Consider the following 54,758-nt stretch of genomic DNA (forward strand, 5'->3'; position numbering starts at 1 on the left):
AGATATGCCGGCCGAGCGGCGTGCGGGCGGCGAGATAGGCGGCGCCGAGCCCGACGACGACAAGGACGAGGATCGAGACCGGGATGCCGGCGAGCGAGCCGGCGCCGATGAAGGGGAAGCTCGTCGTGCCCCATTCGGCATTGCCGGAGAGATTCGGGAAGGTCGCGCCGTTGGAGGAGAGCAGCGCCATGCCGCGCGCCACGTAGAGCGTGCCGAGCGTCGCGATGAAGGGCGCGACGTTGAGCCGGGTGATGAGCAGCCCGTTCACGACGCCGATCAGGACGCCGACGAGGAGCGTCAGGCCGACGATCTCGAAGGTGTTCAAGAAGATCGTGTAGCCGGTGAATTCGAGCGTGACGCCGTTGAGCACGAGATAGCCGGCGACCATGCCGCACAGGCCGACGATCGAGCCGACGGAGAGATCGATGCCGCCGGTGATGATGACGAAGGTCATGCCAATCGCCAGAAAGGCGTTCAGCGCCACGTGCTCCGACATGATGACGAGATTGGCCGTCGACAGGAAGTTCGGCGCGGCGAAGGAGAAGAAGGCGACCACCGCGATCAGCGCGATGAAGGTGCGCGCCTTCAGGACGAGAAGGGCGAGGGAGAGATCGCCCGCCGGCTTGGGCGCGGTCATCGCGTCGACGCTCATCAATGCAGCTCCCGGCGGGTGTCGCTCGTCTTCGAGGAAGGGGCATGGCCGAGGAAGGACAGGGCGACGACCTTCTCCTCGCTCGCCTCGCGTCGGTCCATCTCGCCGGTGATCCGGCCGTTCGACATTACGACGATGCGGTCGGAGAGCTCCATCACCTCCTCGAGGTCCGAAGTGACGAAGAGGATGCCGAGGCCCTGGCTGGCGAGCTCGCGCATCACGCGGAACACTTCCGCCTTGGCGCCGATGTCGATGCCCCGGCTCGGCTCGTCCATCAACAGCACCTTCGGCCCCGTCATCAGCGCCTTGCCGATGACGATCTTCTGCTGGTTGCCGCCGGAGAGCGAGGAGACGGGCGCGTCGAGCGAGGCCACCTTGACCGCGAGCTTGCGGACGAATTCGGCGACGCCGCGCTTCTCGCGCTTCACGTCGAGATGGAAGCCCGTCGTGAAGGCCGAAAGGCTCGACATCGACATGTTCTCGCAGACCGAGAGGATCTGGACGAGACCTTCCGCCTTGCGGTCCTCGGGGATCAGCGCGATGCCGCGCTTGATGCGGCCATGGATCGAGCGCTCGGCGAGTTCCTGGCCGGCGAGCGTCACGCGGCCCTTCGCGCCGGAGAGGCGGCCCATGATGCAGTCGAAGAGTTCCGAGCGCCCGGCGCCCATCAGCCCGTAGATGCCGACGATCTCGCCGGCCCGCAGCGACAGCGACACGTGGTCGACGGCGAAGCCTCCGCCCTTGCGCGGCAGGGTCATGTCCTCGACGGCGAGGATCTCCGCGCCGAAATCGTGATGGATGGTCTTGGCGAAGTCCTTGGAGGCCGAGCCGATCATCGCCCGGACGATCCAGGGCACGTCGACCTCGCGCATCGGCCGCGAGCCGGTGATCCGCCCGTCGCGCAGGACGGTGATGTGGTCGCCGATCCGCACCAGCTCTTCCAGGCGGTGCGAGATATAGACGATGGCGACGCCCTGCGCCTTCAGTTCGCCGATGACGCGGAACAGGATCTCGACCTCGGCGGCCGAGAGCGCGGAGGTCGGCTCGTCCATGATGATGATCCGCGCGTCCTGGCTGAGGACCTTGGCGATCTCGACGATCTGCTGCTCGCCGATGCGCAGGTCCCCGACCGGGGTCGCCGGATCGTTGGCATGTTCCAGCCGTTCGAGCAGGCGCTTCGCCGCCGCGTTCTGCGCCGCGCCGTCGATGTCGACGCCGCCGCGCGTCTTCTCGCGGCCGATGAAGATGTTCTCGGCGATCGTCATGTTCGGAAAGAGGTTGAGCTCCTGGAACACGATGCCGATGCCGTGGCGCGCCGCGTCCGCCGTGCCGGCGAGGGTGACGCGCTGGCCGCCCATCAGGATCTCGCCCTCGGTCGGCTGCTCGACGCCGGCGATGATCTTCATCAGCGTCGACTTGCCGGCGCCGTTCTCGCCGACCAGGACGTTGACGGCGCCCCGGCGCACGTCGAAATCGACGCCCTTCAGCGCCTGCGTGCCGGGATAGACCTTGGTGGCGCCCCGGACGGACAGGACGATCTCGTCCCTTTCGGCGGGGGCGCTCACGATTGCGGGCTTTCGAGGCGAAGGGTGACGGGGGTGAAGAGCAGCTTGTCGGACGCGCTCTTCAGGGTGAAGACGCCCGCCGCCACGATCTTCTGGCCGACGAGCCGGTCGCGCGGCAGGTCCTTCAGCGCCGTGTCGTAGGCGGCGGTGTTGAAGCTCTTGGCGACATCGGCGAATTCGATCTGGTTCTTCACCTGCGTGAAGGAGACGAAGGGCAGGGCGTCGCGGATCGAGGTGCCCTTGATGACCGGGCCGAGCTGCACCGTCACGTCCGGCTTGCCGTCGCCGTCGAGATCCACCTCGGCGGTGGCGGCGCGCGATTCGGTGTTGGCGGCGGTGACGGTGCCGGCAAGGCGCGTGACGAAGTTCCAGGGCGCGCCTTCGCCGGCCTCTCGATAGCCGTATTTCGCGCCGGCGCCCGCGAGATCGGCCTTGGCGGCGGCCGCGACCTCGGGGAAGGGGGCGGCCTTCTCCTCGACATAGGGCACGACCTTGGTCGCCCAGAGGCCGGTCGCGTTGGCGGCGGCGCTCGGCTTGGCGGCGGCCGCGGCGCGGGCCGCCAGCTCCTCGGTCTTGATGATCTTGCAGCCGGCCATGCCGAGCGCGAGGGCGGCGAGGGAAACGGAAATCAGCGCGTGACGGACCATGCCGCGGCTCCCGGAGCGTCGGGTGGAAAGGCGGCGCCGCGAGGGGCGCCGCCGGCGGGGACGGGATGGCGGCCGCGCGGCCGCCGCCGCCGTCACTCCTTCATCGCGAAGGTTTCGAGCTTGTCGGCATTGTCCTTGTTGATGAGGATGCAGTCCATCAGCTGCTTCTCCTCGGCCCCGGTCTTGCCGTCGGCGAGATAGGCCTTGGCCTGCTCGACCGCGAGCTGGGCCTGGCGATAGGCCGGCTGGAGCACGGTGGCCTTGATGCCGCCCTTCTTGATGGAGTCGCGCACGTCGTTCGAGCCGTCGAAGCCGACGACGATGACGTCGGTACGGCCCGCCGCCTCCAGCGCCGCCCAGGCGCCCATGGCCATCGTGTCGTTGCCCGAGATGACGCCCTTGATCTCCGGATTGGCCTGGAGGATCGTCTGCATCTTCTCGAAGGCCTCGGTCTGGCTCCAGTTGGCCGACTGCTGCGCCACCATCTTCATGTCGGGATACTGGTCGATCACGTCGTGATAGCCGCCGGAACGGATGCCGGCATTGGTGTCCGCCTCGCGGCCGACGAGCTCTGCATAGGGGCCTTTCTCGCCCATCAGCTTGACGAATTCCTCGGCGCCGAGCTGGGCGCCCTGGTAGTTGTTCGAGACGATCTGCGAGACGGCGATGCCGCTCTCGTTGATCTCGCGGTCGATGAGGAAGCTCGGGATGCCGGCGTTCTTCGCCTTCTGCACGGCGGCGGTCGTGGCGGCGGCCCCGGCATTGTCGAGCACGATGGCCTTGGCGCCGCGCGCGATCGCCGTGTCGAAGAGCTGGTTCTGCTTGTTGGCGTCGTCGTCATGGACGAGGATCAGGGGCTCGAACCCGAGCTCCTTGGCTTTCGCCGCCGCGCCCTCGGCTTCCGCCTTGAAGAACGGGTTGTCGTGGCTCGGCGTGATGATCGCGATCAGATCCGCCGCGAGCGAGACGCCGGGCAGCGAGACCGCCGTGACGGTCGCGAGCGCAAGGGTCCGCAGGAAATGCTTGAGCACGGCTTCCTCCCTGATGCCGAGAATGATGTCGCCCGTCGCCGACCTCCTTCGGCGATGCGCGAGGTGTTTGTAATCGACACTCAGATACTGATCAACTGGTATGATGAGTATTTGTTTGCGCGGCCTTCGGTCGTGGGCAAGGGTTTCGACGGCCGGGAAATTGGGGCGATCCCGCGCGTTCGGCGCTTGACGAGACCGTCGGACAATCCATAAATCTTATAGACGTTAGGGACTCGGCGGAGCCGCGATGCTCACGATGAAGGGGAAATATGGCCTCAAGGCCATGCTGCATCTGGCGTCCGTGCCGCCCGGACGGCTGACGCTGTCCGAGGAGATGGCGAAGGCGAACAACATCTCGAAGAAGTTCCTCGACGCCATTCTCGGCGAGTTGCGCAATGCCGGCTTCGTCCATGCGCGCAAGGGGCGCAACGGCGGCTACGGCCTCGCCCGTCCCGCCGGCGAGATCCGCGTCGGCCATGTGCTGCGCGTTCTCGACGGACCGCTGGCGCCGATCTCCTGCGCCAGCCGCACCGCCTATCGCCGCTGCGACGACTGCACCGACGAGGAGCGCTGCAGCGTGCGCCTCGTGATGCTGGAGGTGCGCAACGCCATCTCGGCCGTCCTCGACGGCAAGACGCTGGCGGAACTGAAGGAGATGCCGGCGCTGGCCGCGCTCGCGGAGGACCATATCGCGTCGAGCGCCTGACGCGACGAACCCGAAACCTCGACCCCTGAAGGAGTGCCGTATATGCGAGACAAGCGTGTCGTCATCGTCGGCGGAGGGGCCAGCGGCGTCATCCTCGCCGCCCATCTGCTCCGTCTTCCGGGCCGGGACCTCAGGGTCACGCTGATCGAGCGGGCCGGGACCATCGGGCGCGGCGTCGCCTATGGCACGCCCGAGCCGAGCCACATCCTCAACACCCGCGCCGCCTCGATGAGCGCCTTCGCGGACGATGCCGACCATTTCTGGCGCTGGCTGCTGCGCTCCGGCGCCTCGGCCGACACGCGCTGCTCCGATCCCTTCTGCTTCGTGCCCCGCCGCGTCTATGCCGACTATCTCGGCGACCTGACGCGGTCCTGGCGGGCGGGGGCGGGCGACGGGCGGCTCGACGTCGTGACCGGCGACTGCGTCGGGATCCGCGAGGTGCAGGGCGGCATCGCCGCCGAGCTCGCCGACCGGACGGTGCATGTCGGCGACGTCGCGGTGCTCGCCACCGGCCACGACCTGCCCGAGCCCGCCGCCGACAGCCCCTATGTCAGTCCCTGGATGGTGCCGCGCGAGGCGGGAATTGCGCCGGCCGACCGCGTCTTCGTCATCGGCACCGGCCTGTCGATGGTCGATGCGGTGGTGGGTCTCGCCAATTCCGGCCATCGCGGCCGCATCACCGCCTTGTCGCGGCACGGCAAGCTGCCGCTCGCGCATCAGCGCACCACGCCGATGCGGATCGACGCGGCGGACGTGCCCTTCGGCACCGACATCTCCTATCTCCTGCGCTGGTTCCGCCGCACGGCGGGCTGGGTGGCCGAGCGCGGCGGCGACTGGCGCGACGTGATGGACGGGGTGCGCCCGCATGTCGCCGAGATCTGGCAGTCGCTGTCGCCGGCGGCGCGGCGCCGCTTCCTGCGCCATGCCCGCACCTTCTGGGAGATCCACCGCCACCGCATGCCGCCGGAAAGCGAGCTGCGCCTGCACGGCGCGATGGCGACAAGCCATCTCGATCTCGTCGCCGGCCGCTTTCTCGGCATCGAGCCGGACGGGGCGGGGGTCCGCGTCCATTTCCGCCGGCGCGGCGCGGCGGCGCCCGAGAGCCTCGTCGTCGCCAAGGTCGTCGACTGCAAGGGCATTCTCCGCGATCCGGCCGAGGCTGGCGCCGGTCTCGTCAGGACGCTGATCGACAAGGGCGCCGCGCGGCCCGATCCGCTGCGCATCGGCCTCGATGTCGACGGCGCCTGCGCCGTGGTCGATCGCGACGGCCGCGCCTCGCCGCGCCTCTTCGCCATCGGCCCGGTGACGCGGGCCCGTTTCTGGGAAGTGACGGCGATCCCCGATATCCGCGTCCAATGCGCCCATCTGGCGCAGCGGCTGGCCGAGACGCTGACCCGCGACGGCGCCGCCGCGCCCGGCGGCCTCACCTCGCTGTCGATCTACTGACGGAGCGCCTCCGGCGCCGCCGTTTCACGAAGGGCGGAACCCGGAGCCGTGATTTCCGCTTATCGTCTATCGAAATAGTATTGTTTTGCTCTGTCAGGCGCGGAGCGGCGGCTAGGCTCTCATCATCGAAACCGCGACGCCGAAGGGTTCTCGCCATGAAACGACGTCATTTCCTCGGCAGCCTCGCCCTCGCCTCGCTGGGCCTTGCCACCGGCCTGCCGATCATCGCCCGGGCGGAAGGCCTCACCCGGTTCAATATCGGCTTCCAGAAGAACGGCGTCCTCGTCGTCGCCCGCAACCAGAAGCTCATCGAGACGGCGCTGGCGCCGCAGGGCATCGAGGTGAACTGGATCGAGTTCCAGTCCGGCCCGCCGCTCCTCGAGGCGATGAATGTCGGCTCGGTCGATTTCGGCACGACGGGCGACACGCCGCCGATCTTCGCGCAGGCCGCCTCGGCCGACATCGTCTATGCGGCGGCGTTGCCCTCCAAGGGCCGGAACTCCGCAATCCTCGTGCCGAAGGACAGCCCGATCAGCACCCTCGCCGACCTCAAGGGCAAGAAGCTCGCCTTCACCAAGGGGTCGAGCGCCCACAATGTCGCGGTGGTGGCGCTCGAAAAGGCGGGCCTGTCCTATGCCGACATCCAGCCGGTGACGCTCAGCCCCGCCGATGCCGGCGCCGCCTTCGCCACCGGCGCGATCGACGCCTGGAGTATCTGGGACCCGTTCTATGCCGGCGCCGAACTGAACCAGGGCGCCCGCGTCCTCGCCAAGGGCGACGAGCTTCTCGGCGCGACGAATTCCTTCTTTCTCGCCAATGGCCGCTTCGCGAAGGACCATGCCGATGTCCTGAAGGCGGCGATCGCCGCGCTGGGCCAGGCCGGCGACTGGGCGAACACGCACAAGGACGGCGTCGCCGAGGCGCTGGCCGCCGCGACCGGCGTACCGGTCGAGATCCAGAAGCTCACCGCCGAGCGGGGCGAGTTCACCGTGACGCCGGTGACGCCGGAGATCGTCGCCACCCAGCAGGCGGTCGCCGATCGCTTCGCCACGCTCGGCCTCATCCCGGAGCGGGTGGAGATCGCCGCGCGGGTCTGGACCGCGCCGCAGAGCTGATCCCCTTATCCGAAAGGCTTTTCCGATGAACACCCATGTCTTCGTGAAGGATCGCCCGCTGGATTTCTTCTGGTTTCTGCCGACCTCGGGCGATGGTCGCTATCTCGGCTCGGCGATCGGCAATCGCGAGCCGGACAATGCCTATATGCGCGAGATCGCCGTCGCCGCCGACCGGCTCGGCTATGATGGCGTCCTCCTGCCGACCGGCCAGTTCTGCGAGGATTCCTGGATCACCGCCGCTTCCGTCGCGCCCTTCACGCAGCGGCTGAGATATCTGGTGGCGATCCGGCCGGGCGTCGCGACGCCGGCGCATTACGCGCGGCAGGCCGCCGCGCTCGACCGTCTGACCAACGGGCGCCTTCTCCTCAACGTCGTCGTCGGCGGCGAGGCGAAGGAGCTCGCCGTCGACGGCGTCGGTCTGGCGCATGACGAGCGCTATGCCCATGCCGCCGAGTTCCTGACCATCTGGCGCGGCCTGATGGCCGGCGAGACGGTCGAGTTCCAGGGCGACCATCTCTGGGCGAAGGGCGGCCGCAACGTCTTCCCGCCAGTGCAGCGCCCCCATCCGCCGCTCTATTTCGGCGGCTCCTCGGACGCCGCCGTCGAGCTCGCCACCGATCAGGTGGAGATGTATCTCACCTGGGGCGAGCCGCCTGAGCAGGTGAGGGAGAAGATCGAGCGGGTGCGCGCGAGCGCCAAGGCCAAGGGCCGCGCGCTGCGCTTCGGCATCCGCCTGCACCTCATCGTCCGCGAAACGGAGGCCGAGGCCTGGGCCGAGGCCGAGCGCCTGATCTCGCATGTCACCGACGAGGCGATCGCCGCCGCGCAGAAGCGCCTCGAGGAGGAAAGCGACAGCGTCGGCCAGAAGCGCATGTCGGCGCTGCATGGCGGGCGTCGCGACCGCCTGGAAGTCGCGCCCAATCTCTGGGCCGGCATCGGCCTCGTGCGCAAGGGCGCCGGCACGGCCCTGGTCGGCGATCCCGAAACGGTGGCGGCGCGCATTCGCGAGTATCAGGCGCTCGGCATCGATACCGTGATCGCCTCTGGCTATCCGCATCTGGAGGAGGCGCATCGCGTCGCCGAGCTGCTCTTCCCGCAGCTCGGGCGCATCGCCGGCAATTGGGGCCGCGTCGAGCGCTCGCTCGACGGCGACCGGGCCGGCTTCGCCTCCGAATCCGGCATCGGCGCGGCGCGCGCCCTATGAGCCGGCTCGTCGCGACCCGCAGCGGCGCCCATGCCGAGCGCCTTCTGCCCTATCTCCTGCCGGCGGCGCTTCTCGTCGCCTGGCAGCTTTCGGCCAGTTTCGGCTGGCTGCCGAAGAACGTGCTGCCGTCGCCGCTCGGCGTCCTCGCGGCGGCGGTGAAGCTCGGCGGCAATGGCGAACTCGCCGCCCATCTGTCGGTCAGCCTCTGGCGGGCGCTGGGCGGCCTTCTGATCGGCGCCTCGATCGGCTTCGCCCTCGGCCTCGCCAACGGCCTGTCGCGCCTGTCCGAGACCGTCCTCGACACCAGCCTCCAGATGGTGCGCAACGTGCCGCATCTGGCGCTGATTCCGCTCGTCATCGTCTGGTTCGGCATCGGCGAGGAGGCCAAGCTCTTCCTCGTCGCGCTCGGCGTGTTCTTCCCCGTCTATGTCAACACGTTCCACGGCATCCGCTCGGTCGATCCGCAGCTGCGCGAGATGGCGCGGGTCTACGGCTTCACCCGCCCGGAACTGTTCACGCGCGTCGTCCTGCCAGGCGCCATGCCCTCGATCCTGGTCGGCCTGCGCTACGCGCTCGGCATCATGTGGCTGACGCTGATCGTCGCCGAGACCATCTCGGCCTCGGCCGGGCTCGGCTACATGGCCATGCAGGGGCGCGAGTTCATGCAGCTCGACGTCGTGGTGCTCGCCATTCTGATCTACGCGCTGCTCGGCAAGCTCGCCGATGTCGTGGTGCGCCTTCTCGAACGGCGGGTGCTTGCCTGGCACCCCGCCCATGCCCGCTGATCCTGGACGGAGATCCTTCATGGACGCCGCCTTCTTTCCTTCCGTCTTCCGCCGCGAGGCGCTGCCCTTCGGCCCGGGCGTGCGGCCCGAGGCCGAGCGCCAGGCCGTGTCCGACCGGCGCGTTGCCGGCCGGCGCCCGTCCGGCGCCCCGGCGGGCGGTGCGGCGCTGTCGATCGAGGGCGTCGGCAAGCGCTTCGGCGACAAGACCGTCCTCGCCGGCATCGATCTGAAGGCCGCGCCGGGCGAGTTCGTCGCGATCGTCGGCCGCTCGGGCTGCGGCAAGTCGACGCTTCTGCGCTTGGCTCTCGGTCTGGAGAGGCCGGAGGAGGGGACGATCGCCATCGACGGCAAGGCGCCTGGCGCCGGCGGCGAGGCCGATGCCCGCTTCGTCTTCCAGGAGCCGCGCCTCCTGCCCTGGGAGCGCGTCGTCGACAACGTGGCGCTCGGCGCGCCGCGCCACCTCAAGCCCGCCGAGCGCCGGGACCTCGCCGAGGCGACGCTCGCCCGCGTCGGGCTTGAAGGTCGCGGGGCCGAGCGGCCGGCGGTCCTGTCCGGCGGCCAGCGCCAGCGCGTCGCCCTGGCGCGGGCCATCGTCAGCCGTCCCCGGCTGCTGGCGCTGGACGAGCCGCTCGGCGCGCTGGACGCTCTGACCCGCATCGAGATGCAGCGCCTGCTCGAAACCGTCTGGCAGGCGGAGCGCTTCACCGTGCTTCTCGTCACGCACGATGTCGCCGAGGCCGTGGCGCTCGCCGATCGCGTCGTGCTGATGGAAGACGGCAGGATCGCCTATGAGGAGGCGATCGATCTGCCCCGGCCGCGCCGGCATGGCGACGCCGAAGCGGGGCGGATCGAGCGCCGCATCCTCGACCGTCTCCTCGCCTGAGCCGGCGGCCGCGCGCTTACCGCGCGCCGAACAGCGAGGCGAGGCGCGAGATCGGGTTGTTGGACATGCGCTCGACCACCACGAGGCGGCGCACGTCGCCGCGCTTAAAGGCGGCGAGGAAGCGGTTGTAATCCTTGAACGATACGCAGCCGTTCGAGTCGCCGCGCTTGCCCAGCATATAGGTATGGGCGAGCAGGCCGACGCGGTTGTAGATCTGCCGCTCGCCGCCGATCGGATGGAGGCGGATCGCCTCGACGCCGTGGAATCGGCTCTCGCGCATCGTCAGATTGTAGGTATGGGGCGGCGTCGGACCGCGCATCTTCTGATGGACGAAGCGCGGATTGTCGCGCATCGCGCCGAGGCCCGAATGCGCCTCCAGCCGCTCGCCATTCGGCATGTAGACCGTGGCGGCGCTGATATCGTAGACGGCCGTGCCATTGCCGACGCGCGGCGCCTCGAAGGGCGCGGCGCGGCGCGGCGCCACCTCCTCGTCGCCGGCATCGGGCCTCGCATAGGCCAGCGCGTTCTCGGACGGCAGGGCGGCGCGGGTCTTTTCCGGCACGCGGCTGCTAAAGATCGGGCGATAGGCGGGCCGCGCGCTCGGCGTCGGCACGAGCGCCGCCTCGATCGCCTCGCGCGCCGTGGCGGCGGGCGGCACGAGGGCGGGCTCGGGCTCCGGGGCAAGCGAGGCGAGTTCGACCGGCGCGGGCTGCGGCACGGGCGGCTTCGGCAGGGCGGCGGCCAGCGCGACGGCCGGCACTTCGGCCGCCTCGCGCGACATGAAGCGATCGGCCACCCGCTCCGCCGCGAGCGGCGTCAGCGGCTGGAAGGCCGCGACTTCGAGAAGATGCGGCTCGGCGAGAAGATGAGACGGCCCGGCTGCGGCCGGCTCGACGGGGCGCGCCGGCTTCGGCAGGCGGGAGCGGCGTTCCGGGCCGGCTTCGGCCAGATGGCGCGGCTGCTTGGGCGCCGCCGTCTGCGGCACCGCGACGGCCGGCGTGAAGACCCGGCCGTTGACGACGAGGGCGTCGGGCGCCGCCGCGACGGGCAGGGGCTCGGCGACGCGCGATGCCGCCGGATGGCCGAGGCCGGGCATGCCGCCCGTCATGGCCCCCGCCGCGACCAGAAGGCCGGCGAAGCCGAGAATGCCGCAACCGAACCCGATGGCGCCGGTCGAGCCGGCCCGCCGGCGACGCGCCTTCGTCGGCCGCGCGACGCAGGCGGGAACGGGAGCGGGAATTCCACGGGTGATGCGCGTCGCGCCGACGTCGGTCATGGATGGGCCGGGCCTTGCGTAAAAGGGGTGTCGAGCGGCGAGCGGCGCGATCCCCTCGCGCCCCCGCCGTCATCCTGAAGAAAGGATGGCAGCTTATGGTTACTGATTCGTATCGAACCGGTCGCGGGCGCGAAAACCGCCCTCAACGCCGCTTCAGCGCCTCGGCCAGCGCCGCGCCGAAGGCGCCCTGCGAAGCGGCGGGCGCGGCGGGGCCGCGCTCGCGCCGGGGCTCGGGCGCGCGGCCGGGCTGCGCCTCGCGCGCTGCCGGCGCTCGGGTCGCGGCGGCCGGCTCGGCCTCGCGCTTCATCGACAGGGCGATCCGCTTGCGCTTCGTATCGACCTCGACCACCCGCACCGTCACGACCTGACCGGCCTTCACCACCTCGGCCGGGTCCTTCACGAAGCGGTCGGCGAGCTGCGAGACATGGACGAGCCCGTCCTGATGCACGCCGATATCGACGAAGGCGCCGAAGGCGGCGACATTGGTCACCGTGCCCTCCAGGAGCATGCCGGGCCGCAGGTCGGAAATCTCGTGGACGCCTTCGGCGAAGCTCGCCGTGCGGAAGGCCGGGCGCGGGTCGCGGCCGGGCTTTTCCAGTTCGGCGAGGATGTCCCTGACCGTCGGCAGGCCGAAGCCGTCGCTGACGAACCGCGCCGGATCGAGCCGCTTCAGCGTCGCGCTGTCGCCCATCAGGGCGCGCACGTCCTTGCCGGCCGCCGCGACGATCTTCTTCGCCACCGGATAGGCTTCCGGGTGGACGGCCGAGGCGTCGAGCGGCTCCGTCCCGCCCTGGATGCGCAGGAAGCCGGCGCATTGCTCGAAGGCCTTCGGCCCGAGGCGCGGCACCTTGAGAAGCGCGCGGCGCGTCTTGAACGGGCCCTCGCTGTCGCGATGGGCGACGATCGCCTCGGCCAGCGCCGGGCCGATGCCGGAGACATGCGACAGAAGCGCGGCGGAGGCCGTGTTCACCTCGACACCGACGGCGTTCACCGCATCCTCGACCACCGTTTCGAGGGCGCGGGACAGGGCGCCCTGGTCGACATCGTGCTGGTACTGGCCGACGCCGATCGCCTTCGGATCGACCTTCACGATCTCGGCGAGCGGGTCCTGGAGGCGGCGGGCGATCGAGGCCGCGCCGCGCAGCGAGACGTCGACGCCCGGCATCTCGCGCGCGGCGAGTTCGGAGGCGGAATAGACCGAGGCGCCGGCCTCGCTGACGACGACCTTGGTGGGCTTTCCCCCCTTCAGCGCCGCGATCACCTCGCCAGCGAGCTTTTCGGTCTCGCGGCTCGCCGTGCCGTTGCCGATCGCGACGAGCTCGACCTTGTGCTTCTCGATGAGCCGCGTCAGCGCCGCCATCGCGCCGGCGATGTCGTTGCGCGGCTGGAAGGGATAGACGGTCGCGGTCTCGACCAGCCGGCCGGTCGGATCGACCACCGCCACCTTGACGCCGGTGCGGATGCCCGGATCGAGGCCCATCGTCGCCTTCGCGCCGGCGGGGGCGGCGAGCAGGATGTCCTTCAGATTGCGCGAGAAGATGCGGATCGCCTCGGCATCGGCGCCCTCCTTCATGGTCAGCATCATCTCAGCCGAGAGATGGCCGTGGATCTTCTGCCGCCACGCCCAGCGCGCGACGCCCATCAGCCAGTCGTCGCCCGGCGTGCCGCCGCTCGTGCGCACGTCGAACTCGCGGGCGATCATCGCCTCGACCGGCTTCACCGGCGCCGGATCGTCGGCATCGACCTCGATCTCCAGCCCGACGACACCCTCCTTGGCGGCGCGCAGGAGGGCCAGCACGCGATGGCTCGGCGCGCTCGCCCATTTCTCCTCATGGTCGAAATAGTCGGAGAACTTCGCGCCCTCCTCCGCCTTGCCCTTTACGAGACGGGCGCGGATGCGGGCTTTCGCGACGAGATGGCGGCGGATCGCGCCGACGAGCGCCGGCCGCTCCGCCATGGTCTCCGCCAGGATGTCGCGCGCCCCTTCGAGCGCGGCCTTCGTATCCGCCACCTGGTCGTTGAGGAAGCCGGCCGCGAGCTTGGCGGGATCGAGCGAACGGTCGGCGAGAATGCGCTCGGCCAGCGGCGCGAGGCCCTTCTCGCGCGCCGCATCGGCGCGGCTGCGCCGCTTCGGGCGGAAGGGCAGGTAGAGGTCTTCCAGCGTCGCGCGGGTCGCGGCCTGGGCGATGTCGCGGGCGAGCGCCTCCGTCAGCTTGCCCTGGTCGCGGATCGAGCGGAGCACCGTGTCGCGCCGGGCTTCCAGCTCGCGCAGATAGGCGAGGCGGGTTTCGAGAGTGCGCAGCTGCGTGTCGTCGAGGCCGCCCGTCGCTTCCTTGCGGTAGCGGGCGATGAAGGGAACGGTCGCGCCGCCGTCGATGAGGGCGACGGCCGCCGTCACCTGCTCCGGCCGGGCGCCGATCTCGCCGGCGATGATCGTCTCGATGCTCGGGCGCGCAGCCGTCATTCCTGGGGTCCCTCGGTGTGGGGCGGCCTCTAGCGGGGCGACGCGGCGGCATCAAGGTGACAATGCGGCATAAAATGCGACCGGGCCGCCCGGCATGATGCGGGGCGGCCCGGCAAGTCGCGGAAAGGCTTCGGGAAAGCCCGCCGGTGACCTTACTCGGCGGGAACGGCGAGGAGACGCTCGTCGCGGGCCCGCTGCGGCTCGCCGGCCAGCGCCCGCTTCAGCTGCGCCTCGTCCAGCTCGCCTTCCCAGCGGGCGACGACGAGGGTGGCGACCGCGTTGCCGATGAAGTTGGTCAGCGCCCGGCATTCCGACATGAAGCGGTCGACGCCGAGGATCAGCGCCATGCCGGCGACCGGCACGGAGGGAACGACGGAGAGCGTCGCGGCGAGCGTGATGAAGCCGGCGCCGGTGATGCCGGCCGCGCCCTTGGAGGAGAGCATGGCGACGAGGAGGAGCAGGATCTGCTCGCCGAAGGAGAGGTGGATGCCGGTGGCCTGCGCGATGAACAGCGCCGCCAGCGTCATGTAGATGTTGGTGCCGTCGAGATTGAAGGAATAGCCGGTCGGAACGACGAGGCCGACGACCGACTTCTTGGCGCCCGCCTGTTCCATCTTGCTCATCAGCGAGGGCAGGGCGGCTTCCGAGGAGGAGGTGCCGAGGACGAGCAGCAGCTCTTCCTTGATGTAGCGGATGAGGGCGAAGATCGAGAAGCCGTTATAGCGGCAGACGGCGCCGAGCACGACGACGACGAAGAGCAGCGAGGTGGCGTAGAAGGTGCCGACCAGCATCGCCAGATTGACGACCGAGCCGATGCCGTACTTGCCGATGGTGAAGGCCATCGCGCCGAAGGCGCCGATCGGGGCGGCCTTCATCAGGATCGCGACGAGGCGGAAGACCGGCGCGGTGACGGCCTGGAAGAAGTCGAGCACCGGGCGGCCCTGCTCGCCGACCATGCCGAGCGCGATGCCGAAGAGGACGGCGAGGAACAGGACCTGGAGGATGTCGCCATCGGCGAAGGCGCCGACCATCGTGGTCGGGATGATGTTCATCAGGAAGCCGGTGATAGTCGAGTCATGCGCCTTCTGCGCATATGTCGCCACCGCGCCGCCGTCGAGCGTCGCCGGATCGATGTTGAAGCCGGCGCCCGGCTGGACGACATTGGCGACGAGGAGGCCGACCGCCAGAGCCAGCGTCGAGAAGACGAGGAAGTAGATCATCGCCTTGCCGACGACGCGGCCGACCTTGGCGAGGTCGCTCATGCCGGCGATGCCGGTGACGACGGTGAGGAAGATCACCGGGGCGATGATCATCTTCACGAGCTTGATGAAGGCGTCGCCGAGCGGCTTCAGGCTGGCGCCGAGCTCGGGATAGAAATGGCCGAGCGTGATGCCGGCCGCGATGGCGACGAGCACCTGCACGTAGAGCTGGGAATAAAGCGGCTTGCGTGCCCCGGCCTCGGCCGCTTGGGCATGGATCATGGTAGCCATTCTGGCGTCTCTCCCTTGCCGGCGCAGCGATGCGGACCTTGGATGTCCTCTCCCTCCGGGACGACCACCGGCAACGGCCGCCCAAATCGATTGATGACAGGGGCTCTGCAAGGAGCGTGCCAGATGCGGCCCGCATTGCTGCCATGCCGTCCGCGCAGGGCTTCGCCCCGGCTAGGCCGCCCGCGCACCGGTTGCGATGTGTGATTTTCCGCTCGCGTCGAGAGGCTTTCGTGCGGTATTCCGCACAGGATGACGGAGATGCCGAAGCCGGTCGGGACGGATCGCCTGCGCCTGCCGGCCCTTGGCCGGCCTGTCGGCCGGGGGCGCCTCGTCGCGGCGCTCGGCGTGGCGCTGGTCTGCGCGGCGCTGATCGTCGCGGCCGGCCGGATCGCCCGGGACATCGTCGCCGAGGACCTCCGGGCGGAGGCCGCGACGCGCCTCCCGGCGGCGGCGGCGGCCCTGCGCAGCGAGCTCGAGAAACAGAGGGCGCTGCCGCAGATCCTCAAGGAAGACCCGGCGATCGCCGCCGCGCTGTCGACGCGCGATCCGGCGCGGGTGGCGGCGGTGAACGCCAAGCTGGCGCGGCTCGCCGCCGCGACGCGCGCCGCGGTGATCTATGTCATCGATCCGGCCGGCCTCGCGATCGCCGCCTCCAACTATCGCGAGCCGGTGAGCTTCGTCGGCAACGACTATCGCTTCCGCGACTATTTCAACCGGGCGGTCGCGGTGGGCGCTGCCGAGCAATATGCGCTCGGCACGGTGAGCGGGCGGCCGGGCGTCTACTTTTCCGCCCGGATCGACAATGGCGCCGCCGCCCCGCTCGGCGTCGTCGTCGCCAAGGTGGAGCTCGACGCCGTCGAAGCCGACTGGCGCGACGGCGGCCAGCCGGTCTTCGTCGCCGACGCGCATGGCATCGTCCTGGCCACCAGCCAGCCGGCCTGGCGCTTCCTGGCGCTGCGGCCGATCGCGCCGCTGGAAGCGGCCGGCATCCGCGAGAGCCTGCAATTCGGCACCGCGCCACTGCGGCCGCTGGGCCTCCAGGCCGATCCCGACCTCGAAGGCTTCGTGACGCTCGACGCCGGCGAGGGGCGGCGGCGCTTCGCCTTGGCCGAGGCGCCGGTGCCGGGCGGCCTGCCGGGCTGGCGGCTGCATCTCCTCCTGCCGGCCGGGCGCGATCTCGCCGGCAGCGCCGGTCTCGCGCGGCTCGTCGCGGCGCTGGTCCTGGCGCTCTTCGTCGGCGCCGGCCTCTTCCTTCTGCGCCGCCGCCGGCTGGCGGAAACGCGCCGGGCGCAGAAGGAGCGCGCGGCGGCCGAGCTGGAGCGCCGGGTGATCGAGCGCACCGCCGATCTCGCGGCGGCCAATCTGCGCCTCACCGACGAGATCGTGACGCGCGAGGCGGCGGAGGCGCGCGTCGCCTCGCTGCGCGACGATCTTGCCCTCGCCAACCGTCTGGCGACGCTCGGCCAGGTGACGGCTGGCGTCGCGCACGAGATCAACCAGCCGCTCGCGGCGATCCGCACCTATGCCGAGAATGCCCTTCTCTTCCTCCAGCGGGGCGACGCGGCGAAGGCCGGCGGCAATCTCGACACGGTGGTGCAGCTCACCACCCGCATCGCCGCGATCACCGACACGTTGCGCAGCTTCTCGCGGCGCGGCAAAGGCGCGCTGGAGCCGCTCGCCGTCGAGGAGATCGTCGACGGCGCGCTCCTCATCCTGAAGAGCCGGCTGAAGGAAAGCGGCACCCGCCTGGAACGGCGGGCGAGCGGCGGCGCGGCGACGATTCTCGGCGGCCGCATCCGCCTCGAACAGGTGCTCGTCAATCTCCTGCGCAATGCCGTCGAGGCGCTGGAGGGGCGCGGCGACGGCTGGATCCGCATCACCGTCGCCAACGAGGCGGAGGAGGTGGCGATCGAGGTGCGCGACAACGGCCCCGGCATTTCGCCCGAAGCGATGGCGGCCCTCTTCACCCCCTTCCGCACGACCAAGCCCAAGGGCACGGGGCTCGGCCTCGTGATCTCCTCCGACATCGTCACCGAACTCGGCGGCACGCTGCGCGTCGCCAGCGACGCGGCCGGCACCGCCTTCACCATCCGCCTGCCGAGCGCCGCCCGAAAGACCGCCCCATGAGCGACACGAGCCTGCCCGTCGCCTTCGTCGACGACGACGAGGACCTGCGCCTCGCCAATGCCCAGACCTTGGATCTCGCCGGCTATGCCTGCCTGCCCTTCGCCTCCGCCGAAGCCGCGCTCGGCGCCGTGACGGCGGAGTTCGCTGGCGTCGTGGTGACGGATCTGCGCATGCCGGGCATGAACGGGCTGACGCTGTTCCGCGAACTGAAGAAGCGCGATCCCGACCTGCCGGTGATCCTCATCACCGGCCATGGCGATATCGAGCAGGCCGTGGCGGCCTTGCAGGAGGGCGTCTACGACTTCATTCCGAAGCCCTATGCCAACGAGCGCCTGCTCGCCGCGATTGCCAGGGCGGGCGAGAAGCGCCGTCTGGTCATCGAGAACCGGCGCCTGCGCCGCGCGGCCGAAAGCGGGGCGGAGGCGACGCCGCTCCTCGGCGAGACGCTGGTGATGGAGCGCCTGCGCCGCACCATCCGCCAGATCGCCGGGGCCGAGGTCGATGTTCTCGTGGAGGGCGAGACGGGCACCGGCAAGGAGGTCGTGGCGCAGCTCATCCACGATCTCAGCCCCCGGCGGGCCGGGCCCTATGTCGTCCTCAATTGCGGCGCGCTGCCGGAAGCGATGATGGAAAGCGAGCTCTTCGGCCATGAGCGCGGCGCCTTCACCGGCGCCGACCGCCGCCGCATCGGCCGGATCGAGCATGCCGATCGCGGCACGCTGTTTCTGGACGAGCTGGAATCGATGCCGCCCGCCTTGCAGGTGAAGCTCCTGCGGGTGCTCGAAGCGCGCGAGGTCGCGCCGCTCGGCGTCAACGAGACGCGCTCCGTCGATCTGCGCGTCGTCGCGGCGGTGAAGGTCGATCTGTCCGATCCCGCCGCGCGCGGCGATTTCCGCGAGGATCTCTATTACCGCCTGAACGTCGTGACGCTGCGCATTCCCCCGCTGCGCGAGCGGCGCGAGGACGTGCCTCTGCTTTTCTCGCATTTCCTGCGCCGGGCCGCGCTCCGCTTCCGCCGCGAGGCGCCGCTGCTGACCCCTTCGCTGCGCGACCGGCTGCTGGCGCATGACTGGCCGGGCAATGTGCGCGAACTCGTGCATTTCGCCGAGCGCGTGGCGCTGGGGCTGGAGCCGGAAAGCGAGGCGCCGGCGGGGGAGGGCGAGGGAGGCCTTGCCGAGCGCGTCGCCCGCTTCGAGGCCGGGCTCCTGCGCGACGCGCTCGCCCGCCATCGCGGCGACATCCAGGCCGCCACCGACGAACTGCGCCTGCCGCGCAAGACCTTCTACGACAAGCTCCAGCGCCACAATCTCGTGCCGAAGGACTTTCGCTGAGCGGCCGTGAAACCGCGCTTCCCCTGCGAAGGATCGCGTCCGCCGCCGTCCGTTCAGCCCAGCGCCTGCGCCACCCAGGCTTCGATCGCCGCGACATCCATGGGGCCGGTGGTCTCCACCACCCGGCGCGGGCCGGCATCGAAGGGTTCGGCGCGCTCGGCCAGCGCGATGAGCTCCGGCACGTAGTCGGCGCCCGGATGGCCGGGCCGGCGCCCCGCCGCCCGCGCCCCGTAGCGGGCGCCGATCGCCTCGGCCGGCGCCGTGCACCAGAGTTCGGCGATCCGGTCGAGGCCCGCCTCGGCGATCAGCCCTTCGACGAACTCCCTCGGCTGGAAGCCGAACCAGGCATCCATGATGGCGGTCGTGCCGGCCGGCGCCTCGGCGAGAAGCGCGAACATCGCCTTCATGCTGGCGCGGCCGAGCTTGCGGTTGAACGGGCGGTCGACCCCTTCGATCTCGTCGAGAAACGGGTTCTTCACCGTGTCGAGCGACAGGAGGGGCCAGCCGGTGGCCTGGCTCAGCGCCTTCGCGACGCCGCTCTTGCCGCTGGCCGGCACGCCGTTGACCATGACGAGCCGCTTGCCCTTTTCGCCCTTCGGCAGGCTGGCAAGCGCCGCGCCGATCACGCCGGCATCGTCGCCCAGGGCCGCAGGCGCGATGCGGCTCTCGTACCAGGAGCGCGGCGCCTCCACCCCTTCCAGCGCGGCGGCGGCGGCCTGGCCGAGCCCGCCGCCGAGAATGACGACATCCGGATCGAGGACGGCGACGAGATCGTCCACCGCGATGCGCAGCGGCGCGGCCCAGGCGCGCAGGATGCCGGCCGCGACGGCGTCGCCCGCGTCCCGGCGCGCCAGGAGCTCGGCCGCCGTGGTCGCGGCGGGCAGGCCCGCCTCGCCGATATGCCGGCCGAGCGCCGTGCCGGAACTCACCGTCTCGACGCAGCCGCGCTTGCCGCAGACGCAAGGCCGGCCCGCGGGGTCGATCGAGACATGGCCGAACTGCCCGGCCGTGCCGCGCGCGCGGACGATCCGGCCGTTCTCCATCGCCGCCCCGCCGATGCCGGTGCCGATGGTCAGCATCACGATATTGCCGGCGCCCTTCGCCGCGCCGACCGCGCTTTCGGCGACGAGCGCCATGGAACAGTCGTTGTCGATCGTGACGGGACGGGCGAATTCCCCCTCCAGCCGCGCGGCGAGGTCGATCTTCGACAGGTCGACATAGCCGCCGGACAGGACCTTCCGCCCCGCGAAATCGACCCGGCCGGGCACGCCGACGCCGATGCCGGCGACGCCGGCATCGTCGATCTCCGCGACGAGCGACGCGATCCGCGCCAGCACCGTTTCGGGATCGGCGGCGCTGGCGGCGCGGGCCCGGGCGAGGATGCGCCCCTCCGCGTCGACCCGGGCGGCGCGCAGATGCGTGCCGCCGATATCGATGCCGATCGCCGTCGCCCGGGGGATCATGCGACCTTCAGCGCCGGCGCGCGGTGCCGCGCGATCGCGGCCTGGATCTCCTTCAGACGCGGCACGGCGACGGTTTCCAGCCGCTCGCGCGTCACCGCGCGGTCGAGCGAGACGCAGTCCTTCCAGAGCGAGCGGCCGGCGATGACGCCGGAGGCGCCGTTCGCCATGGCGGTTTCCACCTGGCCGATGAAGGTGGCGTGGTCGACGCCGGCCGAAAGCACCGCCCAGGGCACGTCGCCGGCGAGCTCCGTCACCGCCGCGCAGGCCTCCGCCGTGCCCGGATAGGGGATCTTCAGCACCTTGGCGCCGTGTTCGAGGCAGATGCGCGAGCCGCCGACGATCAGTTCCGGGATCTTCGCGGCATAGGCTTCCTTCGTTTCGCCTTCCAGCGCATAGGTCAGGAACTCGACCACGAGGAGCAGGTCTTCCTTGGCGAAATCGGCGATCACCTGATCGAGGATCGCGATATTGTGCGTGTTGGCGGCCGGCGTGTCGGAGCGCAGATAGACCATGATCTTGCCGCCGGTGCCGCCGAGCTCGCGCACGCGCCGCGCCGTGACGCCCTCGCAGAGCTTCGACAGGCGATAGCCCTCGGGCGAGGTGTCCCAGCCCGAGGCGTCGAGGCCGATCAGCAGGGCCGTGTCGCGGGCGATGACGCCGTCATCGACGAGATGGGGCACGGCGCAGACCGGATCGACCAGGACGCAGCTCGCCTGGCTCGCGAGATAGCGGGTGATGTCCGCCTTGGTCTCGCCGAGCACGTCGTTGCCGATCTTCGCCTGCTCGGCTGGATCGCTGGCGAGAAGCGTGCGCATGCCGCCGCGCTGGTCGCAGGCGATCACCATCATCGCCCCGTCCGGGCCGCAGATCTGATGGTAGCCGCGCAGTTCCGAAGTGGTCATGCGGGTCATGGATCGTTCCTCCCTTCAGCCATGCGCGCGCCAGGGCCCGCCCGGCGGGACCCCGCCCGGGCTGCCGGGAAACGGCGATTGCATGCTAACGTGATCTCCGGCTATCCTGTAACATATTGCTGAAAGGAATTGCAAGCTGCCCACGCCGCCCGCCTCCGACCAGGCCGCCTCGCGCGTCCTGCTGCACACCGTCGCCAAGCTCCATTACGAACAGGAGATGAGCCAGGTCGACATCGCCAAGCGGCTCGGCCTGTCGGCCGCCACCATCTCGCGACTCCTGCAGCGGGCGCGGGCGGAAGGGATCGTGCGGATCGAGATCCGTGATCTCGTGGCGCCGGACGAACTGGTGCGCGATCTGAAGGAGAGGCTCGGCCTGAAGGACGCGGCGGTGGTGGAGACCGGCGGCATGGTCGACGCGCTGGCGGCGCCGGTCGGCGAGATGCTGCGCGCCGCACCGCTGCGCGAGGGTTCGGTGCTCGCCATCGGCTGGGGCCGGGCGGTGCGGGCCGTGGTGGAGGCCGGGCTACCGCCGATCCCCGGCGTCCTCACCGTGCCGGCGACGGGCGGCATGCAGCAGCCGGCGCCGCATTTCCAGGTGAGCGAGTTCACGCGGCTCGCCGCCCGCCATCTCCAGGGCGCGCCCTGCTTCATCCACGCGCCCTATCTGCCGACGGCGGCGGCGCGGGCGGCGCTTCTCGCCGATCCGACCATCGCGGCCGGCGTGGCGCTCTGGAACCGGGTCGACGCGGCGCTGGTCGGCATCGGCCTGCCGCATGCGAAGACCGCGCCCGACGCCAGCCCCGCGACGCCGGACGAGCAGGCGCTGGCCGAGGTCGCAGGCGACGTGATCCGCCATTACTTCGACGCCGCAGGCCAGCTCGCCGACTGGGAGGGCGAGCGGCGGATGATCGCCATGTCGCCGGACCAGCTGCGCCGCACGCCGCTGGTGATCGGCGTCGCGACGGGCGAAGCGAAGGCGGCGGCCATCCTCGGCGCCATCCGCGCCGGCTTCGTCTCCGCCCTCGCCACCGACATCCGCACCGCCGAGGCGGTGCTGGCGCTGGTGTAAGGGGAGGGCGGGCGTCGGCGGGGTGGCGATGTGTCGTTAGGTGGTCTGCGCGCTGGCGTTTCGGTTTTTACCCACGCGTCCGCAGGGGACACGACCGATCTGCACGACGGTCCCGAGTGCGACCGCCATGTCTCGACCCACGCGTCCGCAGGGGCGGCCGCGACGAGATGAACGTCATCACGCAGGCTGGATCGATCCAGTTTCTACCCACGGCGATGCGACGCCGGCAATCTATTCGGAAAAGCCGCGTGACGCGACTGAAAGAAGGGCGAAGGCGTCGAAGCTTCGCCTTCTCCCGAGTCGGGAGAAGGTGCCGGCAGGCGGATGAGGGAAACGTCGGGCACCCACCCGGGCGATGTTTCCCGACAGGCCGGCGCGCGTCATTCCCTCACCCGACTGCTTCGCAGCCACCCTCTCCCGACTCGGGAGAGGGGGAGGCGGCGGCACCCTTCGCGGTCGTTCGATGACGGCTGGCGGAAAGAATTCAGCCTGCATTGCCCTGGTCTTTCGGCGCGCAAACTTTCGCCTTTCCACAGTTCAATGAAACCGGCATGATCGTCATCTCGGGCCGGCTACTGCCGCAAGGCTCGCCGCGAAGGGCTGCCGAGACGGGCTCGCAACCCTTTCCACACATTTACGAAATCCCCTGAAATTGCTTTCAGCAAAAATTTGCACTTGACGGGCGGCTAGGCGTCAAGGAAATCATGGTGTCGGGTGAGGCGCCTGGAAGCAGGCCCCGGTGAAGCATGTGTGGGAGCGCATGCCGGGATCGCTCGTCAACGGGAGGAAGAGATGGAGCGTCGTTCTATTCTGAAGGCGGTGGCGGGAATCGTCACGGCCGCGTCGATCGGTCTGGCGGCCATGCCGAGCCAGGCGGCCGACAGCGGCAAGAAATACACGGTCGCGCTCATTCCGGGCCTGACGACCGACGCCTTCTACATCACCATGCGCAAGGGCGCCCAGGCCGCCGCCGACGCGCTCGGCGTCAATCTCGTCTTCCAGGGCGGGCCGGAATTCAACCCCGTCGTCCAGGTGCCGGTGCTCGACGCCATGATCGCGCGCAAGCCCGACGCCATCCTGATCGCCCCGACCGACACGACCCAGCTCGTCGAGCCGCTGCGCAAGGCCAAGGATGCCGGCATCGCCGTCATCACCGTCGACACCTTCATCGGCACCGGCAAGTACCAGTCGGGCGCCGGCGATGCCGATTTCCCGCTCGCCTATATCGCCTCCGACAACGTGCTCGGCGGCCGCATGGCGGCGCGGGCGCTCGCCACCGCCATCGGCGATGCCGGCGGCAAGGTCTATGTCTCCAACGTCAAGCCGGGCATTTCCACCACCGACCAGCGCGAGGCCGGCTTCAAGGCGGAGATGAAGGAGAATTTCCCGAAGATCACCGTGCTCGAGACGCAGTTCAACGAGAACGACGCCAATAAGGCGGCGAGCCAGCTCCAGGCGGTCTTCGCCCGCAATTCGGACCTGAAGGGCGTGTTCGGCGCCAATCTCTTCTCGGCGCTCGGGGCCGGCAACGGCGTGCAGCAGGCCGGCCAGACCGGCAACGTGAAGGTCATCGCCTTCGACGCGCCGGGCTCGATCGTCGACAACATCAAGTCGGGCCTCGTCGATGCGGCGATCGCCCAGCATCCGGCCGAGATCGGCTATTACGGCGTCGTCTCCGCCTATGCCCATCTCACCGGCCAGTCGATCCCGGTCGCGATCGGCACGGGCTTCACCGTGATCGACAAGAACAACGTCGCCGATCCGAACGTCGCCAAGTACGTCTACTCGGAATAAGCGCCGGCCGGCTCCCCGGCTTTGGCCGCCGGGGAGCCCGTCGCCCGTCTCCTGAGGATTTCCCGCAGCCATCACGAGCGGCTCCGCCGCCGGGCAGGTGACCTATGACCGCATCCGCAACCGAGGCGCCGGCGGCTTCCGGCCCGGCGAGCTCCGGCCATGTGAAGCCCGAGGCCGACCATGCCGACCGCGCCAAGACGCTCGTCCAGCGCATCGCCGATCTCAGGGCCTGGCTGTTTCTCGCCGCCCTGATCGTCGGCTTCGAGATCTGGGCCCGCAGTGCCTTCGGCGGCACCTTCATCCTCAACCCGTTCAATCTCCAGTCGATCGCGATCTTCGCCGTTGCGCCGCTGCTTCTGGCGACGGGCCAGACCTTCGTCATCATCTCCGGCGGCATCGATCTCTCGATGGGCTTCGTGATGGGGCTTGCCGCCGTCGTCGCGGCCCATGTGATCAACGCGGCGACGCCCGGCCTCGGCATGCCGCTCGCCGTCCTCGTCGGGGCGCTGGTCGCCGTCGCGGTCGCCGCCGTGCCCGGCACGATCAACGGCCTCCTCGTGTCGCGGCTGCGCGTGCCGCCCTTCATCGGCACGCTCGGCATGTTCGGCGTGGCGCGCGGCGTCGCCTTCCTCTTTGCCGGCGGCACGACGGTGCCGATCAGCAATTCCTTCTTCGCCACGATCGGCAACGGCCGCATCGCCAATATTCCCTATATCGTGCTGATCACCGCCGCCTTCGTCCTGGTGATGGCCTATCTCCTCAGCCAGACCCGCTTCGGTCAGCACAATTACGCCATCGGCGCCAATGTGCAGGCGGCCCGGCGCTCGGGCATCGACATCAAGTCGCATCTCCTGCGCCTCTACATCCTCTCGGCCTGCTGCGCGGGTCTCGCGGGCGTCCTCTATTCGGCACGCTTCAATGCGGGCGCCGCCCAGGCCGGCGAGCCGCTGCTTCTCGACTGCGTCGCGGCGGTGGTGATCGGCGGGGCGAGCCTCTTCGGCGGCTCGGGCACCATTCTCGGCACGGTCGCCGGCGCCTTCGTCATCGCGGTGATCCAGTACGGCCTCGTCTTCGTCAATGTCGAGCCGTTCTGGCAGTTCATCAGCGTCGGCGTCGTCATCATCATCTCGGTTCTGATCGACCAGGCGCAGCGCCGGTTCAGCGGAGGTCGCATCGATGAGTGAAGGGGCGCAGCCGATCCTGGAGATCAGCAATCTCTCCAAGCATTTCGGCGCGGTGCGCGCGCTGAACGACTTCTCGATGACCATTCGCCCCGGCGAGGTGGTGGCGCTGGCCGGCGACAACGGCGCGGGCAAGACGACGCTGATCAAGTCGATCTCCGGCGTCTTCCGCCCGACGGGCGGCGAGATCCGGCTCGACGGCAAGCCGGTCAGCTTCGGCACGCCGCAGGAGGCGCGCGCCAGCGGCATCGAGACGATCTATCAGGATCTCGCGCTCGCCGACAATCTCACCATCGGCGGCAATATCTTCCTCGGCCGCGAGCCGATGACGCGGAAATTCGGCTTCCTGCCGGTGATCGACCGCAAGAAGATGGCGGCGGCGGCGCGCGACACGATGGCGCTGCTCGACTTCCACGTCTCGCGCATGGATGCGCCGGTCTCGAACTTTTCCGGCGGCCAGCGCCAGGCGGTGGCGATCGGCCGGGCGGTCTACTGGAACGCGCGCATCCTGATCATGGACGAGCCGACGGCGGCGCTCGGCGTGCCGGAACAGCGCAAGGTCATCTCCCTCATCCACCAGCTGAAGGCGCAGGGGCGCGGGGTAATCTTCATCTCGCACAATCTCCAGGACATCTTCGCCGTCTCCGACCGCATCGTGGTGCTGCGGCGCGGCGTCATGGCCGGCGAGCGGCGCATCGCCGAGACCACCCATGACGAGGTGGTGAAGCTGATGGTCGGCGGCTGAGGGCACGCAACCTCTCGCTTCCGGACGCCGGGACTGCCATCTATGGGATGGGTCTTTGCGATGGCGGAGGGCGCGGCATGCGCCGGAAGATGATGATCACCCTGGACGAGGCCGTCTATGACGGGCTCGCCCGCAAGATGGCCAGAGGCGAGATGAGCCGGTTCATCGAGGATCTGCTGCGTCCGCATGTCCTCGATGCCTCCCTCGATGACGGCTATCGGGCCATGGCGGCCGATGGCGCGCGCGAGGCCGAAGCGCAGGAATGGTGCAACGGGCTCTCCGGCGACATGGCGAATGAAGCGCGGTGAGGTGTGGTGGGTGGAGTTCGATCCCGCCGTCGGGAGCGAGATCCGCAAGACCCGCCCCGCCGTGATCGTCAGCAACGATGCCGCCAACCGCCATCTCGCCCGCGTCGTCGTCGTGCCGCTGACGAGCAGCACCGGGCGTCTCTATCCCGGCGAAGCTCTCGTCACGATCGGCCAGAAGGCCAGCAAGGCGATGGCCGACCAGATCATGGCCGCGGACAAGTCGCGTCTGAAATCGCTTCTCGCCACCTTGACCGATCACGACCTCCGCGCCGTGGAGCAGGCGATCGCCACCCATCTCGCCCTCCACGCCTGACGGCCTTCGCTCGACCTGCGCTGCCCGGATCGGATCACGCCGAAGCGCGCAGCACGAGTTCGCCGGGAATGAGGCGATGGTCGGGCGGGCGGTCCTGCGGGTCCTCCGCCGGGGCTTCCAGCCGGGCCAGCAGCATCTCGATGGCGATCCGGCCCATCTCCGCCGTGTTCTGCTGCACGGTGGTGAGCGGCGGCCACATGTAGTCGGACAGCGGCTGGTTGTCGTGGCCGGCGACGCGCATATCGCAGTCCGGCCCGATGCCGATCCTTCGCCCCGCCTGGTTCAGCGCGGCGAGGACGCCGAAGGCGAGGCGGTCGTTGGCGCAAAGGACGATGCGGGTCGGAAAGCCCTCCGTCGCAAGGAGATGGCGCGTCTCCTCGAAGGCGTAGCGCTCGAAATCCCAGGTCAGCGAGGGGCGGAGCGGCACGAAGACGGGGTCGAGCCCGCGTCGGCGCATCGTCGCCTCATAGGCCGCGCGCCGCGCCGGCCCGTTCGGCGTCACCGGCGGCATGTCGAAATAGCATGGCCGGTCGCCGAAGCGCGTCAGATAGTCGGTGATGAGGCCCATCGTCTGGCCGTTGTCGGTGCCGACGAAGGCCTCCTCCGCGTCGAAGGCGGAATCGACGAAGACGATCGGCATCGTCCGGGCCAGCGCCTTGACGCGGGCGCGATGCGCCGCGTCGCCGCCGACCGGCGCCATGACGACGCCGGAGGCGTTGAGCCGCGCCAGGGTTTCCAGCGCCTCGGCCTCCAGCTCCGGCCGGCCGTCGGAGGAAAAGGCGAAGGACAGATAGCCGCTTTCCGTCGCCTGCGTCTCGATGCGCCGGCGCAGGCCCATGTAGAAGGGATCGAGCGAGTTCGGAAAGATCAGGCCGACGATCTTGCTCCGGCGCCGGTTGAGATTGACGGCGAAGAGATTCGGCCGGAACCCCGTCGCGGCGAGGCCCTGCTCGATCCGGGCACGGATCTTCGGCCGTACCGAGCCGGCATCCTGGAAATATTTCGAGACGGTCGGGCGCGACAGGCCGACGGCGAGGGCGAACTCCTCCATGGTCCGAACGCGCTTCGTCATTCCCGCTCCGCTTCGCCCCGCATCGCCGCCGTCGCGGCCGGGCGCGACCCAACGCCAGGATGCGCGGATTTTCGCGCGCCGCAAGCTTCATCTTGACGTGCAATAAGCGAAAGGCCGATCCTCCGCCTCGCGCCGACGCGACGGGTGGATCGGCGGCGGGCAGATTCGGGACGGCTTTCCATGCGAACCTTACGCGACATCGTCGAGGCCAATCGTGGCGGCGAACGCTGTGCCATCCCGTCCTATTGCACGGCGCATCCCGAAACGCTGAGCGCCATCTTCGCCGCCTATCGCGACGACGCGGCGCCGATCCTGGTCGAGGCGACCTGCAACCAGGTGAACCAGTTCGGCGGCTATACCGGCATGACGCCGGCCGATTTCCGCCGCTTCGTCGAGGCGCTGGCGGAGCGGGAAGGCGTCGCGCGCGACCGTCTCATCCTCGGCGGCGACCATCTCGGCCCCAATCCCTGGAAGGCCGAGCCGACGGCGGCCGCCATGGCGAAGGCGCGCGACATGGTGGCCGCCTTCGTCGAGGCGGGCTTCACCAAGATCCATCTCGACGCTTCCATGGCCTGCGCCGATGACGGCCTGCTCACCGAAGCCGTGATGGCCGAGCGCGCCGCCGATCTCTGCGCGGTGGCGGAAGCGAAGGGCAAGGGCGACCTTCTCTATGTCATCGGCACCGAGGTGCCGATCCCCGGCGGCGAGACGGAGGCGCTCGACACGCTGGCGGTGACGCCGCCGGAGGCCGTCGCCCACACCTATGCGCTGCATCGCGAGGCCTTCGCGGCGCGCGGGCTGGAGGCCGCGCTGGAGCGGGCGATCGGCATCGTCGTCCAGCCGGGCGTCGATTTCGGCAACGATCAGATCTTCGCCTTCCAGCCGGACAAGGCGACTGCTTTGTCGCGCTCGGCCGCGGCGCTGCCGGGCCTCTGCTTCGAGGCGCATTCCACCGACTACCAGTCGCAGGACGCGCTGGCGGCGCTCGTCGCCCATCATTTCGCGATCCTCAAGGTCGGGCCGGAACTCACCTTCGCCTTCCGGCAGGCCGTCGCGGCGCTCGCCCGGATCGAGGCGGAGATGGATGTCGCCGAGCCCTCCCGCATTCTCGACGTGATCACCGAGGAGATGCGGGGCAATCCGCGCGACTGGCGCGCCTATGTCGCGCCCGGTCCGCGCGAGGCGGCGATGATGCTCTACGGCCTGTCCGACCGGGTGCGCTATTACTGGCCGCGTCCCGCCATCCAGGCGGCGCTGGCGAAGCTCGGTGCCAATCTCGCGGCGGCGCGGCCCGAGCCCGGCCTCGTCGCGCAATATGCCGGCGCGCTGGTCGACGGGGCGGTCGATCCCGCGACGCTGCCCCAGCATCTCGTGCGCCGCATGGTGGGCGATGTCGTCGCCAAATATCGGGCGGCCGCCGCATCCTGAAGACAAAATTTACGCGGGGAAAAATCCGAATTGACAGGCCGAAGCCTCGGCGGCAGTCTCTTCTCATAAGCATATGCGGCACGCATCTTTGGGAGGAGAGGCTTCGTGCGTCAGGATCTGTCGGGAAAGGTCGCGCTCGTCACCGGCGCGAGTTCGGGCATCGGCCGCGCCATGGCGCGGGCGGTCGGCGAGGCGGGAGCGAAGGTCGTGCTGGTCGGCCGCTCGGCCGAGCGTCTGAAGGCGGCGGAGGAGGGGATCGGCACCGAGAGCCTCGTCCTCGCCGCCGATCTCACACAGCCCGCCGAGGTCGATCGCGTCGCGCGCGAGGCCGTCGCCCGCTTCGGCGCGATCGACGTGCTCCTGCCGAATGCCGGGCTCTATATTCCGGGCGATGTCGCCGAGGGCGATCCGAATGCCTGGGACGAGCTCCTCGCGGTGAATGTCAACAGCGTGTTCCGGCTGGTGCGCGCGGTGCTGCCGCAGATGATCGAACGCCGGAGCGGCGACATCGTCATCACCTCCTCGATCTCCGGCCATCAGGCGATCCAGTGGGAGCCGGTCTATTCGGCCTCGAAACACGCGATCCAATCCTTCGTGCACGGGCTGCGCCGGCAGGTTTCGGCCTCCAACATCCGCGTCGGGGCCGTGGCGCCCGGCATCGTCCTCAACGAGCTCTGGGGCTACAAGGACGCCGCGACGATCGAGGCGAAGGTCGCGGCGCGCGAGGGCCTGCGCTCGGAAGACGTGGCGGATGCGGTGCTCTTCATGCTGACGCGGCCCGCCAACGTGACGATCCGCGATCTGGTGATCCTGCCGCAGAACCAGGACATCTGAGCCGTGGAGCCCTACGACTATCTGATCGTCGGGGCGGGCGCGGCGGGCTGCGTCCTCGCCAACCGGCTCAGCAAGGACGGCACGAAGCGCGTCGCCCTCATCGAGGCCGGCGGCGACGGGAATGCGGGCAAGGCCATCGTGCGCATTCCGCTCGCCATGGTCACCTTCATGGCGCCGGCCCTCGCCTTTCTCGGCGGGCCGAAATTCATGTCCTGGTTCGAGACGGAGCCGGAGCCCGGCCTGCAGGGCCGGTCCATCGCCCTGCCGCGCGGCAAGGGCACGGGCGGCTCCACCAATGTCAACGGCCAGATCTTCATTCGCGGCCAGCGCGAGGATTTCGACGGCTGGAAGGCGGCCGGCAATCCCGGCTGGGGCTATGACGATCTCCTGCCCTATTTCCGCAAGCTGGAGCGTTTCGAGCTCCTCGCCGACCCGAAGGCCGGCGATCATATCCGCTTCGGCGCCCGGCCGCTGCGCGACCAGATCGACGGCCGTTACCACGGCACCGAAGGGCCGCTGAACGTCGCGCCGCTGCGCAGCGTCAATCCGATGGCGCGGGCCTATCTGGAGGCGGCGCAGCGCGCCGGCCATCCGCTGAACGCCGATTTCAATGGGGCGCGGCAGAACGGCGCCGGGCTCTATACCTTCACCCAGAAGCGCGGCGAGCGCGTCACGGCGGAAGGGGCCTATCTCGATCCGGTGCGCCACCGCCCGAACCTGACGGTGATCCCGGACACGGTCGCGACGCGCATTCTCTTCGAGGAGCGCCGGGCCACCGGCATCGCCGTCCGGCGCGGCGGGGAGGAGGGGGTGATCGCGGCGCGCGAGGTGATCCTTGCCGCCGGCGCCTTCGTCTCGCCGCAGCTCCTGATGCTGTCCGGCATCGGTCCGGGCCGCGACCTCGCCCGGCTCGGGATCGAGGTCGTGGAAGACCTGCCGGGCGTCGGTCGCAATCTCCAGGACCATCTCGACGTGACGCTGGAATATCGCGCCAAGTCGACCGCGCCCTATGGCCTGTCGTGGAAGGCTCTGCCGCGCAACGTCCTCCATGTCGGCGACTGGCTGCTGCGCCGGCGCGGACTGTTCTCTTCCACGACCGGCGAGGGCGGCGCCTTCCTGTCGACCGATCCGGCGCGCGAGCGGCCGGACATCCAGCTCTTCTTCTGCACGGGCCGGGCCAATACGCAGGCGGCCTCCGGCTTCACCGGCCACGGCTTCCTGATGCATGTCTGCGAGCTTCGCCCCGGCAGCATCGGGCGCGTCGCGCTGACGAGCGCCGATCCGGCGGCGAAGCCCTCGATCCTCTACAATTTCTTCCGGGGGAACAGCGACATGGCGGTGCTGCGCGCCGGCATCCGCGCCGCCCGCCACATCATGGCGCAGCAGCCCTTCGCGCCGCATCTCGACGCCGAGGTCGATCCGGGCCCGGAGGTGCAGAGCGACGGGGCGCTCGACGCCTTCATCCGCGAGCGCGTCGGCACGCTGTTCCATCCGGTCGGCACCTGTGCCATGGGGCGCGGCGAGGCGGCGGTGGTCGATCCCGAATCGCTGCGGGTGCATGGGGTGGAGGGCCTGCGGGTCGTCGACGCCTCGATCATGCCGAGCATCGTGTCGGGCAACACGGTCGCCGCCACCTATTGCCTGGCGGAGCGGGGCGCGGACCTGATCAAGGCCGAGCGTCTGCCCGTGCGGCGCGCCGCCTGAGAACGGGCCGGCCGGGAGGATAAAACGGGCATGAGCGATTTCTCGGGCAAGATCGCCCTCGTCACCGGCACGACCGGCATCGCGCGGGCGAGCGCCCTGCATCTCGCCGCCGAGGGCGCGCAGGTGATGGCGCTCGGCATCGACGCGGCGGGCAACGCGGCCCTGGCGGAAGCCGATCCCCGCATCCATGTCCGCCGCACCGACGTCTCCGTGTCGGACGAGGTGGGAGCGGCGGTGGCGGAACTCGCCGAGCGCTTTGGCGGCGGCCTCGACGTCATCGTCAACTCGGCCGCGATCCATCCCTATGGCGACGCGGTGACGACCGATCCCGCGACCTTCCTGCGCTGCCTCGCCGTCAATGTCGGCTCGATCCATCTCACCGCCCATCACGGCGTGCCGCTGATGCGCCGGCGCGGCGGCGGGGCGATCGTCAACGTCTCCAGCGTGCAGGGCCAGGCCTGCCAGGCGGGAGTCGCCGCCTATGTCGCCTCGAAAGGGGCGATCCATGCCCTGACCCGCGCCATGGCGCTCGATTTTGCCGGCGACAGGATCCGCGTCGTCTCGGTCAGTCCCGGCTCGGTACGCACCCCGATCCTGGAGCTTGCCGCACGTACCTTCGACGGGCCGGAGGCCGATATCGAGGCGGCCTTCGCGCGCTTCGGCGCCTCCCACCCGATCGGCCGGATCGGCGAGCCGGAAGAGGTGGCGGCGCTGATCGGCTTCCTCGCTTCCGACAAGGCGGGCTTCATCACCGGCTCGGACCACCGGATCGACGGCGGCCTTCTCGCCGGCATCGGGGTGCGCTGAGCGGGAAATCGCTTGCGGCGAAAGGCAGGGCCATGGCAGCCCTCCGCCACCTCATGCCCCTGAACGGAGACCGACCGATGGAACGCTGGACGCTGGAATGGGATCGCGGCCGCGCCGAGGTGATCTCGATCGGCGCGATGCTGCACGATCTCGTCTTCCGCCTCGACGGCGGGCGCGAGGCGCGGCCCTTCGCCGAGGCGCCCTGGCGCGACGACGCGGAGATCCAGGCCGATGCGAGCCTGCCGGCGCATCTGCGCCAGCTCGGCGGCGACTGGGCCTGCGTGCCCTTCGGCACGACGGAATTCGACCCCGCCCATCACGGCCATGGCAGCAATGCCGACTGGCGGCTGGTGGCGCGGGACGAGGCCTCGATCACGCTCGCCTGCGACTTTCCCGAAGGCCATGCCGTCGAGCGGCTGGAGCGCACCGTCCGGGGCGTCGCCGGCGAGGCGGCGGTCGAGATGGCGGTGACGGCGCGGGTGCGGCGCGATTGCCGCCTGCCGATCGGGCTGCATCCGATCTTCCGCGTGCCGGAGGGGAACCGCCGATTGACGGTGGAGCCGGGTGCCTTCGGCGCGGGGCAGGTCTTTCCCGAGCCCTTCCTGCCCGGCCTGTCGCGCCTCGAAGCCGGCGCGCGCTTCGCGACGCTCGGCGAGGTGCCGCTCGCCGAGGGCGGCTCGGTGTCGGTCGCGACCCTGCCGGCGCCGGAACTCGCCGAGGAGCTGGTGCAGCTCTGGCAGACGGACGGCACGATCGTTCTCCGCGATGCCGAGGCCGGGGCCGAGTACCGCCTGACCTGGGACGCCGAAGCCTTCCCGCATTGCCTGCTCTGGATCAGCAATGGCGGGCGCACGCACCGGCCCTGGAACGGGCGCTTCCGGGGGCTCGGCATCGAGCCGGTCGCGTCCGCCTTCGATCGGACGGATCTCGCCGACCTGTCCCTGTCGCGCGAGGGCACGGGCCAGGAGTTCCGCGCCGGCGAGGCCTGGACGACGTCCTATCGGCTGGAGGCGCGCTGAGCCTCACAGGAGGAGTCGCAGGAGGACGGGCGCGAGGAGCGAGGTGACGAGCCCGTTCAGCGCCATGGCGAGGCCGGCGAAGGTGCCGGCCAGACCGTCCACCTGGAAGGCGCGGGCGGTGCCGAGCCCATGCGAGGCGAGGCCCGCCGCGAACCCGCGCGCGGCATAGTCGCGGATGCGCAGGGCGTTCATCAGCGGCGTCACGATCACCGCGCCAACGATGCCGGTCAGCATCACGAAGACGGCGGCGAGCGCCGGATCGGCGCCGAGCTGCGCCGCGATGCCCATGGCGATGCCGGCGGTGACGGATTTCGGAGCGAGCGCCCGGGTGATCGCTTCGGGCAGGCCGAAGAGCAGGGCGAGGCCCACCACCGAGACCACGCCGGTCAGCGAGCCGACGAGAAGCGCCGCGCCGACCGGCGCGAGGCTGCGCAGGATCAGGCGGCGATTGCGGTAGAGCGGCACGCCGAGCGCGACCGTCGCCGGCCCGAGCGCGAAATGCACGAACTGCGCCCCGGAGAAATAGACCGGATAGGGCGTGTCGGTGAGGCGCAGCAGCGCGACGAGGGCGACGATCGACAAGAGCACCGGATTGGCGAGCGGCGGATTGCCGAGCGCCTGAGCGGCGCGGCGGGCGACCAGGAAGACGCCGATGGTGAGCGTCAGCCAGAGGAGGGGGCTCGCCGCCAGATAGACCCAGAGCTCGGCGAAGCCGGACGGCCCGGTCATGGGCGCTTCTCCCCGGCCACGCGGCGCAGCAGGCGGAAGGTCGCGACCGTCGCCACGAGCGTCGCCACCGTCGACAGGGCGATGGCGCCGAGAATGGCGAGGCCGTGCTGCATGATGAGTTGGTAGGACTGCGCGACGCCGACGCCGACCGGCACGAAGAACAGGCCGAGCACGCCGAGAATGCCGTCCGCCGCCTGTCCCGCCGGCGCGTCCGGTTCCGAGGCGTCGCCGGCGCCGAAGCGGTCGGCGAGCGCCAGATAGGCGAGGAGCAGGACGAGGCCGGCCACCGGGCCGGGCACCGGCGCGGCCAGCAGCCGCATCGCGCCTTCGCCGACGAGCTGGCAGGCGAGAAGAACGAAGAGTCCCTGAAGCATGGCGCCGATCTCCTGACGACCCGATCCCCGCGCTAACCGGTCCTGCCTCCGCGATAGACGAGGTCGTCGTCGACGGCCAGCGCCTGCCGGTGCATCAGCGCCGCCGCGCCGAGCGCCGGACCCTCCGGCCCGAGCGGCGAGCGGGCGAGGCGCGGCAGCGGATGGCCCGGCATCAGATGCGCCCGGAGGGCGGCGAGGACCAGGGCCTCGCCCGGCTCGAACAGCGCGGCCACCGGGCCGCCGAGCACGATCTCGGCCGGATCGGACAGGGCGGCGATCATCGCCAGCGCCCGGCCGAGATGGTGGCACCAGTCGGCCAGCGTGCGCCCGGCCGCCGGCTCGCCCGCCGCGATCCTCGCCAGGAGGTCGGCGAGACCCTGCCCCTCGCCGCCATGGAAGCGGTGCCGCGCGAGCACCGCCTCGCGGCCGACGAAGGATTCCAGCGAGCCCGGCAGGACCGGCGGCTCGACGAAGCCGCGCTCGCCGAGCGGCAGATGCCCGAGCTCGCCCGCATAGCCATGGGCGCCACGTCGCAGCCGGTCCTGCGAGAAGATCGCGCCGCCGATGCCCGCATCCATGAAGACATGCACGGCCTCGGCCGCCCGGCCGTCGCCGGCGCGATAATGCTCGGCCATGGCGAAAGCATTGGCGTCGTTCTCGACCGCCAAGGCCTCGATCGCCGGAAAGGCCTCGCGCAGGCGCGACAGGAGCGGCAGGCCGGACCAGCCGAGGATCGGCAGGCGCACGACCGTGCCCTCGCCATCGACGATGCCGGGCACGGTGGCGCAAAGGCCCTGGAGCCGCCGGTCCGGCCCGAGCGTCTCGCGGAAGGCGGCGACCAGCGCGACGAGGCGGGCGATGGCCCCGTCCGGGCCGAGCGCGGCCGCGTCGAAGGCCTCGGCATGGCGGGCGATCACCCGCGCCTCCAGATCGAGGGCGACGAGCTGGAAGCGGCCGACCCCCATATCGGCGCCGACAAAGGCGGCATGGCCGGCATTCAGCCGCACGAGCGTGCCGAGCCGCCCCGTCGCGGCGCCCGCCCCGGCGCGATCCACCGTCTCGCCTTCGAGCGCCAGCCCCTCCGCCACCAGCCCGGCGACGATGCTGCCCGCCGTGGAGCGGGTGAGGCCGAGCTCGCGCGCCAGCGCCGCGCGGCTCATCGGCCCGCGCCGGAACAGCGCGGCCAGCGCTCGCTGCTCGTTGATATGGCGCACGGCCCGGGGCATCGACATCGCAACCCGCTCCTTTCCGCCCGGCTTGACGCCGCGCGCGGCATAGTGTTTGTTTTGATCACAAACAAATGGCGCGGGATAGGGGCGCCATGCGGTTTTCGGGCTCGAGTCGACAGGGCGGGAGAGGCGAGGTGACATCGCGTTTGCAGCCGGATCGGCATGGCGTCCATGCGTCGGAACACGGCTTGCTCGTCTCCTGCGGGACGGGGCCGATGGCTCGACAGAAGAGGCCTTGCCGCCGTGCCGCTCGAAGGCTTGCGCCTTCGCACCCCCCTCTGCCTGCCGGCATCTCCCCCTCAAGGGGGGAGATCAGGCTAGTCGCGGGAGATAGTGCGCGGCATCGCGGCGGCGACAAGAATTGCGAGACCCCAACGCTGCAATCTCCCCCCTTGAGGGGGAGATGGGCGGCAGCCCAGAGGGGGGTGCCGAGCGACAGCGAGGAACCCGGCCGCCGTTTCGCCCGGTCCCCATCGCCTCCGGTCTTCTCCGGGGCCGGCCCTTTCCCGTCCGACGCGACCGCCCGGTCCTCGTCCGAACTCATCCGATCCGACCGATCGCCAAGGAAAGCCTGATCCATGCCCAAGAAGGAAGCGCGGCGCCTGCGCGTCGGCGTGCTCGGCGCCGGCCAGATCGCCCAGTCCGCCCATTTCGAAAGCTGCACCAAGGCGGCCAATGCCGATCTCTTCGCGATCTGCGACGTCGCCGACGACCTGCGCGAGCGCATGGTCGTGACGCATGGGGCGGAGAAGTCCTTCGCCGATTACGACGCGATGCTGGCCGACCCGGAGGTCGAGGCGGTGATCATCGCGACGGCCGACGCCTTCCATGTTCCCGCCTCCCTGCGGGCGCTGGCGGCCGGCAAGCATGTGCTCTGCGAGAAGCCGGTGGGTCTCACCGTCGAGGAGGCGGAGGAGCTGAAGCGGGCCGTCGACGTCTCGGGCAAGGTCTTCCAGGTCGGCCATATGAAGCGCTACGATGCCGGGCTTCAGGCGGCCAAGCAGTTCATCGACACGGAGATGGGAGCCCTCGTCGCGCTGAAGGCCTGGTATTGCGATTCCACCCATCGCTATCCGATGACCGACGCGGTGCAGCCGCTGATCGTGACGAGCGCCAATGCCAGGAAGCCCTCCGCCAATCCGAAGGCGGATCTCCAGCGCTATTACATGCTCGCCCATGGCTGCCATCTGATCGACACGGCCCGCTATTTCGCCGGCGACATCGTGGCGGTCGAGGCGCGGCTCTCGACGCGCGGCGGCATGTGGTGCTGGTTCGTGGATGTCGAATTCGCCAGCGGCACGCTCGGCCATCTCGATCTCACCGTCGCCGTCCGCATGGACTGGCACGAGGGCTTCCAGATCTATGGCGAGAAGGGCAGCGTCCTCGGCAAGACCTTCAACCCCTGGTACTACAAGTCGAGCGAGGTCGACATCTTCCGCGAGGCGGACGGCGCCTCGCATCGGGTGCTCGGCGCCGACGGCCATTTCTATCGCCGCCAGCTCGAAGGCTTCGCCCGGAGCGTTCTCGACGGCGCGCCGATGACGGGCGCCGACGTCGACGACGGTCTCGCCTCGGTGCGCGCCATGGTCGCCATCGCCCGCTCGGCGGAATCCGGCGGCAGGCGCGTCGCGCTCGCCGATGTCGAGGGAGGCGTCTGATGCGGCTCGGCATCTTCGCCAAGACCTTCGAGGGCGGCGACCCGGCGACGGTTCTCGCCGCCGCGCGCGCGGCGGGCTTTGGCGCCGTGCAGTACAACATGGCCTGTTCCGGCCTGCCCCCGATGCCGGACGCCCTGCCGCCCGGCGCGGCCGAGGCGGTGGGCGCGGCGGCGCGGGCCGGCGCCACCGGCATCGTCGCCCTGTCCGCCACCTACAACATGATCCATCCCGACCCGGCGGTGCGCGAGGCCGGCCATCGCCGGCTCGAAGTCCTGGCGGCGGGCACCGGCGCGATGGGCACGCGGCTCCTGACGCTCTGCACCGGCACGCGCGACCCGGACGACCAGTGGCGCGGCCACCCGGACAATGCGACGCCGGACGCCTGGCGCGATCTCCTCGCCGCCATGGAGACGGCGCTCGCCATCGCCGAGCGGCACGATGTCGATCTCGGCATCGAGCCGGAACTCGCCAACGTCATCGATTCCGCCGCGAAGGCGCGCCGCCTGATCGACGAGCTCGGCAGTCCGCGGGTGAAGATCGTGCTCGATCCCGCCAATCTCTTCGAGGTCGCGCCCTTGCCCGAGCAGCGCCGGCTCGTCGCCGAGGCCGCCGACCTTCTCGCCGACCGCATCGCCATGGGCCATGCCAAGGACCGGACGCCGGACGGCGGCTTCACCACGGCCGGGCAGGGCGTTCTCGACTATCCGCATTATCTCGGCTGCCTGAAGGCGGCCGGCTTCGACGGTCCGCTCGTCACCCACGGCCTGTCGGCGGCGGAGGCGCCGGGCGTCGCCGCCTTCCTGAAGGCCGCGCTCGCCGAGGCGGGCATCGGGGTCGAAGCCTGATGCAGCGGGGTGTCGTCACGCCGGACGGCGTCCGCCTCCATCTCGACGATGGCGGCGGGCCGGGCCTGCCCATCCTCTTCCAGCATGGCCTTTGCGGCGATGCCGGCCAGACGCGCGAGGCGGTGCCGCCCGATCCGCGCTGGCGCCGCCTGACGCTGGAGATGCGCGGCCACGGCCGGTCGGAGGCCGGCGATCCGTCGCGCTTCTCGATCGCCGCCTTCGCCGACGATCTCGCCCGCCTGATCGAGACGCTCGACCTCGGGCCGCTGGTTCTCGGCGGCATTTCGATGGGCGCGGCGATCGCGTTGCGTCTCGCCGTCCGCCGGCCGGATCTCCTCACCGGTCTCGTCCTGGCGCGGCCGGCCTGGGTCATCGATCCCGCCCCGGCCAACATGGCGCCGAATGCCGAGGTCGGCGCGCTTCTCGCCGCGCTGCCGCCCGAGGAGGCGAAGGCGCACTTCCTCGCCGGGGCGACGGCCGAGCGCCTGCGCCGCGAGGCGCCCGACAATCTCGCCTCGCTGCAAGGCTTCTTCGCGCGCGAACCGCTCGATGTGACCGCGGCGCTGCTCCAGGCGATCTCCGCCGACGGGCCGGGCGTCACGCGGGAGGAGGTCGCCGCGCTCGACCTGCCGGTGCTCGTCATCGGCCACAAGCGGGACGAGGTGCATCCGCTCGCCCATGCCGAGGCCCTGGCCCGCCTGATCCCGGGCGCGCGTCTCGTCCAGATCACGCCGAAGGCGAGCGACAAGGCCGCCTATGTCTCGGATTTCCATCAGGCGCTCGGCGCCTTTCTCGAAGGGTTCCTGCCATGACCGCCGCCCGCCAGCCCGAATGGTTCCAGCGCCTGCCGGGCGACCGGCTGATCGGCGAATATTCCGTCTGGTCGGCCGATCTCGTGCGGCTCGCCGACGACATGGCCCGCATCGAGCTCCATGCCGACATGCTGCATGTCGACGTGGCGGACGGTCACTTCGCGCCGGCCTTCCTGTTCTTTCCCGATCTCGTCGCCGCGCTGCGCAAGGTCTCGACCAAGCCGATCCATGTCCATCTGATGGTGGCGGACGCCGTCGTCCTGCCGCAGATCGAGCAGTTCGCCGAGGCGGGCGCCGATCTCATCAGCATCCACCTGGAAAACGGCAGCGTCGCCGACGCCGCGCTCGACCGGCTGGAGGCGCTCGGCGTCGCGGCCGGCATGGTGCTGCGGGTGGAGACGCCCATCGCCGATGTGGCGCGCTTCCTGCCGCGCCTGCATTTCCTGACGCTGCTCGGCACGGCGATCGGCGTGAAGGGCCAGGGGCTGAACGAGGCGGCCGGCGACCGCCTGCGCGAGGCGAAGGGTCTCATCGAGAACAGCGGCGCCGCGCATCGCATCGTGCTCGCCGCCGATGGCGGCATCCGCGAGCATACCGTGCCGCTCCTGCGCGCGGCGGGCGCGGAAACGGTGGTGCTCGGCTCGCTCGCCTTCAACGCCCCTGATCTCGCCGCCCGCACCGCTTGGCTGCACGGCCTCTGACGGCGACGGCGCGACCCATGGCTCCGCTCGCGATCGGCATCGATGTCGGCGGCACGCAGATCCGCGCCGCGCTCGTCGCGGCGGACGGTGCCGTGCTGGACCGCCTTGCCGTGCCGACCCCGGCGACGGAAGGGGCGGCTTTCGTCGTCGCCCGCATCGCCGAGGCGGCGCGCTCGGTCGCGGGCGATGCGCCCGTCATCGGCATCGGCCTCTCGGCGCCGGGGCCGCTCGACGCGGAACGGGGCATCGCGCTGGCGACGCCGACCATCGCCGGCTTCGTCGACTTTCCGCTCGCGGCCGAGGTGCGGGCGGCGACGGGGCTTCCCGTCGCGCTGGAGAATGACGGCATCGCCGCCGCGATCGGCGAATGGCGCTTCGGCGCCGGGCGCGGCCTCGCCAATCTCGTCTATGTCACGGTCTCCACCGGCATCGGCGGCGGCGTGGTGGTGGACGATCATGTGCTGCGCGGCCGCAAGGGCATGGCCGGCCATATCGGCCATATGACGGTGATGCGCGGCGGCGAGCTCTGCGCCTGCGGCCATCACGGCTGTTTCGAGGCCCATGCCTCCGGCACCGCCTTTCTCGCCCGCGCCCGGCGGCTGGCGGCGGGGCGCGCCGGTTCGGCCCTTCATGCGCCGGGCCCGGCTCTCTCGGGCGCGGCGGTCTTCGCGGCGGCGGCGGCGGGCGACGCGCTCGCCGAGGAACTGGTGGCGGAGGAGGCGGAGATGCTCGGCCTCGGCTTCGCCAGCCTTCTCCACCTCTACAGTCCCGATGTCCTGGTGATGGGCGGCGGCATGTCGGCGCAGTTCGCGGCGCTCGGTCCGCGCATCGAGGCGGCGGTGCGGCGCATCGCCATGCCGCCCTTCCGCGACGTGCCGATCCTGCCGGCGGCGCTCGGCGACAATTCGGGCCTTGCCGGCGCCGGCGCGCTGGCCTTCGAACGGTTCGGCCCCGGCGCCGGCTGAGCCCGCCGGCCGAAGCGGTCGCGCCCGTCTCCTGCCTGTCGACAAATTGTATTGTATCCCCGGGTGCGATAGGAGGAAGGACGCGGCAGGGGCCGCGCGAGAGGCCGGACCGGACATGGCGAAGACGGGTGGCATGAAGGCGGGGAGCGAGCCGGCGGAGAGCGATCGCGGCGAGGAGGCCGTGCGCGTGCGCGGCTCCGGCGCGCGCCTCGTCCACGCGGCGCTGCGGGGCGAGATCCTGGCGCTGCGGCTGTCGCCCGGCAGCCCGCTCGACGAGACCGGCCTGTCGGAGCGCTTCGGCATGTCGCGCACGCCGATTCGCGAGGCGCTCCAGCGGCTCGTCGCCGAAGGGCTGGCGACGGCGCTGCCCAATCGCAGCACGGTGGTGACGCCGATCGACTTCGCCGGACTGCCCGCCTATTTCGAGGCTCTGTCGCTGATGTATCGGGTGACGACGCGGGGCGCCGCGCTGCGGCCCGTCCGCGATCTCGCCGCCGTCCGCGCCTCGCAGGCCGCGTTCGCCGCCGCCGTCGCGGCCCATGACGCGATGGCGATGATCGAGGCCAATCGCGAGTTCCATGTCGCGATCGCCGCGATCCACGGCAACGAGCATTTCATCGCGCTCTTCTCGCGCCTGCTCGACCAGGGGCGGCGCATCCTGCGCATCTACTATTCGACCTTCGACGACCGGCTGCCGCGCCAATATGTCGAGGAGCACGAGGCGATGATCGCCGCGCTGGAGGCGGGCGACGCCGAGCGCGCCGATGCGCTGGCGAGCGCCCATGCCCGGCAGATCGTGCGGCAGATCCAGGATTTCATGGCGCGCGACGTCACGGCCTCGATCGATCTCGCCGAGGCCGACGGACAGAAGGAGAGGCTTCATGGACGCTGACGTCGCCATCGTCGGGGCGGGCGTCGTCGGCCTCGCGACGGCCCATGCGCTGCTCGCCGAGGGGCGGCGGGTCGTGATCGTCGAACGCGGCGAGGTGGCGAAGGGCGCGAGCTTCGGCAATGCCGGGGCGCTAGCCTTTTCCGACGTCATGCCGCTCGCCTCGCCCGGCATCATGCTGAAGGCGCCGCGCTGGCTGATGGACCCGCTCGGGCCGCTCAGCGTGCCCCCCGCCTATGCGCTCGGCATCGCCCCCTGGCTCTTCCGCTTCTGGCGCGCCAGCTCGCGGCGCGCCAGCCGCCATTCGATGCTGGCCCAGGCCAAGCTGATGCGCCTGGCCCGCGCCGAGACCCTCCGCCTCATCGAGCGGACGGGCCTCGGCGCCATGCTGGTCTCGGACGGCGCGCTCGAACTCTACGAATCGAAGGCGGAACTCGCCGCCGCGCTGCCGGGCTGGGAAGCGCGGGCGCGCGAGGGCATCGAGTTCCGCCATCTGGAGGGCGCGGAGATCGCCGCCCTCCAGCCGGGCCTCTCGCCGCGCTTCACCCACGCGACCTTCGTGCCCGGCTGGCAGTCGGTGTCCGATCCCTATCTCTACGCCCTGGCGCTAGCCGAGGCGGCGCGTGAACGCGGCGCGGCGATCCGCCAGGGCGAGGTCACCGGCTTCGAGACGGCGGGGGAGACGGTGACCCTGCGCCTTGCCGACGGCGCCCGCGTCACGGCGCGCCAGGCGGTGATCGCCTGCGGCGCCTGGTCGAAGGCGCTGGCGCGCGGCCTTGGCAACGACGTGCCGCTCGACACCGAGCGCGGCTACAACACGACGCTGCCGCCCGACAGTTTCGACCTGAAGCGGCAGCTGACCTTCGGCGGCCACGGCTTCGTGGTGACGCGCCTGTCCACCGGCATCCGCGTCGGCGGCGCGGTGGAACTCGGCGGCCTGGCGCTGCCGCCGAATTTCCGCCGCTCCGAGGCGATGCTCGCCAAGGCGAAGGCCTTCCTGCCGGGCCTCAGGACCGAGGGCGGACGGCAATGGATGGGCTTCCGGCCCTCGATGCCGGATTCCCTGCCGGTGATCGGCCGCTCGGCCGCCAGCGGCGATATCGTCTATGCCTTCGGCCACGGCCATCTCGGCCTGACGCAATCGGCGGCGACCGGCCGCCTCGTCGCCGATCTCCTCGCCGGGCGCGATCCGGCGGTGGATGTCCGCCCCTTCAGTCCCGACCGCTTCCGATAGGACGAGCAAGCTCCATGGCACGCCATACCTTTTCCTGCATCGACGGCCATACCTGCGGCAATCCGGTGCGTCTCGTCTCCGGCGGCGGCCCCCATCTCGCCGGCGCGACGATGATCGAGAAGCGCGCCCATTTCCTCAGCCATTACGACTGGATCCGCACCGGCTTGATGTTCGAGCCGCGCGGCCACGACATGATGTCGGGCTCGATCCTCTATCCGCCGACGCGGCCGGATTGCGATGTCGCGATCCTGTTCATCGAGACCTCCGGCTGCCTGCCGATGTGCGGCCACGGCACGATCGGCACGGTGACGATGGCGCTGGAGAACGGCCTCGTCACGCCGAGGGAGAGGGGCGTCCTGAAGCTCGACACGCCGGCCGGCCTCGTCACCGCCACCTATCGCGAGGAGAACGGCTTCGTGGAGGAGGTGCGCCTCGTCAACGTGCCGGCCTTTCTCCATTCCGAGGGGCTCGAGGTCGAGTCGCCGGCGCTCGGCACGCTTCATGTCGACGTCGCCTATGGCGGCAATTTCTACGCCATCGTCGACGGCCAGAAGAATTTCCGCGACATGGCGGACTTCACCGCCTCGCAGCTCGTCTCGATGTCCGGGCAACTGCGCACGGCGCTGAACCAGCGCTACGAGTTCGTCCATCCCGAGAAGCCGGAGATCCGGGGCCTCAGCCACATTCTCTGGACCGGTGCGCCGACCGTCGCCGGCGCCCATGCCCGCAACGCCGTCTTCTACGGCGACAAGGCCATCGACCGCAGCCCCTGCGGCACCGGCACCTCGGCCCGCATCGCGCAATGGGCGGCGAAGGGCCGGCTGAAGGTCGGCGACGACTTCGTCCACGAATCGATCATCGGCTCGCTGTTCAAGGGCCGGGTCGAGGCCGAGGCGCGCGTCGGCGACCGGACGGGCATCGTGCCCTCGATCGCCGGCTGGGCGCGCCAGACCGGCATCAACACGATCTTCATCGACGACCGCGACCCCTTCGCCCACGGCTTCCAGGTGATCTGAGGCGGACAAGTGATCTGAGGCAGGAAAGCCTATCGCCGGAAGGGCAGGCTCTCGGCGATAAGGCGTAGGCCGAGACCGCCCATCACCGCGCCCGCGAGGCGATCGACCGAGCGCTTCGAGCGCAGATAGGCCGATCGCGGGCGCGGGGCCGAGAAGGCGAGGGCGACCACGGCGTACCAGCCGGCCTCGACGAGGAACACGGCCGGCGGCAGGGCGGCGAGGAGCCAGACGGGCGCCCGCGCCGGCAGGAGGGCGGCGAAGATGCTCGCATAGACGACCGCCGTCTTCGGATTGCTGAGCTGGGTGAGGAGGCCGATCCCCAGCGACCGGGACACGGACGGCGATCGAAGAACCGGCGCCGCGACCGGGGCGAGAGGCCGGGCGGCGCCCCGCCAGATGCGAAAGCCGAGATAGGCGAGATAAAGCCCGCCGACGAAGCGCAGGCCGAGATAGAGCCATTCGACCCGCATCAGGAGGGCGGACAGGCCGAAAACCGCGAGAAGCGCGAAGACGGCGCCGCCGATCCCCATGCCGAGCGCCGCGGCGAGGCCATCGAGGCGCGACGAGCCGGCGGCGATGCGCGAGACAAGGACGAAGCTCGGACCCGGACTGATCGCGCCGATCAGCAGCGCGCCGAGAATGCTGAGCAGAAGCACGAATGCGGACATGGAGCGGCTCCGGTGACGAGGGAGTGCCCAGGCGCGCGGCGAGACGGATCGGCCGCGCTCCCCGATGGTGCTTGATCCGATATCGCCAGTCGCGCGACCCGACCCAGGATTGTCCGGGCGTGGCCATTTGGCAAGAGTGACGCTGGAAAATAACGCCGACCGCGCGCGCGAGATGCGGGTCGCAGCACGCGTGCGGCCGCCGAGGGGGTACGCCACCTTCCCCGTAACAGACGTCGGTCTAAGCCGACCTCCAAACCGGACGTGCGAATTTCCCGTTTGTCACGACGGCCGCCGGCACAGCCTGGTCGGCGTCTAACATGATTGCAAGTGCCGGTCGGCTCTCTTCGGCCTAGCATCATGCGGTCTCGTGCCTTTGCCGGCGCCATTCGGAATACCGGCTATTGACGTTCGTAATTTCAGAAATTACTGAAATTACGAACGTTACGCCACGGCGTGACGCATCGATTGGACAGGTCCATGTCGCTCTTCTCGGGGCTCGACGCCCTTCTCCTGGCGCGGGCGCAATTCGCCTTCACCATCTCGTTCCACATCGTCTTCCCGGCCTTCTCCATCGGCCTCGCCAGCTTCCTCGCGGTGCTGGAGGCGCTCTGGCTGAAGACCGGGCGCGAGCTCTATCTGAACCTCTTCCGCTACTGGACGAAGATCTTCGCCGTCGCCTTCGCCATGGGCGTCGTGTCCGGCATCGTCATGAGCTACCAGTTCGGCACCAACTGGTCGGTCTTCTCCGACAAGGCCGGGCCGGTGATCGGGCCGCTGATGGCCTATGAGGTCCTGTCCGCCTTCTTTCTCGAAGCCGGCTTTCTCGGCGTCATGCTGTTCGGGCTGAACAAGGTCGGGCCGCGCCTGCATTTCCTGGCGACGCTGATGGTGGCGCTCGGCACCTTCTTCTCGGCCTTCTGGATCCTGTCGGTGAATTCCTGGATGCAGACGCCGCAGGGCCATTCGGTCAATGCGGCGGGCCAGTTCGTGCCGGAGGACTGGTGGGCGATCGTCTTCAACCCCTCCTTCCCCTATCGCCTCGTCCACATGCTGCTCGCCGCCTATCTGACGACGGCGCTCGTCGTCGGCGCGGTCGGCGCCTGGCATCTCCTTCGCGAGAACGGGAACAAGGGTGCGCGTAAGATGTTCGGCATGGCGCTCGGCATGCTGGCCGTCGTCGCGCCGCTCCAGATCCTCGCCGGCGACGCCCATGGCCTCAACACGCTGGAGCACCAGCCGGCCAAGGTCATGGCGATGGAGGGTCATTTCCGCAGCCACCCGGACGGCGCGCCGCTGATCCTGTTCGGCCTGCCGGACCCGGCGGCGGGGGAGGTGCGCCATGCGATCGAGATCCCGAAGCTCTCCTCGCTCATCCTGAAGCACGATCCGAACGCGCCGCTCGCCGGGCTGGAGACCGTGCCGCGCGAGAACTGGCCGCCGGTGCCGGTCGTGTTCTGGTCCTTCCGCGTCATGGTCGGGCTCGGCATGCTGATGCTCGGCCTTGGCCTCTTCGGCCTCGTCGCGCGCTGGCGCGGCACGCTCTACACGTCGAAGGCGCTGCACCGCTTCGCGCTCGCCATGGGGCCGGCCGGCTTCGTCGCGGTGCTGGCCGGCTGGGTGACGACGGAGGTCGGGCGCCAGCCCTTCACGGTCTACGGCCTGCTGCGCACGGCGGATTCGGCCTCGCCGCTCGCGGCGCCCGCCGTCGCCGCCTCGCTCCTCGCCTTCGTCCTTGTCTATTTCGCCGTCTTCGGCGCGGGCGTCCTCTACATCCTCAAGCTGATGGGCCATGCGCCGCATCGGGGCGAGCCGGATCTCGAGATCGGCCTGCCGATCCGCACGGCGGGCGTCACGCCCGCCCCGGCCATCGATCCCGCCCGCATGCAGCCCGCCGAGTGACCGCCATGGGATATGCTCTCGACCTTCCGACCGTCTGGGCGCTCGTCATCGCTTTCGCCGTCTTCGCCTATGTCGTCATGGACGGCTTCGATCTCGGCATCGGCATTCTTTTCCCCAGCCTGAAGCCGGGCGAGGAGCGGGATGCGGCGATGAATTCCGTCGCGCCCGTCTGGGACGGCAACGAGACCTGGCTGGTGCTCGGCGGCGGCGGTCTCTTCGCCGCCTTTCCGCTGGCCTATGCCATCGTCATGCCGGCCCTCTACGCGCCGATCGTCGCGATGCTGCTCGGCCTCGTCTTTCGCGGCGTCGCCTTCGAGTTCCGCTGGCGCGATCCCGGCCACCGACCCTTCTGGGACATCGCCTTCTGCGCCGGCTCGCTGGTCGCGACCTTCGCGCAAGGGGTGGCGCTCGGCGCGCTGCTCCAGGGCATTCCGGTCGCGGGCCGCGCCTATGGCGGCGGCTGGTTCGACTGGCTGACGCCCTTCAGCCTCCTGTCGGGCCTCGGTCTCACCACCGGCTACGCGCTGCTCGGCGCCACCTGGCTGGTGATGAAGACGGAAGGGTCGGCGCAGGCCCATGCCCGGCGCATGGCGAAGCATCTCGGCCGCGCGACCGTCGCGGCGATCGCCCTCGTCAGCGCGGCGACGCCCTTTCTCGACGGCGCCTATGCCGCGCGCTGGTTCGCCTTTCCGAACGTGCTCCTGACGGCCCAGGTGCCGCTTCTCGTCACGATCGGCTCGGTCCTCTTCTTCAGCTCGCTCGCCGCCGGGGCGGAGCGGCGGCCCTTTCTCCTGGCGCTCGCTTTGTTCGGCCTGTCCTTCGTCGGGCTCGGCATCAGCATCTTCCCGGATGTCGTGCCGGGCGCCATGACGATCTGGCAGGCGGCGGCGCCGCCCGCGAGCCAGCTCTTCATGCTGGTCGGCGCGGCCGTGCTGATCCCGGTGATCCTCGCCTATACCGCCTATGCCTATTGGGTGTTTCGCGGCAAGGTCGGGGCGGAGGGCTATCATTGAGCGCCGCCATGCCTGGACCCACCCTCGCGCGCCGGCTCGGCTGGTTCCTGGTCCTTTGGCTCGCCGGCCTCGCCATGGTAGGAAGCCTGGCCTTCCTGATCCGCCTATGGCTCAAGGTCTGAACCCGCCGATGCATCTGCCGCCCCTCGTCCAGACCTTCGTCCTCCATTTCGGGGAGATGGGCTCGCGCTGGGGCATCAACCGCACGGTCGGGCAGATCTATGCGCTGCTCTTCGTTTCGGAGCGGGCGCTGAATGCCGAGGAGATCGTCGAGAAGCTCGGCCTGTCGCGCTCCAACGTCTCGATGGGCCTGAAGGAATTGCAGGGCTGGAACCTCGTGCGCCTCCAGCATCTGCCGGGCGACCGCCGCGACTATTTCGCGACGCCGGAAGACATCTGGCAGATCGTGCGCACCCTGGTGGAGGAGCGCAAGAAGCGCGAGGTCGATCCGACCCTGACGCTGCTCCGCGAGATCCTGATGCAGGAGCCGCGCACGGCGGAGGAGCGCCACGCGCAGGAGCGCCTGAAGGAGATGCACGATCTCTTCGAGCTCTTCGCCGACTGGTACGGCGAGGTGCGCCGCATGGAAACCGAAAGGCTCGTCCAGCTGCTCCGCCTCGGCGCCAAGGTCCAGAAGATCCTGGAGATGAAGGACAAGCTGCGCCTCATGCCCGGACCGAAGCGCGACGGCTGATGCGCTCGTGTCGCGGCGCCGAACAGGCCGATACAAGCGCCGAAGCCTGTGGCATGCTCCGCATGGCGGATTCTCGGACGAACCGGGCGGGCCGCCATGAAATTGCCGGCGTCGCAGCCATGACACGACCCGCGTCGTAGATGGCGCGACCATGTTCCCTCGGAGGAGTGCAATGCGGCTCGTTGGCCTCGCGGTTCTGGGTCTGGCCCTGGCCATGCCGACATGGGTGTCCGCGGCGGAGAAGATCTCCGGCCGGGCGCAGGTGATCGATGCGCGCACCCTCGCGGTCGACGGCGCGAAGGAGCGCGTGCGGCTCTTCGGCGTCGACGCGCCGGACAGGAAGCAGACCTGCAGCAACTGGGCGAACCTGAAATATCGCTGCGGCGTCAACGCCACCCATGCGCTCGCCGCCATCGTCGGCCGCAACGGGCAGGTGACCTGCGAGGAGCAGAGCCGCGACAAGGACGGGCGCGTCTACGCCATCTGCAAGAAGGGCGACGACGATATCGGCGCCGAGCTGATCCGCCGGGGCTGGGCGCGCGACTATGTCAAATACAGCCATGGCCGCTACGCGCCGCAGGAGGCCGAGGCCAAGCAGGCGCGGCGCGGCGCCTGGGCCGGCAAGTGGAAGGCGCCGTGGAAATGGCGGGACGAGCAGCATCCCGCCGTGCAGTAGACCGTCTCAGACGATCGTCGCGGCCGGTGGGGTGAACCATTCCGGCCCCGCCTCGGTCATGTGGACATGGTCCTCCAGCCGGATGCCGAAGCGCTCCGGCACGACGATCATCGGCTCGATCGAGAAGCACATGCCGGGTTCGAGCGGCGCATCGTTGCCGCGCACCATGTAGGGCGTCTCGTGGATCTCGAGCCCGAGGCCGTGGCCGGTGCGATGCGGCAGGCCGGGCAGGCGATAGTCCGGCCCGAGGCCGCCTTCGCGAAGGACCTCGCGCGCCGCCGCGTCCACCGCCGAACAGGGCGCGCCGAGCTTCGCCGCCGCGAAGGCCGCATCCTGCGCCGCGCGTTCCAGCGCCCAGAGCCGGGCGATCTCGGCCGGCGGCGCGTCCAGCATATAGGTGCGCGTCAGATCGGAATGATAGCCGTCGAGCCGGCAGCCGGTATCGACGAGGATCAGGTCGCTCGCCGAAAGCTCCTGGTCGCCCTCCGCCCCGTGCGGCAGCGCCGTCGCCGCGCCGAAGGACACGATACAGAAGGTGGAGCCCCCGTCGGCGCCGCGCCGGCGATGCGACGCGTCGATGAGCGCTGCGATCTCGGAGGCGCGGACCCCCGGCCGCATCGCGGCGCGCGCCTCGTCCTGGACGGCGAGGGTGATCGCCATGGCGTGCCGGATGAGGGCGATCTCGGCCGGCGACTTGCGCCGTCGCAGCGCCGCGACGAGCGCGCCGCCATCGGCGAGGCGATCGGCGCCGAGCGCCATGGCGAGGCGATGATAGGCAAAGAGCGGCAATTGCTCGTCGAGCGCCAGCCGGCCCGTCGGGCCGAGGAGCCTCGCCACCAGGGCGGCCGGGTCCTGCTCTTCCTCCCAGGTGGCGATCTCGCCGGGAAGGCGCGGCAGCGTCTCGACCTTCGAACGCTCGAAGCCCGGCACGACATAGGTCAGCGCGTCGCGCGTCACGAGGGCGCCGCAGAAACGCTCGCTGCCATGCCAGACGAGGCCGGTGAAGTAGCGCAGGCTCTCGGTCGAACCGAGAAGCAGGCCGGCGAGGCCCTTCGCCTCCAGCGCGGCGCGCAGCCGGTCGAGACGCTCGCGCCGCTCCGCCTCGGCGATCCGCGGGACCGGATGGGACCAGGACGGGGAGGACGAGGACATGAGGCGGCTCCGCGAGGACGATCGGGCCGGGCGGAAGGGGGCCGCCGGCCGCTCCTTCTAGCCGAGTCGCGGCCCGGACGGGGAGGGGGCAGATGCCGCTTTCGGGCCGAGGCGGGGTGGGGCGCCGCGCTCTGGCGAGGACACTCGTTCTGCGATCGTGCGAGAGATCGCGCGCCGCAGGCGCGGCGACGCCACGTCACATCTTCACAGGCGCGGACGGTGCGCCTAAAGCCGGTGGATGCCGGCGGCGTTCTCGACCGCCACGCCTCCGCGCGAACGGGTTCCGGTCCATGACGCTTCGTATCGCCTATGTCTCCGAACTCGCCGAAAGCGTGTCGCGGACCGATCTCGATGGCATCGTCCGGCATTCGGCCGAGGCGAACGAGGCGCGGGGCGTCACCGGCGTCCTCGGCGTGGAGGGCGCGCGGGTCTGCCAGATCCTCGAAGGACCGGAGGAGGAGGTGACGCGCCTCTTCGAGCGGATCCGGGCCGATGCCCGGCACCATCATGTCGTCGAGATCGACCGGCGCGCCGTGGCGGCCCCGCATTTCGGCCGCTGGGGCATGGTGCGCCGCTCGATGGTCGACATGCTGATGCTGGCGCTGACGCAGCCCTGAGCTTCAGTTCAGGCGCCGGCCGCTGTCGCCGGCGAAGAGATGCAGGCGCTCCGCCGGCAGGGCGAGGGGCACCGTGTCGCCGGCCTTCAGGGCGCTGATGCCGGCGACGAAGGCCTTCACCGCCACCGGCCCGTAGCTGCAATGGACGATCGTGCCCATGCCGGTTGGCTCGACCAGATCGACCGGACAGGCGGCGCCGATGCCGCGCGCCGCCTCGCCGAGAAGCACATGTTCGGGACGGATGCCGACGGAAAGCTCGCTTCCCTCCGCCGCGCCGGTGCCGGCCGGCAGCGCCAGGCGCCGCCCGCCGCCGAGATCGAGGACGGGCGCACCGTCCTCGCCGCGCTTCACGCGGCCGGAAACGAAATTCATCGCCGGCGACCCGATGAAGCCGGCGACGAAGCGGCTCGCCGGCCGCTCGTAGAGATCGAGCGGGGTGCCGATCTGCTGGATCTCGCCGCCATCCATGGCGACGATCCGGTCGGCCAGGGTCATCGCCTCGATCTGGTCATGGGTGACGTAGATCGAGGTCGCGCCGAGCGACTGGTGCAGCTTCTTGATCTCGGCCCGCATATGCTCGCGCAGGCGCGCGTCGAGATTGGACAGCGGCTCGTCGAAGAGGAAGGCCTGCGGCTGGCGCACGATGGCGCGGCCCATGGCGACGCGCTGGCGCTGGCCGCCGGACAGCGCCTTCGGCCGGCGGTCGACCAGCTTGGCGAGGCCGAGCTTCTCGGCGGCGCCCGCGACGGCGCTGGCGATCCGCTCCTTCGGGGTTTTGCGCAGGCGCAGCGCGTAGCTCATGTTGTCGGCGACGCTCATATGCGGATAGAGCGCGTAGGACTGGAACACCATGGCGAGGTTCCGGTCCTTCGGCGGCAAGTCGTTGACCGGGCTGCCGGCGATGGCGATCTCGCCGCCCGTCACGTCTTCCAGGCCGGCGATCATGCGCAGCAGCGTGGACTTGCCGCAGCCGGACGGGCCGACCAGCACGATGAACTCGCCCGAGCGGATCGAGAGATCGATGGATTTCAGCACCTCGACCGGGCCATAGGCCTTGTGGACGGCGCGGATGTCGATGGAAGCCATGGCTTTAAGACCTTTCAGCCCTTCACCGCGCCGGCCGTCAGGCCCTGCACGAGGAAGCGCTGGATGAGGAGGAAGAACAGGATCGCCGGGATGAGGGCGAGGACGCCTGCCGCCATCATCTGTCCGAAATCGACGCCGAACTTCGAGACGAAGGTGAGGAGCCCGACCGGGAAGGTCGAGGCGTCGACCTTGGAGACCAGCATCAGGGCGAAGAGCAGTTCGCTCCAGGCGGCGGTGAAGACGAAGCCGAGCGTCGCCGCCATGCCGGGCAGCGTCAGCGGCACGATGATCTCGGCGAAGGCGCGGAAGCGGCTGGCGCCGTCGATCTGCGCCGCCTCCTCCAGATCCTTCGGAATGCCGTCGAAGAAGCTCTGCATCAGGAAGATGGCGAAGGGCACGTTGAAGGCGGTGTAGACGAGGACGAGGCCGCTTAAGGAATTGGTCAGGCCGAGCGGCGAGAGCATCTTGAAGATCGGCGCGATCAGCATCACCAGCGGAAACATCTGGGTGACGAGGAGCAGCCCGGTGATCCAGAGCTTGCCGCGAAAGTCGAAGCGCGAGAAGGCATAGCCGCCGAAGGCCGAGACCACGGTGACGATCGCAGCGGTGGCGAGCGAGACGATCACGCTGTTGCGGAAGAACAGCGGGAAGTTCGAGTTCTCCAGCACGAAGCGGAAATGTTCGAGGCTGGTGCGCGAGGGCCAGAGCCGCACGCCTTCCGAATACATGAGGTCGTTCGGCGTCACCGCCACCTTCAGCAGCCAGAAGAGCGGAAAGAGCGCGAAGAGGATATAGGCGAGGATCGCGAGACGGTGGGCGATCGTCGGCAGGAGGCGGCGGCGCATGGCGGCTCAGCCCTTCGAAAGCAGCGTCTGGCGCAGGCTGACGAGCAGCAGCGAATAGACGAGGAGGAGGGCGAGCAGCACCAGCGAGATCGCCGAGGCATAGCCGAAATCGAGCTTCCGGAAGGCGGTCGTGAAGATGTAGCTCGCGACGATCTGCGTGCGGTCGGCCGGGCCGCCGCCGGTCATGACGACGATGAGGTCGGCGAAGTTCGCCACCCAGACGGTGCGGAGCAGGATGGTGATCGCCATGGTCGGGGCGAGGAAGGGCAGGGTGATCGAGCGGAACTGCTGGACGCCGCTCGCCCCGTCGATCGAGGCCGCCTCGTAGATGTCGCGGGGGATCGCCTGGAGCGCCGCCAGCATGGTGATGGCGAAGAAGGGAATGCCCCACCAGACATTGGCGACGATCGGGCCGATGAGGGCGAGCTGCGGATCGGCGAGGATGTTGGTCGGCGCGGACAGGATGCCGAGCGCGGCCAGCCAGTGCGGGATCGGCCCGACCACCGGATTGAACAGCCAGGCCCAGTTGAGGCCGGACAGGAAGCTCGGCACCGCCCAGGGCAGGAAGCAGAGCGCCTGGGCGAGGCCGCGTCCCCGGAACGGGCGGTTGAGGAGCAGCGCCAGGACGAGACCGAGGCCGAATTGGAGGATGACGGAGGAGGCCGTCCACCAGACCGTGTTGTTGAGCGCCGTCCAGAAGTTGCGGTCCTTGGCGAGCGCGTAGAAGTGCTTCAGGCCGACGAAGCCGCCGCCGAAGGGGTTCAAGAGCTTGATGTCGCGAAAGGCGTAGGAGACGCCGATGCCGAGCGGCACGAGCATGACCGCGACGATGAGGATCAGGGCGGGCGCGGTATAGAGATAGGGCTCGGCGCGATGCGTGAAGCGCGCCATCGGGCTCTTCCGGCGCTTCGGGGCGCTGATCTCTGCGGCGGTGATGGTCACGGGCGAGGGCGTCCGGATGGGGAAATGAGGAGAGGCGGTCGACACCGCGTCCTTCTCCCGAGTCGGGAGAAGGTGCCGGCAGGCGGATGAGGGAGCGCGGGACACAGGCGTTTCCGCCCTACGGCTCCCTCACCCGGTTCGCTGGCGCGAACCACCCTCTCCCGGCTCGGGAGAGGGGAGGGCGCTCTTCCGCGAAGGTTCGCGGAACGGCTCGTCCCTTACTGCTGGCCGCTCTTGAACTTCTGCTGGGCGGCGGTGAGGTATTCGGCCCATTGCTTGGCCATGTCCTCGGCCGAGATCTCGCCGAGCAGCGCCTGCTGCGAGGTGGTCGGCACCATGCTGTCCTTGAAATAGGCGAACTCTTCGAGGTAGCTCGGCAGCGAGGTCGGGACGGTGTTCGGGTCCTTCAGTTCGTCGAACCAGCCCTTGAACTTGTCGGTCGCGTAGAACGGGTCCTGCTCGGCCGATTTCAGCGCGGGCAGCGCGCCGGTGCGCTTGTTCCAGGCGACATTGCCCTCCTTGCCTTCGAGCGTCTCGATCAGCTTCCAGGACAGCTCCTTGTTCTGGCTGTTGGCGAACATCGACCAGCCGGCATAGCCGATCACCGGAAAGGCCTTACCGGCTTCGCCCTTGGGCAGCGGCACGACGCCGTAGTCCTCGGACTTCATCTTCTCCTCGATCGCGATCAGCGCGTCCGGGTCCTGGTTCAGCATGGCGCAGGTGCCGGAATAGAAGCCGGCGACCGTCTCGTTGAAGCCCCAGGAGATGGAGTCCTTCGGCGCGAGGCCCTTCTTGTAGTAGTCGACATACCAGGCGATGCCCTTCACCTTGTCCGGGTCGGCGAAGGTGGAGGTGCCGTCCTCCTTGAAGAAAGTGTTGTTGCCGGCGATCGCATTGGCGAAGACGGTCCAGTCGTTGAGGCCGCCACGGCCGCCGCGCAGGCAGTAGCCGTATTTGCCGGGCAGCTTCGACACCTTCTCGGAAGCCTGCTGGAATTCGGCGATGGTCTTCGGCGGCCCGGCGACGCCCGCCTGCTCGAACAGCTTCTTGTTGTAGAACATCGCGCCGAGATAGAAGCCGTAGGGCAGCATATAGGCGGTCTTGCCGTCGGTCTGCCGGCCGAACTGGAGCGCGCGCTCGTTGAGGTCGCTCGCGCCCTGCCATTTGGCGAGATAGGGCTCCAGGCTCTCCAGCGCGCCGTTCTTGGCATAGAGCGCCACCCAGGTGTCCGGCATCTCCATCACGTCCGGCGTCTCGCCGGCCGAGACCATGGTGGCGAACTTCTCGAAGGCCTCGTTCCAGGGCAGCGAGGTGATCTCGACCTTGGTGCCCGGATTGGCCGCC

General features: G+C 70.1%; 52 protein-coding genes and 1 riboswitch (2 of these 53 cut by a window edge). Of the genes, 33 read left to right on the forward strand and 19 right to left on the reverse strand.

Going from position 1 to position 54,758, the window contains the following annotated elements; all coding sequences use genetic code 11:
* The 4 genes from IEY14_RS08125 to IEY14_RS08140 all read right to left on the reverse strand — a co-directional run.
* Positions 1 to 637, reverse strand: the 5' portion of a protein-coding gene (locus tag IEY14_RS08125) for an ABC transporter permease (protein ID WP_373288949.1). It extends 416 nt beyond the left edge of the window; 637 of the gene's 1,053 nt are visible here — the first part of the coding sequence; the start codon lies at positions 635 to 637; the stop codon falls past the left edge of the window.
* Positions 638 to 651: 14 nt separating this feature from the next.
* Positions 652 to 2,217, reverse strand: a complete 1,566-nt coding sequence (locus IEY14_RS08130; RefSeq protein ID WP_188907712.1) for a sugar ABC transporter ATP-binding protein — start codon at positions 2,215 to 2,217, stop codon at positions 652 to 654.
* Entirely contained in the window at positions 2,214 to 2,864 is a 651-nt protein-coding gene (locus IEY14_RS08135; RefSeq protein WP_188907713.1) for a DUF2291 family protein, read from the reverse strand. Before IEY14_RS08135 ends, IEY14_RS08130 begins: the two co-directional genes overlap by 4 nt.
* Positions 2,865 to 2,956: 92 nt before the next feature.
* A complete protein-coding gene (locus tag IEY14_RS08140) occupies positions 2,957 to 3,895 on the reverse strand; it encodes a D-ribose ABC transporter substrate-binding protein (RefSeq protein WP_188907714.1) in 939 nt (312 codons plus the stop codon).
* 247 nt (positions 3,896 to 4,142) lie between these two features.
* On the opposite strand from IEY14_RS08140, the gene IEY14_RS08145 reads away from it, so the two are divergent.
* The 6 genes from IEY14_RS08145 (at position 4,143) to IEY14_RS08170 (ending at position 10,034) form a co-directional block, all read left to right on the forward strand.
* Positions 4,143 to 4,601 (forward strand): RrF2 family transcriptional regulator, encoded by a 459-nt coding sequence (locus tag IEY14_RS08145; RefSeq protein ID WP_188907715.1) that lies wholly within the window; start codon positions 4,143 to 4,145, stop codon positions 4,599 to 4,601.
* Positions 4,602 to 4,643: 42 nt separating this feature from the next.
* Positions 4,644 to 6,047: an FAD/NAD(P)-binding protein gene (locus tag IEY14_RS08150; protein ID WP_188907716.1), complete on the forward strand. Its 1,404-nt coding sequence runs from the start codon at positions 4,644 to 4,646 to the stop codon at positions 6,045 to 6,047.
* A 155-nt stretch (positions 6,048 to 6,202) separates the two neighbouring features.
* On the forward strand, positions 6,203 to 7,162 hold the full coding sequence (locus IEY14_RS08155; RefSeq protein ID WP_188907717.1) for a sulfonate ABC transporter substrate-binding protein: 960 nt from the start codon (positions 6,203 to 6,205) through the stop codon (positions 7,160 to 7,162).
* Between the two features lie 25 nt (positions 7,163 to 7,187).
* Positions 7,188 to 8,366, forward strand: coding sequence for an FMNH2-dependent alkanesulfonate monooxygenase (gene ssuD, locus IEY14_RS08160; protein ID WP_188907718.1), 1,179 nt, complete (start codon positions 7,188 to 7,190; stop codon positions 8,364 to 8,366).
* Positions 8,363 to 9,151 carry an ABC transporter permease subunit gene (locus IEY14_RS08165; RefSeq protein WP_188907719.1) on the forward strand — a complete coding sequence of 263 codons (789 nt, stop codon included), beginning with the start codon at positions 8,363 to 8,365 and terminating at the stop codon, positions 9,149 to 9,151. Before ssuD ends, IEY14_RS08165 begins: the two co-directional genes overlap by 4 nt.
* Before the next feature lie 19 nt (positions 9,152 to 9,170).
* Positions 9,171 to 10,034, forward strand: coding sequence for an ABC transporter ATP-binding protein (locus IEY14_RS08170; RefSeq protein ID WP_188907720.1), 864 nt, complete (start codon positions 9,171 to 9,173; stop codon positions 10,032 to 10,034).
* A 16-nt stretch (positions 10,035 to 10,050) separates the two neighbouring features.
* On the opposite strand, the gene IEY14_RS08175 is transcribed toward IEY14_RS08170, so the two are convergent.
* The 3 genes from IEY14_RS08175 to IEY14_RS08185 form a co-directional block, all read right to left on the reverse strand.
* On the reverse strand, positions 10,051 to 11,310 hold the full coding sequence (locus tag IEY14_RS08175) for a DUF2778 domain-containing protein (protein WP_244639388.1): 1,260 nt from the start codon (positions 11,308 to 11,310) through the stop codon (positions 10,051 to 10,053).
* 142 nt (positions 11,311 to 11,452) lie between these two features.
* The gene (locus IEY14_RS08180; RefSeq protein ID WP_188907721.1) at positions 11,453 to 13,774 is read right to left on the reverse strand and encodes a Tex family protein; all 2,322 of its coding nucleotides are present in this window, start codon (positions 13,772 to 13,774) and stop codon (positions 11,453 to 11,455) included.
* Between the two features lie 152 nt (positions 13,775 to 13,926).
* Entirely contained in the window at positions 13,927 to 15,255 is a 1,329-nt protein-coding gene (locus tag IEY14_RS08185; RefSeq protein WP_188908113.1) for a dicarboxylate/amino acid:cation symporter, read from the reverse strand.
* A gap of 267 nt (positions 15,256 to 15,522) precedes the next feature.
* Here IEY14_RS08185 and IEY14_RS08190 point away from each other — a divergent pair, with 267 nt between their 5' ends.
* Both IEY14_RS08190 and IEY14_RS08195 read left to right on the forward strand, forming a co-directional pair.
* Positions 15,523 to 17,391: a sensor histidine kinase gene (locus IEY14_RS08190; RefSeq protein WP_188907722.1), complete on the forward strand. Its 1,869-nt coding sequence runs from the start codon at positions 15,523 to 15,525 to the stop codon at positions 17,389 to 17,391.
* Positions 17,388 to 18,722, forward strand: coding sequence for a sigma-54-dependent transcriptional regulator (locus IEY14_RS08195; protein WP_188907723.1), 1,335 nt, complete (start codon positions 17,388 to 17,390; stop codon positions 18,720 to 18,722). The genes IEY14_RS08190 and IEY14_RS08195 overlap by 4 nt, the downstream gene beginning before the upstream one ends.
* A gap of 53 nt (positions 18,723 to 18,775) precedes the next feature.
* Here IEY14_RS08195 and IEY14_RS08200 read toward each other — a convergent pair whose 3' ends face one another.
* The gene (locus IEY14_RS08200) at positions 18,776 to 20,185 is read right to left on the reverse strand and encodes an ROK family protein (RefSeq protein ID WP_188907724.1); all 1,410 of its coding nucleotides are present in this window, start codon (positions 20,183 to 20,185) and stop codon (positions 18,776 to 18,778) included.
* Positions 20,182 to 21,096, reverse strand: a complete 915-nt coding sequence (locus IEY14_RS08205; RefSeq protein ID WP_188907725.1) for a tagatose-bisphosphate aldolase — start codon at positions 21,094 to 21,096, stop codon at positions 20,182 to 20,184. The genes IEY14_RS08200 and IEY14_RS08205 overlap by 4 nt, the downstream gene beginning before the upstream one ends.
* A 178-nt stretch (positions 21,097 to 21,274) precedes the next feature.
* Between IEY14_RS08205 and IEY14_RS08210 the strand changes: the two genes are divergently transcribed.
* From IEY14_RS08210 to IEY14_RS08235, 6 genes are all read left to right on the forward strand, one after another.
* Positions 21,275 to 22,165: a sugar-binding transcriptional regulator gene (locus IEY14_RS08210; protein ID WP_188908114.1), complete on the forward strand. Its 891-nt coding sequence runs from the start codon at positions 21,275 to 21,277 to the stop codon at positions 22,163 to 22,165.
* 792 nt (positions 22,166 to 22,957) lie between these two features.
* Entirely contained in the window at positions 22,958 to 23,959 is a 1,002-nt protein-coding gene (locus IEY14_RS08215) for an ABC transporter substrate-binding protein (RefSeq protein WP_188907726.1), read from the forward strand.
* Positions 23,960 to 24,063: 104 nt separating this feature from the next.
* Complete coding sequence (locus tag IEY14_RS08220; RefSeq protein WP_188907727.1) at positions 24,064 to 25,143, forward strand: ABC transporter permease subunit; 1,080 nt, start codon at positions 24,064 to 24,066, stop codon at positions 25,141 to 25,143.
* Positions 25,136 to 25,885: an ATP-binding cassette domain-containing protein gene (locus tag IEY14_RS08225; RefSeq protein ID WP_188907728.1), complete on the forward strand. Its 750-nt coding sequence runs from the start codon at positions 25,136 to 25,138 to the stop codon at positions 25,883 to 25,885. The genes IEY14_RS08220 and IEY14_RS08225 overlap by 8 nt, the downstream gene beginning before the upstream one ends.
* Before the next feature lie 77 nt (positions 25,886 to 25,962).
* Positions 25,963 to 26,193, forward strand: a complete 231-nt coding sequence (locus IEY14_RS08230; RefSeq protein ID WP_188907729.1) for a DUF8778 family protein — start codon at positions 25,963 to 25,965, stop codon at positions 26,191 to 26,193.
* Entirely contained in the window at positions 26,180 to 26,506 is a 327-nt protein-coding gene (locus IEY14_RS08235) for a type II toxin-antitoxin system PemK/MazF family toxin (RefSeq protein ID WP_188907730.1), read from the forward strand. Before IEY14_RS08230 ends, IEY14_RS08235 begins: the two co-directional genes overlap by 14 nt.
* Positions 26,507 to 26,540: 34 nt before the next feature.
* Here the strand turns inward: IEY14_RS08235 and IEY14_RS08240 are convergent, their stop codons facing one another.
* A complete protein-coding gene (locus IEY14_RS08240; RefSeq protein ID WP_373288937.1) occupies positions 26,541 to 27,578 on the reverse strand; it encodes a LacI family DNA-binding transcriptional regulator in 1,038 nt (345 codons plus the stop codon).
* Between the two features lie 180 nt (positions 27,579 to 27,758).
* On the opposite strand from IEY14_RS08240, the gene IEY14_RS08245 reads away from it, so the two are divergent.
* The 5 genes from IEY14_RS08245 (at position 27,759) to IEY14_RS08265 (ending at position 33,370) form a co-directional block, all read left to right on the forward strand.
* Positions 27,759 to 29,006: a class II D-tagatose-bisphosphate aldolase, non-catalytic subunit gene (locus IEY14_RS08245; RefSeq protein ID WP_188907731.1), complete on the forward strand. Its 1,248-nt coding sequence runs from the start codon at positions 27,759 to 27,761 to the stop codon at positions 29,004 to 29,006.
* A gap of 105 nt (positions 29,007 to 29,111) precedes the next feature.
* Positions 29,112 to 29,840 carry an SDR family oxidoreductase gene (locus tag IEY14_RS08250; protein WP_188907732.1) on the forward strand — a complete coding sequence of 243 codons (729 nt, stop codon included), beginning with the start codon at positions 29,112 to 29,114 and terminating at the stop codon, positions 29,838 to 29,840.
* A 3-nt stretch (positions 29,841 to 29,843) separates the two neighbouring features.
* Positions 29,844 to 31,544: a GMC family oxidoreductase gene (locus IEY14_RS08255; RefSeq protein WP_188907733.1), complete on the forward strand. Its 1,701-nt coding sequence runs from the start codon at positions 29,844 to 29,846 to the stop codon at positions 31,542 to 31,544.
* A gap of 30 nt (positions 31,545 to 31,574) precedes the next feature.
* Positions 31,575 to 32,351, forward strand: coding sequence for an SDR family NAD(P)-dependent oxidoreductase (locus IEY14_RS08260; protein WP_188907734.1), 777 nt, complete (start codon positions 31,575 to 31,577; stop codon positions 32,349 to 32,351).
* Between the two features lie 77 nt (positions 32,352 to 32,428).
* On the forward strand, positions 32,429 to 33,370 hold the full coding sequence (locus IEY14_RS08265) for an aldose epimerase family protein (RefSeq protein WP_188907735.1): 942 nt from the start codon (positions 32,429 to 32,431) through the stop codon (positions 33,368 to 33,370).
* 3 nt (positions 33,371 to 33,373) lie between these two features.
* On the opposite strand, the gene IEY14_RS08270 is transcribed toward IEY14_RS08265, so the two are convergent.
* From IEY14_RS08270 to IEY14_RS08280, 3 genes are read right to left on the reverse strand one after another with little or no spacing between them, the layout of a single operon-like run.
* Positions 33,374 to 34,099, reverse strand: coding sequence for an LrgB family protein (locus tag IEY14_RS08270; RefSeq protein ID WP_188907736.1), 726 nt, complete (start codon positions 34,097 to 34,099; stop codon positions 33,374 to 33,376).
* Complete coding sequence (locus IEY14_RS08275; protein ID WP_188907737.1) at positions 34,096 to 34,473, reverse strand: CidA/LrgA family protein; 378 nt, start codon at positions 34,471 to 34,473, stop codon at positions 34,096 to 34,098. The genes IEY14_RS08270 and IEY14_RS08275 overlap by 4 nt, the downstream gene beginning before the upstream one ends.
* A 32-nt stretch (positions 34,474 to 34,505) precedes the next feature.
* Positions 34,506 to 35,705: an ROK family transcriptional regulator gene (locus IEY14_RS08280; RefSeq protein WP_188907738.1), complete on the reverse strand. Its 1,200-nt coding sequence runs from the start codon at positions 35,703 to 35,705 to the stop codon at positions 34,506 to 34,508.
* 575 nt (positions 35,706 to 36,280) lie between these two features.
* Here IEY14_RS08280 and IEY14_RS08285 point away from each other — a divergent pair.
* The 8 genes from IEY14_RS08285 to IEY14_RS08320 all read left to right on the forward strand — a co-directional run bounded on the left by IEY14_RS08285 (position 36,281) and on the right by IEY14_RS08320 (position 43,822).
* The gene (locus IEY14_RS08285) at positions 36,281 to 37,360 is read left to right on the forward strand and encodes a Gfo/Idh/MocA family protein (RefSeq protein WP_188907739.1); all 1,080 of its coding nucleotides are present in this window, start codon (positions 36,281 to 36,283) and stop codon (positions 37,358 to 37,360) included.
* Complete coding sequence (locus IEY14_RS08290; RefSeq protein WP_188907740.1) at positions 37,360 to 38,205, forward strand: sugar phosphate isomerase/epimerase family protein; 846 nt, start codon at positions 37,360 to 37,362, stop codon at positions 38,203 to 38,205. The genes IEY14_RS08285 and IEY14_RS08290 overlap by 1 nt, the downstream gene beginning before the upstream one ends.
* Positions 38,205 to 39,017, forward strand: a complete 813-nt coding sequence (locus tag IEY14_RS08295; RefSeq protein ID WP_188907741.1) for an alpha/beta fold hydrolase — start codon at positions 38,205 to 38,207, stop codon at positions 39,015 to 39,017. Before IEY14_RS08290 ends, IEY14_RS08295 begins: the two co-directional genes overlap by 1 nt.
* Complete coding sequence (locus tag IEY14_RS08300) at positions 39,014 to 39,718, forward strand: ribulose-phosphate 3-epimerase (protein WP_188907742.1); 705 nt, start codon at positions 39,014 to 39,016, stop codon at positions 39,716 to 39,718. The genes IEY14_RS08295 and IEY14_RS08300 overlap by 4 nt, the downstream gene beginning before the upstream one ends.
* A gap of 17 nt (positions 39,719 to 39,735) precedes the next feature.
* The gene (locus IEY14_RS08305; RefSeq protein WP_188907743.1) at positions 39,736 to 40,683 is read left to right on the forward strand and encodes an ROK family protein; all 948 of its coding nucleotides are present in this window, start codon (positions 39,736 to 39,738) and stop codon (positions 40,681 to 40,683) included.
* A gap of 115 nt (positions 40,684 to 40,798) precedes the next feature.
* Positions 40,799 to 41,575 carry a GntR family transcriptional regulator gene (locus IEY14_RS08310; protein ID WP_244639389.1) on the forward strand — a complete coding sequence of 259 codons (777 nt, stop codon included), beginning with the start codon at positions 40,799 to 40,801 and terminating at the stop codon, positions 41,573 to 41,575.
* On the forward strand, positions 41,565 to 42,806 hold the full coding sequence (locus tag IEY14_RS08315) for an NAD(P)/FAD-dependent oxidoreductase (protein ID WP_244639390.1): 1,242 nt from the start codon (positions 41,565 to 41,567) through the stop codon (positions 42,804 to 42,806). Before IEY14_RS08310 ends, IEY14_RS08315 begins: the two co-directional genes overlap by 11 nt.
* Positions 42,807 to 42,820: 14 nt before the next feature.
* Positions 42,821 to 43,822 carry a 4-hydroxyproline epimerase gene (locus IEY14_RS08320; RefSeq protein WP_188907745.1) on the forward strand — a complete coding sequence of 334 codons (1,002 nt, stop codon included), beginning with the start codon at positions 42,821 to 42,823 and terminating at the stop codon, positions 43,820 to 43,822.
* Positions 43,823 to 43,851: 29 nt separating this feature from the next.
* Here the strand turns inward: IEY14_RS08320 and IEY14_RS08325 are convergent, their stop codons facing one another.
* On the reverse strand, positions 43,852 to 44,490 hold the full coding sequence (locus tag IEY14_RS08325) for a LysE family translocator (RefSeq protein WP_188907746.1): 639 nt from the start codon (positions 44,488 to 44,490) through the stop codon (positions 43,852 to 43,854).
* Positions 44,491 to 44,508: 18 nt separating this feature from the next.
* Positions 44,509 to 44,593, reverse strand: a riboswitch (ZMP/ZTP riboswitch).
* 374 nt (positions 44,594 to 44,967) lie between these two features.
* Here IEY14_RS08325 and IEY14_RS08330 point away from each other — a divergent pair.
* From IEY14_RS08330 to IEY14_RS08350, 5 genes are all read left to right on the forward strand, one after another.
* A complete protein-coding gene (locus IEY14_RS08330; RefSeq protein ID WP_188907747.1) occupies positions 44,968 to 46,389 on the forward strand; it encodes a cytochrome ubiquinol oxidase subunit I in 1,422 nt (473 codons plus the stop codon).
* 5 nt (positions 46,390 to 46,394) lie between these two features.
* Complete coding sequence (gene cydB, locus IEY14_RS08335) at positions 46,395 to 47,402, forward strand: cytochrome d ubiquinol oxidase subunit II (RefSeq protein ID WP_188907748.1); 1,008 nt, start codon at positions 46,395 to 46,397, stop codon at positions 47,400 to 47,402.
* An 8-nt stretch (positions 47,403 to 47,410) separates the two neighbouring features.
* Entirely contained in the window at positions 47,411 to 47,524 is a 114-nt protein-coding gene (locus tag IEY14_RS08340; protein ID WP_188907749.1) for a DUF2474 domain-containing protein, read from the forward strand.
* Between the two features lie 8 nt (positions 47,525 to 47,532).
* Positions 47,533 to 48,096, forward strand: coding sequence for a GbsR/MarR family transcriptional regulator (locus IEY14_RS08345; protein ID WP_188907750.1), 564 nt, complete (start codon positions 47,533 to 47,535; stop codon positions 48,094 to 48,096).
* A gap of 172 nt (positions 48,097 to 48,268) precedes the next feature.
* A complete protein-coding gene (locus IEY14_RS08350; protein WP_188907751.1) occupies positions 48,269 to 48,772 on the forward strand; it encodes a thermonuclease family protein in 504 nt (167 codons plus the stop codon).
* Positions 48,773 to 48,778: 6 nt separating this feature from the next.
* Here IEY14_RS08350 and IEY14_RS08355 read toward each other — a convergent pair whose 3' ends face one another.
* Positions 48,779 to 49,924 (reverse strand): M24 family metallopeptidase, encoded by a 1,146-nt coding sequence (locus IEY14_RS08355; protein ID WP_188907752.1) that lies wholly within the window; start codon positions 49,922 to 49,924, stop codon positions 48,779 to 48,781.
* Between the two features lie 290 nt (positions 49,925 to 50,214).
* On the opposite strand from IEY14_RS08355, the gene IEY14_RS08360 reads away from it, so the two are divergent.
* Positions 50,215 to 50,541: a BLUF domain-containing protein gene (locus IEY14_RS08360; RefSeq protein ID WP_188907753.1), complete on the forward strand. Its 327-nt coding sequence runs from the start codon at positions 50,215 to 50,217 to the stop codon at positions 50,539 to 50,541.
* A gap of 3 nt (positions 50,542 to 50,544) precedes the next feature.
* On the opposite strand, the gene IEY14_RS08365 is transcribed toward IEY14_RS08360, so the two are convergent.
* From IEY14_RS08365 to IEY14_RS08380, 4 genes are all read right to left on the reverse strand, one after another.
* A complete protein-coding gene (locus IEY14_RS08365; RefSeq protein WP_188907754.1) occupies positions 50,545 to 51,627 on the reverse strand; it encodes an ABC transporter ATP-binding protein in 1,083 nt (360 codons plus the stop codon).
* Between the two features lie 14 nt (positions 51,628 to 51,641).
* Positions 51,642 to 52,472, reverse strand: a complete 831-nt coding sequence (locus tag IEY14_RS08370; RefSeq protein WP_188907755.1) for a carbohydrate ABC transporter permease — start codon at positions 52,470 to 52,472, stop codon at positions 51,642 to 51,644.
* Between the two features lie 6 nt (positions 52,473 to 52,478).
* Positions 52,479 to 53,363, reverse strand: a complete 885-nt coding sequence (locus IEY14_RS08375; RefSeq protein ID WP_188908116.1) for a carbohydrate ABC transporter permease — start codon at positions 53,361 to 53,363, stop codon at positions 52,479 to 52,481.
* Positions 53,364 to 53,632: 269 nt separating this feature from the next.
* Positions 53,633 to 54,758: the 3' portion of an ABC transporter substrate-binding protein gene (locus IEY14_RS08380; RefSeq protein ID WP_188907756.1), read on the reverse strand. The gene runs 143 nt beyond the window's last position; only the last 1,126 of its 1,269 coding nucleotides appear in the window; its start codon lies beyond the right edge, outside the window; it ends in the stop codon at positions 53,633 to 53,635.

It is taken from the genome of Aureimonas endophytica, assembly GCF_014642635.1.
GTDB classification, from domain to species: Bacteria; Pseudomonadota; Alphaproteobacteria; order Rhizobiales; family Rhizobiaceae; genus Plantimonas; species Plantimonas endophytica.

What these genes read in the sequence shown, in the direction of transcription:
- IEY14_RS08320 (WP_188907745.1), top strand. Translation starts at nt 42,821, where the DNA reads ATGGCACGCCATACCTTTTCCTGCATCGACGGCCATACCTGCGGCAAT.
- IEY14_RS08350 (WP_188907751.1), top strand. Translation starts at nt 48,269, where the DNA reads ATGCGGCTCGTTGGCCTCGCGGTTCTGGGTCTGGCCCTGGCCATGCCG.
- IEY14_RS08170 (WP_188907720.1), top strand. Translation starts at nt 9,171, where the DNA reads ATGGACGCCGCCTTCTTTCCTTCCGTCTTCCGCCGCGAGGCGCTGCCC.
- IEY14_RS08190 (WP_188907722.1), top strand. Translation starts at nt 15,523, where the DNA reads ATGCCGAAGCCGGTCGGGACGGATCGCCTGCGCCTGCCGGCCCTTGGC.
- IEY14_RS08135 (WP_188907713.1), bottom strand. Translation starts at nt 2,864, where the DNA reads ATGGTCCGTCACGCGCTGATTTCCGTTTCCCTCGCCGCCCTCGCGCTC.
- IEY14_RS08235 (WP_188907730.1), top strand. Translation starts at nt 26,180, where the DNA reads ATGAAGCGCGGTGAGGTGTGGTGGGTGGAGTTCGATCCCGCCGTCGGG.
- IEY14_RS08270 (WP_188907736.1), bottom strand. Translation starts at nt 34,099, where the DNA reads ATGACCGGGCCGTCCGGCTTCGCCGAGCTCTGGGTCTATCTGGCGGCG.
- IEY14_RS08265 (WP_188907735.1), top strand. Translation starts at nt 32,429, where the DNA reads ATGGAACGCTGGACGCTGGAATGGGATCGCGGCCGCGCCGAGGTGATC.
- IEY14_RS08290 (WP_188907740.1), top strand. Translation starts at nt 37,360, where the DNA reads ATGCGGCTCGGCATCTTCGCCAAGACCTTCGAGGGCGGCGACCCGGCG.
- IEY14_RS08325 (WP_188907746.1), bottom strand. Translation starts at nt 44,490, where the DNA reads ATGTCCGCATTCGTGCTTCTGCTCAGCATTCTCGGCGCGCTGCTGATC.
- ssuD (WP_188907718.1), top strand. Translation starts at nt 7,188, where the DNA reads ATGAACACCCATGTCTTCGTGAAGGATCGCCCGCTGGATTTCTTCTGG.
- IEY14_RS08155 (WP_188907717.1), top strand. Translation starts at nt 6,203, where the DNA reads ATGAAACGACGTCATTTCCTCGGCAGCCTCGCCCTCGCCTCGCTGGGC.
- IEY14_RS08145 (WP_188907715.1), top strand. Translation starts at nt 4,143, where the DNA reads ATGCTCACGATGAAGGGGAAATATGGCCTCAAGGCCATGCTGCATCTG.
- IEY14_RS08150 (WP_188907716.1), top strand. Translation starts at nt 4,644, where the DNA reads ATGCGAGACAAGCGTGTCGTCATCGTCGGCGGAGGGGCCAGCGGCGTC.
- IEY14_RS08310 (WP_244639389.1), top strand. Translation starts at nt 40,799, where the DNA reads ATGGCGAAGACGGGTGGCATGAAGGCGGGGAGCGAGCCGGCGGAGAGC.
- IEY14_RS08220 (WP_188907727.1), top strand. Translation starts at nt 24,064, where the DNA reads ATGACCGCATCCGCAACCGAGGCGCCGGCGGCTTCCGGCCCGGCGAGC.
- IEY14_RS08375 (WP_188908116.1), bottom strand. Translation starts at nt 53,363, where the DNA reads ATGGCGCGCTTCACGCATCGCGCCGAGCCCTATCTCTATACCGCGCCC.
- IEY14_RS08340 (WP_188907749.1), top strand. Translation starts at nt 47,411, where the DNA reads ATGCCTGGACCCACCCTCGCGCGCCGGCTCGGCTGGTTCCTGGTCCTT.
- IEY14_RS08360 (WP_188907753.1), top strand. Translation starts at nt 50,215, where the DNA reads ATGACGCTTCGTATCGCCTATGTCTCCGAACTCGCCGAAAGCGTGTCG.
- IEY14_RS08285 (WP_188907739.1), top strand. Translation starts at nt 36,281, where the DNA reads ATGCCCAAGAAGGAAGCGCGGCGCCTGCGCGTCGGCGTGCTCGGCGCC.
- IEY14_RS08180 (WP_188907721.1), bottom strand. Translation starts at nt 13,774, where the DNA reads ATGACGGCTGCGCGCCCGAGCATCGAGACGATCATCGCCGGCGAGATC.
- IEY14_RS08205 (WP_188907725.1), bottom strand. Translation starts at nt 21,096, where the DNA reads ATGACCCGCATGACCACTTCGGAACTGCGCGGCTACCATCAGATCTGC.
- IEY14_RS08345 (WP_188907750.1), top strand. Translation starts at nt 47,533, where the DNA reads ATGCATCTGCCGCCCCTCGTCCAGACCTTCGTCCTCCATTTCGGGGAG.
- IEY14_RS08215 (WP_188907726.1), top strand. Translation starts at nt 22,958, where the DNA reads ATGGAGCGTCGTTCTATTCTGAAGGCGGTGGCGGGAATCGTCACGGCC.
- IEY14_RS08195 (WP_188907723.1), top strand. Translation starts at nt 17,388, where the DNA reads ATGAGCGACACGAGCCTGCCCGTCGCCTTCGTCGACGACGACGAGGAC.
- IEY14_RS08245 (WP_188907731.1), top strand. Translation starts at nt 27,759, where the DNA reads ATGCGAACCTTACGCGACATCGTCGAGGCCAATCGTGGCGGCGAACGC.
- IEY14_RS08165 (WP_188907719.1), top strand. Translation starts at nt 8,363, where the DNA reads ATGAGCCGGCTCGTCGCGACCCGCAGCGGCGCCCATGCCGAGCGCCTT.
- cydB (WP_188907748.1), top strand. Translation starts at nt 46,395, where the DNA reads ATGGGATATGCTCTCGACCTTCCGACCGTCTGGGCGCTCGTCATCGCT.
- IEY14_RS08185 (WP_188908113.1), bottom strand. Translation starts at nt 15,255, where the DNA reads ATGATCCATGCCCAAGCGGCCGAGGCCGGGGCACGCAAGCCGCTTTAT.
- IEY14_RS08200 (WP_188907724.1), bottom strand. Translation starts at nt 20,185, where the DNA reads ATGATCCCCCGGGCGACGGCGATCGGCATCGATATCGGCGGCACGCAT.
- IEY14_RS08175 (WP_244639388.1), bottom strand. Translation starts at nt 11,310, where the DNA reads ATGACCGACGTCGGCGCGACGCGCATCACCCGTGGAATTCCCGCTCCC.
- IEY14_RS08305 (WP_188907743.1), top strand. Translation starts at nt 39,736, where the DNA reads ATGGCTCCGCTCGCGATCGGCATCGATGTCGGCGGCACGCAGATCCGC.
- IEY14_RS08275 (WP_188907737.1), bottom strand. Translation starts at nt 34,473, where the DNA reads ATGCTTCAGGGACTCTTCGTTCTTCTCGCCTGCCAGCTCGTCGGCGAA.
- IEY14_RS08370 (WP_188907755.1), bottom strand. Translation starts at nt 52,472, where the DNA reads ATGCGCCGCCGCCTCCTGCCGACGATCGCCCACCGTCTCGCGATCCTC.
- IEY14_RS08240 (WP_373288937.1), bottom strand. Translation starts at nt 27,578, where the DNA reads ATGACGAAGCGCGTTCGGACCATGGAGGAGTTCGCCCTCGCCGTCGGC.
- IEY14_RS08315 (WP_244639390.1), top strand. Translation starts at nt 41,565, where the DNA reads ATGGACGCTGACGTCGCCATCGTCGGGGCGGGCGTCGTCGGCCTCGCG.
- IEY14_RS08260 (WP_188907734.1), top strand. Translation starts at nt 31,575, where the DNA reads ATGAGCGATTTCTCGGGCAAGATCGCCCTCGTCACCGGCACGACCGGC.
- IEY14_RS08230 (WP_188907729.1), top strand. Translation starts at nt 25,963, where the DNA reads ATGCGCCGGAAGATGATGATCACCCTGGACGAGGCCGTCTATGACGGG.
- IEY14_RS08280 (WP_188907738.1), bottom strand. Translation starts at nt 35,705, where the DNA reads ATGTCGATGCCCCGGGCCGTGCGCCATATCAACGAGCAGCGAGCGCTG.
- IEY14_RS08355 (WP_188907752.1), bottom strand. Translation starts at nt 49,924, where the DNA reads ATGTCCTCGTCCTCCCCGTCCTGGTCCCATCCGGTCCCGCGGATCGCC.
- IEY14_RS08330 (WP_188907747.1), top strand. Translation starts at nt 44,968, where the DNA reads ATGTCGCTCTTCTCGGGGCTCGACGCCCTTCTCCTGGCGCGGGCGCAA.
- IEY14_RS08225 (WP_188907728.1), top strand. Translation starts at nt 25,136, where the DNA reads ATGAGTGAAGGGGCGCAGCCGATCCTGGAGATCAGCAATCTCTCCAAG.
- IEY14_RS08295 (WP_188907741.1), top strand. Translation starts at nt 38,205, where the DNA reads ATGCAGCGGGGTGTCGTCACGCCGGACGGCGTCCGCCTCCATCTCGAC.
- IEY14_RS08300 (WP_188907742.1), top strand. Translation starts at nt 39,014, where the DNA reads ATGACCGCCGCCCGCCAGCCCGAATGGTTCCAGCGCCTGCCGGGCGAC.
- IEY14_RS08365 (WP_188907754.1), bottom strand. Translation starts at nt 51,627, where the DNA reads ATGGCTTCCATCGACATCCGCGCCGTCCACAAGGCCTATGGCCCGGTC.